Origin of the sequence: Streptomyces cyaneofuscatus (genome assembly GCF_042718795.1) — a bacterium.
Classification (GTDB): domain Bacteria; phylum Actinomycetota; class Actinomycetes; order Streptomycetales; family Streptomycetaceae; genus Streptomyces; species Streptomyces cyaneofuscatus_A.
The window spans coordinates 112,453-170,123 of the sequence record NZ_JBHXOX010000010.1; the positions used below are offsets into that span (position 1 = coordinate 112,453).

The window sequence follows — 57,671 nt, forward strand, 5'->3', positions numbered from 1 at the left end:
CGCGGTGCGTCGAAGGAGGGGGAGGGCCTGGGCTCGAAGGCTGCCCAGGGCGTCGCCGTCGGCGGTGGTGCGGCCGCTGCTCCACCGGCCATGAGTGTCGTCATGGCCATGGCTGTCCTGAACTGGCTCAAGTCTATGTTCTTCGCTGCCATGGCCATGGCTGTCAACGCCGGGCAGTTGATGTGGACGTTCATCATCGCCATCGCTAAGGCGGTCGGTCACGCGATCGCTGCACCGTTCATGGCGATCGGCAGCTTTCTGGTCAAGGGGGCCGGTGCGATCCTGGGCGTCGCCGTCACAGCGACGATGGCCCCTGTAGCGGCAGCGGTGTCGGGTGCCGTCACGATGACCGCCGCTGTGGCCCTGATGGGCACGGTCCTCACCGGCGTCCTCAACTCGACGGCGCTGATCGAAGGCGGCATCCGCGCGAGCGAGGCAGCGTGCGTCGTCAACACAGATGGCATCGGGGACGGTTCCGGGGCCGCCGTCCCGGCGGATGTGGAAGAGAATGCCAAGGAGGTCTACTCGGTACTCAGCAGCTGGGGGATGCCGCAGGAGAACATCGCGGGCATCCTCGGTAACTGGTCACAGGAGTCCGGGATCGATCCGACGAGCGTGCAGAACTTCCCGGCGGGGACGTATTCCATGACCGCTGTGAAGGCCAGCGCCGCGCAGAACACGGACAACGGCATAGGTCTGGGGCAGTGGACGTTCGGCCGCAATGCGTTGCTGCGCCAGTACGCGAAGAACAAGGGTGTCGACTGGTTCACGATCAAGGCTCAGTTGGCCTTCATGGTCGGCGGTGACAACCCGGGCGATGTCAGGGTCTTCAAGGACATGCTCAAGGAGTCTCAGGGCTCGCCGCGCGCAGCGGCGCTGCACTTTCACGAGAACTGGGAACGCTCTGCTGACGGTGCGGCCGGGCTCACCGCACGCGGCGACAAGGCCGAGATGTGGTTCGGCAGGATGAGCGGCTGGTCGGTCGACAGCTCGATCGTCGGCGTCGTCGAGAACATCGTCGGCGGGGTCATCGAGAACATCGTGAACGGGATCGACACGATCGTGGGCAACTGCACCTCGACAAACGGCGGTTCCGTCTCGCTTAAGGACGGCGGGATGACACAGGAGGAGGCCCAGGCCCTCGTTGACCTCTTCAACAAAGAGGGGGGGAAGTTCCTGGATGACCGGTACGGTCCGGGCGGCGGCCCGGGTTCCTGCAACGGCAACCATGCGATGAACTGCGTTTCGTTCTCGACCTACTTCGTGAACAAGTACACGACGTTCCAGACCTACCCGGTCGGCGATGGCAAGGAGACGGCGTACACGATTGCGAGGGAATCGGGCAAGCAGATGTCCTCGACCCCGACGGCGTACTCGGCGGGCTCCGGTCCGGGCTACGGCCCCGCCGGCCACACTCTTGTGGTGCTCGGCGTCCAGGGCGACAAGGTCATCCTCGGCGAGGCCGGCTACTGCGCTTTCATGGGCCGGGTTCGCGTCGGCAGTGCGGTGCAGATGGCGGCCGAAGGCTGGAAGTTCGTGGACATGTCGGATTCGATGCTCCCCTCCGACAAGATCAAGACGGCCTGATGTACTACATCTGATCTCGGCGTGAGAAGCCGGTGCCCGGCGTTCCGGGCGCCGGCTTCCTCACGTCCGACGCAGGCCCTGCGTGCCACCTTCACCTTTCGGAACTCTAATTGAATGGATTGAGACTCGGCACTGAATGCCTTTCTTATAGACTTGAGTCGTTTATGAGAGCAGCATGAAGTGAGGAGTGTGTTCGGTGACGACTGTCCATGACGAATCCGAGAGCAAGGGCCCCGAGCAGGAGATCGGCTCGACGCCGGAGGAGAAGCCCGCGGTACCGAAGGTACGCACGAAGGTCACCGGAGCCGAGCTCGAAGAGCGCTTCACGGGTTGGACGATTGCCAAGCGCGAACGGGTCCAGGCCCTCAGCCCGGAGGACAAGGCACGTCTGATCCGACGCAGCGTGACCGCGGTGATGGGGCTCGCCGCCTTCTCCCTGGTCGTCACCGCGGGTGTGGGCGGCGAGAGCTTCAAGGCGAATACGGCGGACAACAAGGTCCAGATCATGCAGCTCAAGGGGCATCTGAATGATGCCCAGTCCACGCCCATGAAGGAGGACGCCGGCGCACAGCTTCTCAAGCTCACCGAGGCGGCAGCCGACGACGCGGAAAGGGTCGCGTCCGGGGAGCAGACCTTCGCCGCGCTGTACCACCAGGCCGGTGTCCAGCCCAGCCCGCGCAACGGGGCCCCGAATCAGGCCACGCTGGAGATCATCGAGCACCGCCGGGGCATGGCTCGGCTGTTCAGCAAGGGCTCCTTCGTGGTCAGCGACAAGGAGGCGTACAGCACCTCGTCGCTGATGCCGTTCGATGCGACCACCGAGATCGATCCGCGCCACGCCTGGTACATCCGCTACGACGGCCAGAACGCAGCTGCCCCGAGCACGTACAGGTGGCAGGTCGAGACAGTGATGCCCGATCTGAGTGCGAAGGACGGCTCCGGCACGACCAACCAGGCAAAGGTCGTGTGGCTGTGCCAGGACACGAAGAGCGGCGAGGTGCTCGCCTGGGCGAGCGCGCGCTACGTACGCGCTGCGGCGAAGGGGGCCTTCGACAACTTGGCGCTCGTGGTGACTGCCGCCGGGGCTCACTACGAGAACCACGTGATCAAGATGCCGACCGGGTCCGGTGTCCCTGAGCTCGGCGGCACGGGCGCACCGAAGGAGGAGGGGAAGCGATGACGGAGCAGACGGCAGCACCCGTGCGGCGGGCATCTCTCCGGCGCAACCTCTCGGTCCTGGTGACGGCAGCGCTCCTCGCGGTCGTCGCAACAGTCGCCGGCACGACCTGGAACAGACAGCACGCGATCCTGACTGACCAGGAAGCCCAGATCAAGGCCATCGAGGGACGACTGGCCAGCATCACGAAGAAGAACGCCGAGCAGGCGAACGCTGACGTTATGGCGACCCTGGGGGTCAGCCAGAACCGGCTGAGCACCGATGGTGAGCGCATCACGATGCTGCTCTCGATGGTCTTCACATGGGACTCGGGACAGGGCTACGAAGCGGCACGCGAGAGCCTGAAGAGCCGGTTCGGCCTCTCCGAGAACGGAACGTTCCTGAAGTCGTTCATGCCTCCGTCGAGGTTCAACGAGGACTCCCAAGGGCGGCGTTACTACTACATCGACACGGTCGGCCTCAACTCGGCTCTCGGCGCGGACCCGGACATCGAGGTGGTCGACGTCAAGGCGGGCCTCTACACCTACGCCGTCCTGGCCGACGTCGAGGTCACCTCCGACGCGGCGTCCCAGAACAAGTCGAGCAAAGCCAGTGTCACAGCCCACCGGCGCGCACTGCTCTTCGTCACGGTCGACGCCCAGGGGAAGGTCTTGAATCTCTCCGGTACCCCAGCGAGTGGCGAGACTCGCTATTCAAAATGATCCACACTCCCTATCGACTCACCTTGTTGATAGAGTCTCTTTGATGTATGAGTGGAATGACTAGTTGGGAACCAACGGCATCGACAGAGGCAGGTGGGTCGATTGGGAGCGCGGTGCACAAGACGCGTTTCGTCGCAACGTCCGCGTCCTCGCGGGAGGGCGCGAACACTCCCGCGAGGACGGAGCCAGCCGGGGCCCGCGCAAGCGCGCCCTGGTGGCCGGCGTGAGCATGGGCGTGGCCGCACTGCTGTTCTTGGTGCTCTCCGCGGGGTTCTCCGGCGGTCCGGGCACGGTGAGCGATACGGCTGCGCCGGGGATGTCTTCTCTGCAGGAGCAGATCTGAATCACCAAGGCGAAGACGGCGGCGCTGGGGAAGGTCGACGACGCCAAGCGTGCTCTGACCGGGTCCCTGACTGCCGCTGGTCAAGTCGCGAAGCTGCAGAACGACTACCGCTATAGACCCGACGAGACGTAAGGACTCGAACATGTCGACCCAGACCCGGGAGAAGACCGAGGCGAGCACAACCGCGACGGCGACGGCGAAGCCCGTGAAGGAGGCGAAGGACTCGTCGCAGCGCACCGGATGGCGGCGCCTGGTCCTGAAGAGGGAGACCGACGGATTCTCCGTCGTGGCGTGGGCGGGGTTCTTCCGGGCCATCGTCCTTCTCGCCGACTACCTGCTGGCAATTATCACGGCCGTGGTCATCATCCCGATGCTGGGCGCATGGCTGCACCAGCAGTCGGGTGCAGCCCGGGGTGCGCTCAGTGCGGACGGAACTATCGCCATATGGCTGATGCCGCTCCTCTTCCTGGTCGCACTGATCGTCGCGGGCGAGTTTGTCGTGATGCGCAGCATGTGGCGCTGGGCAACGCGAATGATCGCGAAGATCCGGGACGCCCGCGGCGAGACGGTCGGAGTCGACGTCACGCCGAAGTCCACCCCGGGGAACAAGACCAACCGCAAGAGGAGCGAGTGATGCGCACCGCAGGACTGCCGATGAATGACGTATGGGCCCACCGTGTCCTGCGTGAACGAGGCGTGGAGACGCACCGGCTGGAGGGGGTGACCGCCCAGCTCGGCGTCATGGTCGAATCGCTCGACCTCAAGCACCGCGGCAAGGAGGAGAACTACCGCCCCTACCTGCACATAACGGGCGAGCTCCGCTCGGTCACCCCGCCCAAAGCCCTGCCGTTCGGTATCTCCCAGGTGACCTACTCCCCCGGCCAGGGCGAGAAGGTCGATGCCTTCTACGAGTTCGATGACCAGCAGCTGGTTGTACTCGCCGGCAAGGGCTACTTCACGAGCCGCTTCGCAGTGCCCGAGCAGGTCACTGGAATCGAGTGGGAGCTCTCGGCCACCGCCGACATGCTCGTGCTCGCTCCGTCAGGGGCGCAGACCGAGGACGACACACCCGTGGTCTTCACCCAAATCCACGGCATCGGGGGCCTGGAGATCGATCGCGAGTCCAGCGGCTACGACCTCGCCGGCTACTTCACCGACCACTCCGGGGACGGCGTCCCGCGAACTGAGGCCGTGGTCGATGAACGCGGGCTGAAGCCGCGCTCGGACGCGATCGACTCCCTGTTCACCGACGACGAGCTGGGCCTGGACTCCGAGTCCAAGCACATCGTCGCAGCGCCCGTGTCCCAGGCGGCACCGGTTGTCGACGGCATGAGCGCTCGCCTGCAACAGATCGAGGCGGAGATCGCCGCCGAACAAGAGCAGTACCGCACCGAGCGTGCGAGCACTGAGGGCACCACGGAGAACCTCTACCGGGAACGAGTGGCCGCACCACTGCACAGGGCCGAAGAGCAGAAGGCGCCGTTCGCTCCCCCGGCCCCTGACCGTGAGGCGGGGGCCGACCTGAACCGAGATTCCGACCTGGAGCTGCAAGAGCAGGAGACCCGTCGACGTGAGGCCAAGCCCGTAGCGAGCCTGGACGAGCGCAAGCGCCAGGTGGCCCAGCGTGCGGCTGATCTGGATCTCGGCGACGACGGCGAGCAGGGCCTGGGTTCCTGAGGACGGATCAGTCACGGCGAGGGCGGCCCCGGTTGCTGGCGGACAGCAGCCGGGGCCGTAGTGCATCGGCACCGAGACAGACAGGAGAGCGACGATGGGCCTGAAGCAGGACATCGTGATCATCAATGAGTTCAGCGTGCCGCTGCCCGGCGGCAAGGGATCGCGCGGCGCGACACCGGGCGACTACGTCACCCGGTACATGGCCCGCGAGCAGGCGACGGAGTCGCTAGCTCCGATCCAGCGCCTGCGCACCGACGACTTCATCCTGCGCTACATGGCGCGCGCGTCCGCCGTCGAGCGCGCCGGCATCTCGCGGGACGCGGTGAAGCGTCAGATGCGCCAGGCCCAGGGCAACGGAGGTGTGGCCTTCGGCTACGGCTCGGTCTCACTCTCCGACGAGCAGCTCCAGGCGGCCAGCAAGGACATCCAGCACTATTTCGATGCCGGACACACCATATTGAAGACCGTGCTGTCCTTCGACGAGGAGTACCTGCGGAAGCGCAGGATCGTCGACGAGGACTTCCGCTGCGAAGCCCGCGGCGACTACCGCGGCCACATCGATCAGATGAAGCTGCGCATGGCGATCATGCACGGCGTGGAGCGGATGAGCTCGGGGGCCAGCGGCTTCAGCGACCTGCGCTACGTCGGGGTCATCCAGGTCGACACCGAGCACGTGCACTGCCACCTGGTCATGGTCGACGGCGGCCGGGGTCAGGTGACGAAGAACGGCACACAGCGCGGCAAGCTGCTGGACCGGCACAAGTCCCGGCTCCGCCGCGGTGTCGATGCCTGGCTCGACGAAAAGCAGGCGGTGGCTCACCTCGCCAGCGCCGTCGGCTACGAACGGCGCAACGTCACTACCTTCATCAAACGGTGGGCGCACGAACGAATCCGCGCCGAGTCCCTGCCGCAGTTCCTGCTCGCCTGCCTGCCTGCGGACCGAACCCTGTGGCGCGCCGGCTCGAACGACGCTCGCATGCGCAAAGCGAACCAGCTGGTGACCGAGCTCGTGAGCGAGCAGCTCGAACGTGCCGGATCCCCGATGCCGGAGGCCATGGAACGCATCATCGACTACGCCAACAAGCGCCGCGCGAAGGAGTCTCTGAGCACGGAAGAATGGCAGAGGCTGGTCGCGCGGGGACGTACGCAGATCATGGAGCGCGCCGTCAACGGCGTCTACCAGATGCTGCGGGCCACGCCGGAGTCGGAGCTGCGGGTGCGCACGCCGATGCTCGAGGTCATGGGGATGGACTATCAACAGATGGCGGCGATGGCCGCGGATCGGCAGAGGGGCGGAGAGAACGCGGAAGCCGATCTGGTCTCTTTCGGCTTCCGCCTGCGCAGCTACGCCTCACGTCTGCAGCACCACCGGGAGAAGGCCGGCGTCTACCGCGACCTCGCGCATCAGTGGGAACAGGCCGAAAAGGCCGGCGTGGCCGCTGAGGACTCGCGCCCGCTCTACGACTTCTACCTCTTCGAGGAGGGCTACCACCGGCGGTTGCTGAGCAAGTACGGGCACTTCCTGCCCTTCCTCGGGGACGCCGGCCAGTGGTACGAGCAGCAGCAGGACGTGGCGACGTACGGCCGTCGGCTGCTTTCTCTAGTGGCGCTGCGCGCGAATGCCTCCCTGCAGCGGATGAAGGACCCCAAGGAGGCCGAGAGCCTGGGCCGGACAATCTACGATCAGCCCGGCGGCAGGCTCCTGACCGAAGGCAAGCGCGGACGAGCGGTGCTGGACGTGCGAATCCGGACGATGAAGCAGTCCTACGACCGGAAGGTGGACGGCTTGCGGGCCGATCTCGCCTCCTCCGGCCTGGTGTTGCGCGCGGGGTCGAGTGCCGAAGGTCCGGAGAGCACGAAGACCGACGCGGTCAGCTCGGACTACGAGATTGTTGCCGGTGCCGCGTATGCCTTCGCCGAGGTCAAGGCCCTGGACCTGCACCACTTGGGCTACGACTTCGTCACCGCCATCGAGATCGGGCCGCACGCACGCCAGAACTTCGTCGAGACGACCAGGGACCGCCGACGGCTGCTGCTGGCGGCGATGGACTACCTGGACCAGTCCGGCCAGGCCGAGGCAATTCACGATCTGCCGGTGGACGATGTCGCGGCGATGACCCGGACCTCCCGGGAGCTGACGTCTCAGCCGACGGACGAGGGGTCTGGCTTGCTCGTGTTGCGCTCCCGGATCGCGGAGTTGCGTGCCGTGCGCGAACGGGCCGGGCGGATGCAGCGGTCCAAGGCTTCACCGCTGGACGCCGGCCTCGTCGTGCGGGTCCAGGTCCAAGTCGATCAGGCTGTGACCACGGCGGATGCCGGAATCGGACTCACCCCTCAGTCACCTTCTATCCCAACCGACTTGGAACACGACTAGAGGAACTAGTCGAAAGCCTTGTTGAAAGCCCTATGATGGCATTAGCGTGAAGGGCGTTCGGCGGGGACGCAACTACCTGTCCGGACGATGTGACTGATCACGTCCGACTTACCTGAGGGCAGTCGGATCAATTGGAAGGGAGAGGTCATGGCAGTACTCAAGGGCAAGGGCGCGATGACCGGAGTCAACCTCATCGCGAAGGTCTACAAGAACGGCGTCACCAAGGACGGCAAGACCCAGTACGCCGACATCCAGATCGACGTTCGAGATCCGCGCGGGCCGGAACAGACGAACCTGCACCTGAAGTCCGAACGGCTCAAGGGCGAGGACGGCAAGGTCCGGTATAACAACGGCGCTCCGTACTCCACCAACCAGATGGAGGAGATGGCCGCGGCCGCGGGTCCGAACACCGAGCCGATCCTCAACAAGGATGGCATCGAGGTCGGCAAACTCTACGGCTTCAAGGGCAACGTGATGCCGGCCACGCGTGGCAGCGGCCTGGTGGTCAACACCAAGTTCGTCGAGGCCTCCGAGTTCGAGGTCGACAGCAGCACGCTGGACAACCAGTTCACGTCCATGCGCGCCGCCAACGAGGCACAGGCCGCGGCCAAGGCGGCGCAGGCTCAGGCCCCGGCCCTCGATGCCGAGCAGCAGGCAGTTCAGGTCGATGAGCCGGCGGTCGGCTGAGGCCGAGGCAAGCCCCGTCTCAACGTGCAGATGGTCCAGCTCCAGGGTTCGGCTGACTGTCCGACAGCGTCGGGGCCCCACCTCATCCAGGGGATCCCTCCATGAATCCTGTGTTCCAAACAGCCCTGCCCCGTCGAAGGGCCCGCCGCCTGGGCGCCAGCCTGCTGACCGCTGTTGCGGTAGCCGGCTGCACGACGCTCTGGGCCTCTCCGGCCAGCGCGGCCTCCTACAAGTGCAAGACCTCCACCAAGCCGATCGACACCGCGAACTACAACCGCCCCTGGGCCGACCAGTGGGGGGTCAAGACGACCCTAGGCGCCAAGCGTTCGGGGTCGTACGTACAGGCCTAGGCCAAGGTCACGTGGGACGGTCCCACCTTCGGGACGATCGATGACAGCCACATCTTCGACTCGGCACGCTTCCGGCTCCAGATTAAGAAGTCCCAGTCCGGAACGGATCCGGTCAAGGCGTCCAAGGACTTCTACGGCATCGAGGGCAAGCTGGAGAACTCGGACGGCTGGGGCACTACAACGGTTCGTACACCACCGGCACCATCAAGTGGAAGGCCGGGAGCTCCAAGGGGCTCGCGGACGGTGTTCTGCAGCTCGACTGGCGGAAGTGCTGCGGTGGGTACTACAGCCACAACTTCACGGCCTCACCGGTCGTCTAGCGCGCCCATCTGACCAGCCAATCCGTGGCTGCCGTGCCCTCCGGCGGGCAGATCCGGCCTGAGGGCACCGCACGGTGCGGCTGCGCAGAGGGCCGCCGAGCACAGAGGGCGCCGTCAATCCCCCGACGGCGCCCTCTGTAGCACGAGTACGGCGGGTGCGCAGCAACCGGGGCACGTCACGAGAGGCGCCGGAGTCCATGGTGCGACCTCTCGTATTTCCCCGTCATATCTGCTGCTCAGTAGAGAGGTCTTGCGCGGCATGTTTCAAGAGGTGCAGCTCAACGAGGGCTACCCGCTCCTGTCCAAGCTCTCGGAGCCGCTGAAGAAGGCAGAACGCGCCATCGTCGGCCGCGAGCACGAGATAACACAGCTGCTGGCATCGATGAGCCGACCCGAGCTGTGCAACGCGCTCCTGCTGGCCGAAGCCGGCACGGGCAAGACGGCCCTGGTCCAAGCCACGATGCTGGTCGACCAGAACCGTCTCTACCTCGAAGTCGATCCGGTGCGCATGGTCTCCGAGGCGGGCAGTGCCGAGAACATGGCCGCGATGCTCAAGAGCCTCTTCGACGAAGCCGAGAGCTTCGTCAAGGGCGAGAGGCATGAACTGGTCCTCTTCATCGACGAGTTCCACCAGATCGTGCAGCTCTCCGAAGCCGCCGTCGAGGCAATCAAGCCGGTCCTCGCCGCCTCGGGCACCCGCGGCATCAGGATCATCGCGGCGACGACCTACGAGGAGTTCCACAAGCACATCTCGCCGAACCAGCCGCTCGTCGAGCGCCTGCAACGCATCAACCTCAACCCGCCGGACCAGGCGACGACCATCAAAATCCTGCAGGCCATGGCAGAACGGTACGGGGTGGCCGACGAGTTCTCCGACGACCACATCTTCCGGCAGATCTGGGAGTACACCCAGCGCTACATGCCGGCCAGCGCCCAGCCACGCAAGTCGATTCTCGTACTCGACTCCATGGTCGGCTGGGCTCGCCTGACGCACCGGCCGATGGACCGGGACCTGCTCTCGGACGTACTTATGGAGACCCTGAACGTCAACGTGGCTTTCAAGGTCGACGGGGCGAAGATCAAGGAACAGCTGGACGAGCAGGTTTTCAGCCAGGACTGGGCGACCGGCGCCGTGGCACGTCGCCTGCAGCTGTCGGTTGCGGATCTCCACGACAAGGGAAAGCCGATGGCGAGCCTGCTGTTCACGGGGTCCACGGGTACGGGGAAATTCTGCACCGACCTGACGCAGGTTCCTGTCTACTCGGACGACGGCGAGACCGTGTGGAAGCTGCATGGCGACCTGGTCCCGGGCGACAGAGTGTTCGGTCGCCGAGGTCGCCCGGTCGAGGTGTTGGGACACTTCCCGCAGGGCATGCAGGACGTCTACCGGGTCACGCTCTGGGACGGCCGGACGCTCGACGTCGGAGGGCCGCACTTATGGACGGTCTACACGGCCACGCAGCGGTCGAGGAAGCATGCGGGTAAGGACGTCGCGCCGATGGTTCTGAGTACACAGGACATGGTCGAGCGTGGCGTCGTGTGGACCTACCCCGGCGACTCTCGGGAGCATCTGAAGTTCTTCATCCCGGCGAACGAACCTGTGGACTGGCCGGCGCAGGATCTCGACGTCGACCCGTACGTCTTGGGCGTCCTCATCGGCAACGGGTGCCTCACTGAGACGCAGCTGACGCTCTCCTCCGACGGGGACGACGCCGACCACACCGTGTGGATGGTGGGCGAATGGCTGGGATCGGCACCGAAATCGTACGGGAACAGCTACAACTGGGTCTTCCCTCTCGGCGTCGGCTCGGTGGAGGACCGCCGCGATGCGCTGCACCAGACGAAGCACGTGCTTGCCTCGGTTCCCGATCTGATTGGTGCGCGCTCGGCGCAGCGCCGCATCCCGCAGAGGTACAAGCACGGTTCGGTACAGCAGCGGTGGGCGCTGGTGCGGGGGCTTTTCGACACAGACGGATCGATCGGCGGCTCGAACGACCGTTTCAACGTCTCGTACTCAACGTTCTCCAAGGGGCTCGCGGAGGACCTCAGGGAGGTGCTGTTCTCGCTGGGCGTCTCGAACACGGTCAACGCGTGGACACGCACGAGGGAGGGTGGGCGCGAACAGACCGAGTACGACGTGCATGTGAAGGTCGACAACGAGCACAAGGCCCGGTTCTTCTCCCTCCCTCGCAAGCGCGAAATCGCACGGCGGGCGGTCATCGAGACTTCGGGGCGTAAGCGCGTGAAGAGGTTCGACATGGTCGGCATCGCGTCGATCGAGAAGCTGCCGGAGCGGCAGAGCTCGTCGTGCATCTACGTAGACGACGAGGAACACCTGTACCAGGCGGGCCAGTTCGTGGTCACACACAACACGGAGCTCACGAAGCAGCTGGCAAAGCTGCTGTTCGGTGACGACCAGCGGCACCTGGTCCGGTTCGACATGACGGAGTACGCCGAGGATTCTTCGTTCGCGGCCTTCCGCTCCGAGCTCACCAAGCGGGTGTGGGACCTCTCCCACGCTGTGCTGCTTTTCGACGAGGTCGAGAAGGCCTCGGCGATGGTCACGCGCGTGCTGCTGCAGGTGCTCGACGACGGCCGGCTCAACGACGAAAACAACCGCGAGGTGAGCTTCCTCAGCACGTACATCGTTCTGACGACGAACGCCGGCTCGGAGATCTACAAGAGCATCTCGCAGTACGCCGCCGACGACACCGGCTCGGGCAAGCAGCTGAGGGAGTACGAGAAGCTCATCCGCCGCTCAATCTCCTCGACGACCGGCGACAACCGGTTCCCCCCCGAGCTGCTGGGCCGCATCGACGCGATCGTCCCTTTCCAGCCACTGTCGCTGCCGACACAGCAGAAGATCGTGCGGAAGAAGCTCCAACAGATGGTGCAGGAGGTGTTCATCAAGCACGGCGTACGGGTTGACGTCGATTCGAGGGTCCTGCGGTATCTCATCGAGGACAAGGGTGACACCGACTCCGATGCTGGCGGCGCACGTGCGGCCGTGGCGAAGCTGACCGACGAGGTCACCACCGCGGTGGCGACATTTCTCAACGAGCACCCCTCGGAGCGCCGGATTCGCATCGACGTCGTCGGCGACCTGGTCAGCGACGACAAGACCCTGCTGAGTTCCGATGCCTACGTCGAGGTCAGTGCGGTGCGATGAGTCGGTCATGGACTCCGAGAACAAGCTGAATCGCGAGTCGATAGCTCTTTCAAGTCTCATTCTTGCCGACTCATACAGGACAGCGATAGGGTACTCATAAACCAGGTGGACTGTGTTTCTGCAGCGAAGGGATCGGCATCATGGGCTTTCTGGGAACAGCAGCAGTCCGCCAGAAGAAGCAGCGTAAGAAGAAGCCCGATGAGCTTCTGGCCTCCGTGGTGAGAGAGACCGCGATCCCGGCCGCTGTCGAACTGCTGCGGTCGAACACTCCGTTCGCCTTTCCCAGCGGTACGACCTGGGTGATGCTCGTGCTCGCAGCCGCCGATGTCGGCGGCTTGAGTAAGCGACACGGCCGGGACGAGGCCAAGGGCTCCATCATCGAGCTCATCAGCTCCGACCAGATCCGCACGGTGGCCACGGCGGAGATGATCGAAGAGGAGGTCTTCGGCATCATCCCCACCGAAGAGACCCTCGCGCGCATGGAGGAGTACTCGCTGCTCACTGGTGCCACTTACGCCTGGGCCGTCGTGTGGCAGGAGCCCAGCGGCGATCTGCACGTCGACCTGGTGAACGCTGCGACCTTCACGCAGGCACGCTCTGTCGCCGCTGGCACCACCAGTCTCGAAGATGTCGTGGGTACATCGGCGTGGGCGGAGCACAGCGGTTTGGTCGCCGAGACTGGGGCCACCGGCACTGTCCCAGCGGTCCTGGGGGAGGACGAGGGGGATGTGATCTTCGACGAGATCCCCGGTGACGAGGGGACCGCCGAGGGCCTGGACAGCATGCCGGTCTTCACCGACGTCGTTGACGACGGTGAGGAGGCGGACACACCCGTGTTCGGCGAGGGCGCCGCGGGAACCTCCCCGGTCGAGTCGGAGCCGGACCACGACGGTGACGGGGTGGCCGGCTACGAGGGTTTCGACGAGATCGACGCCGGCTACGGCATCGAGGGTGAGCCCCAGGAGGCGCGTGACACTGTGCCGCTGCCCGATCAGGCCCAGGTACGCGACGCCATCGCCCGCCGGTTCCTCTCCGAGGAGCTGGGCCTGGACGTCCGGCTCGATGAGTTCAACGCGACCTTCGCCATCGGCGCACCTGTCGTGCAGATCGCCGTGCCGGAGGGCGCGACGGAGTGGCTCGGGGACCAGGTCGCCCAGCTCAACCGGCAGGCCAACGCGGACTTGATGCAACTCCGTTCGGCACACAACGTTGAGCTGCGTACGCTCTACGTCAACCTCATGTCGGCGCACGCCGAGCGGGTCATCCGCGATGTGGCCACCGACCGCGAGGGCTCCCGGTACAAGCTGCTGAAGGACGCCGCCGAGGGCGAGCACCAGCAGCGACAGACGGAGAGGGACGAAAAGGTCCGATCCCGCCGGGCGGAGATCGCCAAGGACTACGAGTCGCAGGCTTCGAAAGTGGCGCAGCAGGCGGCGCTCTCGGCGGAGCTGCAGTACAAGGAGCGCAACCGCTCACGGATGGAGCGCGAGCAGATCGACTCCGCCGCTGAGATCGAGCGAGACATCGAGGATACCCACGCGCACAACCAGCAGGAGATCCTGCGGGTCCGGCGTTCGGACGCGACTCTGAAGATGCAGACCGGGCAGACGCGGATCTTCGAGGTGCTGGCCGAAAGGCAGTCGGAGTACCTCGCGGCCGAAGAAGAGTGCCTGAGCCGGTGGAAGTCCGAGATCCAGCGCATCGTCGACGACAACCGCAAGGCCGACATCGCCCAGTCCGCGGCGCTGGCCGAGCAACTGCGGACCGCGGACGAGATCGGCGTTCTACGCCGGGAGCAGCAGGATCTCCTGATGTCGGTCCGCGCTGAGCACGCCGACCGGATCGCCCGGATGGAGGACGAGCTCGAACGCAACCGCCAGGATGCCATCAGGCAGATGACAGCCCGGGACGCCGAGTGGCAGCACAACCTCGACTTGGAGAAGGAGAGGACCAACCATCAGGTGGCGCGGGTCACCGACCTGCTCCAGCAGTTGTCGACGGTCGAGGAGTCAGTGGCCAATCAGTACAGGGCGCGCCTGGCGGGGATGGAGAAGGACAAGGATTCCTACGCCAACGAGCTGGCGCGGGCCTCCGAGATACAGAGCCGCTCGAACAAGATCCTCGTCGTCATGATCGTCACCCTCTCGCTCCTGATGGGCGTATCCGGCTTCATCGTCGGGGTGACCTTGACCCATTGAGCGACCCGGTCATGACCAAGGAGGCGATCTGACGGCGCATGGGGCGCGTTCCCCATGCGCCGTCGTCGTCTGCACTGGCAGGCACGCCGGACATCAACAAAGCAGGACGGCCGAGGCTCGAAAGCAAGGGATCACGATGGCCAGGAGCAGGCGCAAGGCGGCACAACCGGAGGCGAGCAGCTGGGACAAGATCTCAGCGCGGTCGCCCGGCGAGACGCTGACCAACCGAGACGTCTACGACAACCAGCAGCTGGACCGCAGCAAGTTCCTGACCCTGAGGTCCACCAGACCGGGCATCGTCGTCGCGGTGATTGCCGGCGTGCTGGTGACGATCGTCGCCTGGGTCTTCTACTCGCTCATCGCCACGGCGGTGCTCTCGATGGGCGCGTCCGTGGGCTCGGGCGTGCCGGGCAGCAGCGCCGGCCTGCCGAGCGCGTATTACGTCCAGGACACCACGACGGGTGCGGGCGGCTCGGCCGTGAAGTGTTACCGCCCCCTGACCAAGGACGGCAACCCGGACGTGAAGGCGAAGTGCTACCCCAATGTCAAAGCTGTTCCGGTCCCCAATTGGTACACCGCGGCGAAGGACGGCAGGCCCAGCGCCGAGAGGCCGGCTGAGCCGAAGAAGAGCGCGACGACGGTCGGCGAGCAACTGGCCGACGTCTCGACATTCAAGCTCTTCATCACGCTCGGCTCGGGTCTGACGGTCGCCCTCATCATCGGCACGTGGTTCTCACGGAGGGTCGCCGCGGCGAACCTGATGAACACCACGAGCGACATCAACCAGTACCAGACCGACCAGCACATCGCCCTGCCGGAAGAGATCCAGCGGAACTACGACTGGTTCCCCGACGCCGGTGCCCACTCGAACGTGCAGGTCAGCTCGATGCTCAGCCACATGATGCTCAAGAGAAAGGGCCTGGGTGCCGTCCAGGTCGCCCAGCGCGCCGAGAAGGACGTCATCGACGAGAAGGGGAACCTCGCCTTCTACGCCGGCGAGGTCATGGACGACGACGAGGGCGATCCGCTACTGCAGAGCCTGCCGATCCTCGACGAGGCCTTCGGCGACGAGCTGTTCGAGGCATCAGGGCTCCCCGAGGACAAGGGGCTGCGTCAGAAATACGACACCACGCAGATCCCGTACAACCCGGACGGCAAGAACCGGGACAAGCTCGGCTTCGGGTCGGACAAGTACAAGACCGTCGCTGACCTGATCAATCAAGACTGGACGTTCCCGGCATACGAAGTCCAGCGCCCGGCAGGGGCGTACGTGGTCGATACCGCGCCGGTGAACACCATGGTGCTGGCCATCACCCGGGCCGGTAAGGGCCAGACCTACATCGAGCCGGTCATCGACATCTGGTCGCGGGAGAAAAAGCCTTCGAACATGGTCATCAACGACCCCAAGGGTGAGTTGCTGGTGAAGAACTACGTACCCCTGGTCACACGCGGGTTCGAGCCGGTGCAGTTCAACTTGATCAACTCCATGAAGACCGACATCTATAACCTTTTGGGGCTGGCGGCCGACGCGGCGCGTGAGGGCAACTTCACCAAGTGCGCCCTGTACGTGGAGAACATCGCCGCGATCTTCTTTCCGCTCGACGGCACCGAGGACCCGGTCTGGCCCAATGCGGCCAACAACGCCTTCAAGCGCGCGGCCTACGGACTCATCGACTTCTATCTGGAGGAGGAACGGGAGCTGCGCAGCACTGCAGCTGTGCTGCGTATGGACCCTGCGCTGGTGGAGCAGAAGCTCGATGGCCTCTGGGGCAAGGTCACGCTCTACAACTGCTACCAGCTCTTCGTACAGATGAGCTCGAAGAAGATCAAGAACCCTGAGGCCGAGCTGGAGAAGCGAGTCAAGGCCGGCGAGTTCGAGAACAACGAGGATGCTCTGGCCGAGGAGCAGGAGAAGGCAGCGGTCCAGGCCTTCATGTGGGAGGGCAGACCTGATCAGGACATGCTTAGCCTGTACTTCAACGCGAGCGAGGAGCTGCCCCGCAACAACATGCGTACGCTGATGGGCAACGCCCACAACGCACTGCGCTCCATGGCCGGCGCGGAGAAAATGCTGGCCTCGGTGTACGGCATAGCGATAACCGCCATGTCGTTCTTCACCGACCCCACGATCTCAACGCTGACCTCGGGCAAGCCCTCGCAGAACACTGACCTGGCCGGCCTCAGCTTCCCGCGTCGCCTCGGCGTGCGCTTCGCGCCGAACTACGTCAAACGCGACCACCTCGTCGGCCAGCAGGCCGTGTGGTCGGCCTACGCAGACCCAATGTTCACCGAGAACCTGGGCGAGGACTTTGAGCACGAGGAGATCGTCGGCCGCGAGGGCTGGGCCCGGTACAACTTCAAAGGCAAATTCCCCGGTGACGAGGCCTGGCTCAAACTGGAGCTGGTCAACCCGCAGACGAAGATGCTGGTGCGGACCTTCTTCTTCAGCTTCACGAAGAACTACCGGCTCTCACTCAACGGCCGGCACTACGTGGTCGAGCCGGTGACGGGCAAGAAGATCGTGAAGAACGGCGTAATTCGTGAGCTCAAGCCGGTGCGCGAGGGCGGCGCCCTGGACGGGAGGCCCTTCTCCTTCCAGCCCGGAGATACGCTCTACCCGGACACACGGATCGACTTCTCCGGCGGCGGGAACCCGGAGAAGGTCTCGTACCAGGCACGGGCGATCACGCAGACGCTGTCGCGTTACTCGGAGTCCCCGAAGGCGCTGTTCCTGGTGACTCCGCCTCACCTGATGAAGTACGCGAAGTTGATCCTGATCCTGATCAAGCAGCTTTTCGACGTGAGCGCCGACCAAGCGTATATGACCAAGTCGAATCAGAAGCCCCTCTACCGAACGCGGTTCATGCTCGACGAGCTCGGCAACCTGCAGTCGGAGGGCAAGGGTATCGACGGCTTCGAGACGATGCTCTCCATTGGGCTGGGCCAGGAGCAGCAGTTCACGCTCATTCTGCAGACTCTGCAGCAGTTGCGCGACGTCTACGGCGAGAGCGTTGACAAGATCGTGCAGGGCAATGCTGCTCCTCTCCACTCTCTCATCGCCACCCCTTCGGGGTGGAAGCGCATGGGCGACATCCAGGCCGGCGACGAGGTCCTCACTCCGTTCGGCACGATCACCTCGGTGACAGCCGTCTATCCGCGAGGTGTACGTCCGGTCTACCGGCTCACCCTGCGTGACGGCTCTTCGGCCGAGTCGTGCAACGAGCATCTGTGGCCGATCGAGCGCTGGAAGTCCAGCGTGAAGTACCTAGGAAGGAGGACCGAGGACGGCAAGAGGGCTTATGTCTGCGGCCGCGACGGCAAGACTGCCGAGCGTGTCACCGAGATCGTCACCACCGATGAGCTGAAGTCGCGCGTCGACAAGGGTCGTCAGGTCGACCTGCCTCGAATCATGCCGGTGGCCTACCCGGAGATCGACCTTCCGATCGCCCCGTACGTTCTGGGTGCTCTCATCGGGGACGGGCATATCGGCAAGGCTGGTTTCGCCTGGCTCTCGTGCAACGACGAGGAGATCGTGGAAGAGATTCGCCGTCGCGGCCACACGGTCTCGGAGTACAAGGTCAAGGACGGACACTGCTTGACGTACAGCATCCTTGGAGTCAGTAAGCATCTGCGCGACTTCGGCATCGCGGGTAAGCGCTCGTGGGAAAAGTCGATACCGGTGGCTTACCTCTTCGGTTCGGTGGAGCAGCGGACCGACCTTCTGCGCGGTCTCATGGACACAGACGGCACGATCAGCCCCACAGGCGAGATGGAGTTCACCTCCGCGAGCCGCGAGCTGGCTGAGGGCGTCCAGAAGCTCGTGCGCTCCTTGGGCGGTCGTGTGGCGATCAACGTCAAGTACACCTCGCCGAGCCAGCCGACGCCGAAGGAGACCAGGGACGTCTACCACGTGCAGAACATCCGGCTGCCCGAGATCAACCCCTTCTTGCTCTCGCGCAAGGCGGAGCGTTGGCGCGACCGTACACGCGGATTCAATCGTGTCGTCAGCGTCGAGTACGTGCGAGACGAGGAGGTGCAGTGCATCCAGGTCGCTGACGAGCGGCATCTCTACCTCACCGACGACTTCATCCCGACGCACAACACCTCGAACATCGTGTTCCTGAAGTCCACGGACGACTCGATGATCGAAACGCTGGAGAAGATGAGCGGCAAGACACACCGGTCATACAGGGACAGCAAGCAGATCAGCCAGGATCTTGACAAGGTCATCGGTGGCAAGACCGAGGGTCGGGTCTCCTACACGATGAGCACCAAGGAAGAGCCGCTGATCAGCTACAACGACATGGCATTCCTCGCGCCGCGCAACTCGATCGTCTTCCGGGCAGGCGATGCGCCGATCTGGAACCGCAACCAGACGATCCTGCCGATGTCGTTCCGGTTGCTGGGAAACACGATCAAGCACCCGGGGCACACGTACTCGCTGCAGACGATCCCAACGCTGTCCAGTGCCATGGACTTCGACGTACGGATGAACCAGCCGGACTTCGTGAAGATGCTGGAAAAGCGCATGGGGCAGGCGATCAAGGCCGCAGACGCAAAGGCCCAGTACAAGGAAATCTACGGCTACCAAGAGGTCGACATCGAACGCCTGGACCCGGATGTCTACGCCGACGAGGTCATGGAGGTCATCACCACGATGACCACGGTCGACCAGGGTCGGGACCCCCATGACCCGGTGGTTGTCGATCCCGACGAGTACGAGGGGATCGGCATGTTCGACGACGACCAGTTCATCGAGTTCGTCGAGGTCGGGGTTGCAGTCGCCGAGAGTCAGGCGGCCAGCGCCGAGCGGCAGCGACTGCTCTACGCCGAGGGGACGATCAGCAAGGAGATGCTGGTCAACCCCGACGGCTCGGCGAAGGTCAAGAGCCTGGACATCCAGATCGGTGAGGCCTACAAGTCGGCGCAGACTGAGCTGGAGCAGGATCGCGAGCACTTCTCGGTCGGCGGTGACGGCGACTTGCGCAGCGCCGACGGGTCTCAGACCTACATCAGCCAGATCCGCTCGGACGCGTATGCCAACGCGGTCCGCCGGATCAACGGCCGTGTGAACGACAGGGAGTCGCGGGTGTTCGCCGAGGGGGACGTCACCGAGGAGGACCTGAAGTCGCTGGCGACGGTGAAGGTCCACTCGGCCTTCTACCAGTATCTGGCCTCGCTGCCGAGCTGGGAGGTGCTGGCCGACGGCCGGTTCGACCGGGCCATGGCCATCGAGATGAACTCGAAGTAGTCGGCTGCCCCTTGGGGGCCGGGCAAGGATCACCTCCAGTGCCGGGGCCGTCTCTCGACTAAAAGAGACCGCTTCGGCACTGGCCTTTGCAATAGCCTCTTACCGCCTTTCGATAGGCAAGGTACTCTCTATTCAACCCGGAGCGTCCACAGGAGGCTGATCATCTATGAAAAAGGCACACGGACTGCGCAAGTACTTCTACGAGTACGTCTTCTACAAGGCAGTCGACCAAGCCCGGGAGCAGGCCGGACAGGTCGTTCCGATCTCCCAGGCCAAGGCGATCCGGGCCCGGGTCGACGCGATCCTCGGCCAGCGGGGCACCGCGCTGGCCGACCCGCGGCTGGGCGTCACAGACTGCCTCTCCGCCATAGACCAGGCGTTCGCGGAGAAGGTGACCGACTACGAGCAGCAGTTCGGTGACCATTCCCCGCAGAACGAGCGGTACCAGCAGTCGCAGCGGGAGTTTACCCGCGTCACCGGCGTCGGCGCCCAGGTCGACCCGAAGTCGGCCCGGCTGCCGGTCAGCCCCTACGACCCCGACTGGTCCGAACGCGCGACGGTGAAACGCGCCGGGACTGCGCTGGTGTACCTGCCGGACGAGACGATCGGACGCGTGGCCGGCGGCGAGGTGGAGACCCTCTCCGATCCGCGGCGCGGAAACATGGTGCTCTGGCGCATCGACGACGAAGGCAAGCCGTTCGAGGCAGGTCGCGCGATGACGAACGACGACGCCGCTGGACTCACCGCCTTGATGGACAAGATGAGCCGGCAGGAATACGACCAGGTGCGCGAGTGGGTCATCGACGGCGGCCGGGACCCGCAGACGAACCGCGTCGACCGCAACCACTTCATGTCCCGGCGCGCCGTGGCTCGCTCGGCGGCACTACTTGAAGAGCTGAAGACCCAGGGCGTGTCCTACGCCGTGCTGCGCGACCGCGAGCCGGGGCAGATCAAGGCAAAGGTCGCCGGGACCGGCATGGAGATCCGCCTGACCGACACGCGTCAGGAGGAGTACGCCGGAGCCCGGATCTACGACAGCGGCACCGTACTGCGCTACTCGACGAACTACCGGGTCCCCGGCGGCATGGCGGTCTACTCCCCCTCGCCTGCGGAAGCTGTCCAGCTACTGCGCTTCGCGCAGGGCCATCGCATCGAACGCACGGATCTGCCGGGGCACCCCGCGGGCGAGACCGGCATGACGCACTCAGAGCGCGTCCGTGGCCGCACGGTGGTGGACGTGCCCGACAGCTACCACATCGACCGCGAATCGATGTTCGTGGCCGGCGACTACGTGGCCCCTGGTGAGTCCGGCCCTCGGCCCGGCTCGAAGGTGATGCTCCGCCGGGATGCCAAGAACCGCTCGCTGCCGGCCTTCTTCATCGACGCTGAGCCAGCTGAGGCTTATGCGAAGGCCGCCGTCGAGAGTGCTCGGCACAACCTACAGTCAGCCCTGGGCGTCGAAGAACTCATCGCTCGTGCCGAGGCCGAGCTGGAGCGAACCGGCGGACAGTTGGATGCGATCGAGCCGCCGGAGTACTCGGCTGACTCTGAGATCGCTGCGATTCAGCGCTCGTACTGGGACGTGCTCACCGGCGCGCACAGCGAGCTGCTGCGCCCGGGCGCGACGGAAGAGATGTACCAGGAACGGCTGGAGAAGATCGGCGAGCTGCAGGCCGGGAAGGTGCCCGAGATGGGCAACCTCGTCTACAGCGGCACTGCTGTCGAGAAGGTCCGGCAGCACGCTGAGGACGTTCCCTTCGAACTCATCGGGACCTGGGAGGCGCAGGTTCATGATATTGATGGTGAGTGGGTTGATCAGCGCTTCAACCCCGACCGGGTGGCGCGGTACATGACCAGCCCCGCTGGGCAGTGGTCGAACCTCGACAACCTCGCCTCGGCGCTTCGTCGTTGCCGGATCTCCCCCGGCGAGATGCTGGGCTCGACCTTCCAGACGACCCGGTTCAAGGACCGGCTCGTACGTTTCAACGCCGAACGCTCTGTGCCGATCGCTGATCACGGATCTGCGTTCATGCGGCGCGTCGGGGTGACCGTGCGTGAGGCCATCGAGCGCAACGCTGCGACGGTCTCCGAGATCCTGGTCGACGAACAGGGCGTCATCCGCTGGAGCGGCGAGAAGCTGCGCCGTGATGGTAAGGGGACACCGATCGCGGGTGAGATCGGCCAGGTCTTCGATGTCGGCGCGTACGGCGAGATCACTACCGCCTTCGCCAGCGGGGAGAATGCCCTGGTCGTGCCGGGCTACGAGGCCACGATCACGGCCCAGCCTCCGGGTGAGGCTCCGACCTCGATCGAGGAACGCACGCGCCTGCGCGGCTACGAGCAGCTCATGCACGAGCGCATCCAGTACCAGATCGCCGGCGACCTCATCGCCGGGCGAAGCGAGACGGGCGAGCCCTCCTCGCTCAACGCGGTCTACTCCCAGCTGTACGGCACGAAGCATCCGATCGACTTCATCGAGCGTGCGACCACGTATCAGCTCGACGAGTCCACCGGCAAGGTTACGGAGCATCTGGAGGAGTGGACGGCTGCGATCCTGCAGACCGAGGCGCGCCGTGTGCGCTACTCCAACGAGATCAAGGCAGGCTCGACGATCTATGCCGAGTACCGGGCCCAGCGCGATCGAGCCGATCCGGCTGACGACAACCGTTTCGACGCCTGGCGACTCACCGGCGGGCGGAACATGGCGGTGCTCACGGGCAAGGACGGGAACAACGTTGCTGCCGTCGGCGGCTACTTCGATCCGGTGATGACCGGAGGTGCGACCAACCAGGGCATCGTGCGGTACCTGACCGCCCAAGCCCAGGTCGACACCGACGGCCGGATCGTGCCGGGCGACGAGAGCGTGGCCGGGCAGCGTGCACCGCTCATGGCGCTCTCCGAGCTTGAGACGCTGCGATACGACCCGTTCGACCGCCAGCAGATGACGGCCTCCACGATCATGCAGTCTTCCGAGATCACCGCGCCGGCGAAGACGGCGCTGATGACCTTCGGCGGCTGGACGGCTGACGACCCGATCGTGGTGTCGAAGGAGTTCGCCGCGGGCCACCGCATCCGCGGCGCCGGCGGCCAGGAGCGAGAGCTCGTCGTGGGCGACAAGATCTCGGATCTGCACGGCAACAAGGGCGTGATCTCGCTGATCGTCGACCGGGACATGCCGCTGCAGGACGCGCAGGAGCGGGATGTCGTCGAAGAGGTCAACTGGTTCCGGGCCAACCCGGGCCTGCACGTGGTGATGAGCCCGTTCAGCCTGATTTCCCGGCGCAACGCGGGCTCGGCGCGCGAGCTGATGGGCGGGAATGTCTCCGACCTGCACTCTCCCACCGGGGAACTGCGGCCGCGCGCTCTGGGAGAGATGCGCTTCGTGATCACCCATATGGCCGTCGACGAGAAAACGAAGATCTACGACGACGACCAGGTGCGCGCCGGCAGAGGCCGTAAGGCCTCCTCGCAGCTGGCCTGGGCGCTGCAGTCTCAGGACTGCCCGTCGATCATGCGCGAGTTCTACAGTCACAACAGCGGGGCCGAATCCAACCTGCGCGAGTACCTGCTGGTGACAGGCATGGACATGGAGGCTGACGGCACGCTGCGGGTGGTCGGCCAGGCCGAAGGCGTCGACGAGCGCCCCGAGCGCCGGTTCATCCCGATGCCCGAGCTGCTGCGTACTCAGCCGCGCAAGGAGGGCCAGCTCCCGGGACTCAACACCACGGCGATGCGCAAATCCTTCGGCAATCTCATCGGCGACCGCGGCGGCGACATGGAGATCCCGTTCCCGCTCACGTATCCGACGGGTGAGCAGACCGAGACGGTGAGCGCGAGCTCGTGGAAGCTGCCGGTGATGTCCTCGCATCTGCGCAGTGGCCAGGAGTTCGAGGACGGGGCCTCCGTCACGCACGACTACACCCGCAGCTATCAGGACATCTTCGTCGAGGCCTGCCGCTACCGCTATATGGCCGAGCAGCTGGATAGCCAGGGTCTGCCCGCGGAGAAGCGCGCCGAGGTACGCCGCGGCATGAGCAAGTCGGTATCGGGCGCCCAGCGCGCCTTCGAGGCGATCACGACCGACGTGCAGAACCGAGTGTTGACGGGCAAGAACAACGTCTTCAAGACCGGGCTGATGGCCTCGCGGCTCACCGACTCGGCGACGATGGTGTGGACCTCAGACCCGCGGCTGGACGTCGACCAGGTTGCGCTCAGCTCGGTCAAGGCCCAGCAGCTGGGGCTGGCCGAGGGCGACCACGCGCTGGTGTGGCGTGATCCGGTGCTCCGTGACGCCGGCGTGCGTTACATGCGGGTCGCGATCGACGACCGGCTCACCGGTGCCGCAATCAACCCGGTGATGGACGCCTGCTTCGACGGTGACTTCGACGGCGACGCCGTCGCCGTGGTGAAGCTGCACGGCGAGGCGGCCAAGGCCGAGGCCCTGGCCAAGCTTTCGGTGCCGGCCAACCTGTTGGACACCGGAGTGGTCAAGGGCGATGGTTCGCATCCGCTGGCCATGCAGGTGTCTCTGGACACCCAGGTCGCGCTCTCCAAGGATGCCGGACTGGCTGAGGAGTTGGAGAGCTCGCGGAGCGAGGCGAACCGGATCCGGCTGCGGGCGCTCACCCACGCGGAGTCGCCGGAGGACATCATGCTCGACCAGCAGGTCGTGACGGAGGAGCTGAGCGGACTGTACCGCCAGGCACAGCGTGGCGAGTTCGGGGCAGCGCTGACATTCTCGGATCGCGAGACACATCTGCAGAGCATGCGTGAGGTCTGTGTCGAGACCGGGGCCAAGGGGAGCGAGAAGAAGCTCACCGACTACGCCCGGAACCTGGGCGATACGCAGGGCACGCCCGGCATCACGCAGGCCGACCAGGAAGCCTCAATGTTCGCCACTGCGATCAAGGCCCACGGCACCGGTCTGGGCGGCTCGTTCAGCCAGCGCGCCGTGCGAGCGCTGCGCGGCGAGGACCTCAAGGCCGTCTTGGAGGTCACCTACCCGGTGACCCAGTCGATTCTGCAGGCGAAGCACGACGCTGCCGAGGCCCGGCACAAGTACGCGATGCTCCAGGGCCCGGGCCGCGATCTCTGGAGGGGCCGCAGCATCGAGCACGTCGGCCCGGGCCAGTGGCGCACAGCATTCCTCGACGGTGAGCCCGTCCAGGCCACGGCCGAGGAGTGGGAGAGGCAGTTCGTCGAGTTCTACGAGTCCAAGGAGGGCTTCGGAGTCACGGTCAACCCGGACTATGTGGCCCGCGTGGCAAGTGCACTGGAGGATCCCAAGACCGGGCTCATCCGAAACTTGGAAGAGGACGCGTCGCTGCGGGGCACCGTGATGGACCGAATGGCCTACGGCGGCACGTTCGCCGATCTGGTCGAGGCAGCCAAGAACCGCGAGAGCGTCTACGACGGAGAGAAGAACGAGCAGTTCGCGCCCTCAGGAACTCTGAGGGCCCGGGCTGAGACGTCCCGACAGCTCAATCAGCTGGGCTCGGCCGAGACGCACAGCCTGGACGATGCCGCGATCGATCTCGATGACTCGGTGGTCAAGCCCGACGTGATCTCGCAGGACGCGGGGGGCGCCCGCACCCGCGGATCGCACCGCCGCTCTGCGCACGCCGTGCGCGTGGGCACGTCCCGCCCGGTCTACACGCCGAGCATCGAGATCGATCCGGCGCAGGGCAACGACGACCACGGGCCGGGGTATTGAGATGGCACAGCACAAGGAACTGGGAACGGAACCCTCGGACCGTCGGCGCGCGACCCGGATGCTTCCGGTCGTCGACGATCGGCAGGCCGAAGGGCCGAGCGGCAACGCGCATACCTACGGACGCTCGGGCCCGGACGAGCCGATCGACGGGCCGGGACCGGAGCCCGCAGACGGTGAGCGCGCCTGGCGTGAGCGACTCCGGGACCGTGCCCGCAGATTCTTCGGTGCGAAAACCCGGGACCGGATGGCCGATCACGAACACGCGTACCGGATCGACGTCGACCGGGCCGAGGCCGAGAGCGAAGGTCTGAATCAGCGCGAACATCTGCTCAAGCTGCGGGCGGAGACGCGGCTTGCCGGTGAGAAGTACATGGCCTCCCTGCGCGACTCGAATCTACTGGTGCCCGGCTTCAACGACGAGGAGCGGACGCAGGATCTCGGCGTCATGCACCGCGTCTACATGCAGATGATGATGCAGTCGTGTCTCAAGCCGCTCTCGCGCGGTGTGAATGCCAACTCGATCATCCAGGCGGTCGGCATGGTCATGACGATGCGGATGCTCGCCCCGGATTTCAAGACGGAGATGGACAGCTACCTCCAGCCTCTCAAGGACAAGATCCAGGAGCGCATCGACACCAGGGCCCGCGGTATGGTCGCCTTCGCCGAAACCGGCATCGCGCACCGGCAGAGGATCTTCACGACTGTGCCGAGCGACGCCCGGCGTGAGCGCCTCGTCGGCAGCGCCGATCCGCGTGACCATCTGACGAAGAAGTGGCGCAACCGCTTCGACGCCATGCAGCACCGCGAGCGCGGCCACCGGGAGATGTTCACTCCCGACTCGGCAGCCATGACCGAGGTCGCGCTCATGGAGAGCGCCTTTTGGAAGATGCGCGAGCCGGGCGCGGACGTCGGCCTGATCCGCGATAGCTACCAGGCGATGCGCAAGCGGCTGCGCAAGCAGATGAGTGAAGACGGCCTGGAGCGCCAGGAGGTCGTGCAGCGCGCGCGAACGATCATCGGCGAGCGAATGGCGTACGAGCCCGAGCTGCGCACGATGGTCAACGGTGTGGCCCACGGCCGGATCGTCAAGGCCCCTGCGCACGATGAGCGGATCGCGGGGTCGGACTGTGTCCGCACGGTTTGGAGCGGGGAGTTCGACGACCAGCTGGGCCAGCGTCTCTCCGAGGACGGCATGTTCACGCTGCGTCGGCCCATGGACGCGGACGCCCATCAGATCCAGCTCGCCGAAACAATGAAGACCTCGCTGCTCGACACGCTGGGACGCGGCGACCAAGAGGCTTACGGAGGCAACGTGCTCGGCTACCTGGTCGGCTTCGCCGCGCAGAAGCGGGCACTGGACACCAGAGGGCTGCCCGACCTACTCCAGCAACGCCTGGACCAGTCCGAGGTGATGATCGCGAGCATGGACATCGACGGCCTGCCGGCCGAGGAGCAGCAGCGGGTCTACTCCAACGCATACGTCGACGCGATGGAGGCAGTGAACGAGAAGTACCCGGATCTTGAGGCCGAGCTGATCCGAAGCCTCGGAGAGAACTGGCAGCAGACGTTGCAGACGGCGGTCGACGACCCAGGCGCCTTCTTTGAGGAGCGGCGGCTCAAGCCGCGGTCGCACCCTGCGGGTCCGTCTGCCGAGGGGGAAGCCAGCCCGCAGAACGGCGGCCCGAACGCTGAGGCCGATTCCGAGGACTACCAGCCCGCCTGAGGGTGATCCGATAGCACGGATAAGGAACGAACGAAGGTCATGAGCCAGGAACAGAATGAGGGACAGCAGGTCAGGTTCGGATCGCGTTTCGCGCGGATGTTCGGCTATGTCACGCCGGAGGATCGGAGCAAGTGGGAGCAGCAGCGGGCGCAGAACAAGCCGCACGTCAACGCGATCAAGCAGGGCGCGAAGTCGTCGCTGAGTTCGATGCTCGAGTTCGGAGAGCGCAACATCGGGGCCAAGCTCGATGCTGCCCACCGCGTGGCGGCGCAGCAGCAGTTCGACGAGTCCCACGACAAGGTCGTGGGCCAGCGCCGCGATCCGTACACGCGGAACATCATCGAGTCGGTCGACTACGAGCCCAAGGACGACCGGGAGGAGATCGAGCCAGATCTCGAGCTCTAGTCAAATGAGTCGGGATAGCTAGAGATAGTGCGCTCGATCAGCCCATACCGACCTCTCCATTCATGAATCCCTTCGATAGACTGGTTTCTCAGTAGCGCGGCGACATGAACGACGATAGGACAAGGTGTAAGCATGGGGACGACGAACATATCGCGAGTCAGTAAGCGCGCATTCATCTCGCGGGTTGCGACTCGCAGCGGGCTGCCGATCCGGGTGGTGAGCAAGGTGTACGAGTCGTTGCTTGGTGAACTCACGGGGGCAGTCAGCGGCGGAGAGAGGGTCGTCCTTACGGGCTTCGGCCGCTTCTACCGGCAGGACCATAAGGGTCACAAGGTACGCTTCGGCAAGGGCAGCGTCGACGATTACGTGGTTATGAAGTTCTCCGCATCGAGCAGCTTCAACCGACGGCTGGGGGGTGACGGGGAAATTATCTCACCGGAGACCAGCAGGCCGATCGAAGATGCCGACGGATTCGAGAAAGTCACAGTAGATCGTGAACTGCAGGCCGCATCATAGACAGCGATGGCCAGCAGAAAATGGAACCCCCGTGATGCACAGGCATCACGGGGGTTCTCTTGATGGCGGGACGAGCCCAGTTGCAAGGCTCAGCCGTGGGGACGGCGAACGTCAGCACGTGCGCGGTGGCCGGGACGATGAGCACGCCCCCTGCGAGGGGGCGCTCCCACCGCAGCTCCACGGCGAGTTGATCCACACCCAGAGTTGTTCCACGGGCCGGCGACATTGCTCGCGATCGAGGCGAAGAAGCCGGTCGCCCATCCGACGATGACGGCCAGACTGACGCGGTTGATCAGATTGACGGCGACGGCTCCACGCGCGCTCTCACGCGTGGCCCTGCACTCACTCCCGCACTACTTCCGGTCCTCGAAGAGCAGGTAGTACAGCCCGATGTAGGGGATGACAAGGGTCGCCAGTGCGATCCAGGCCCGCCCCGGGTCCTCAACCACCCAGCCGATGAACTCCTGCACGGGGCCGGCGTAGGCCAGCACGGAGGAGAACACCTCCGTGCGGAAGGTGATGTGGAAGATTCCGTAGGCCATCCCAAGGGCGATTGCCAGTCCGACGCTACGCCGTACGAAAAGGATGGAACGAGGACCGATCCGACGACGGCAGGCCTTGGCTGCATCGGGCTGGGGCTCAATATCGGGAGCAATCATCTGAGCCGTTGGCGCGCGGTCATACATTGCCACCACCTCTTTCCTGTCGAATCACCGCTATTCCCTGAAGACACGTAATGATCAAGAATTAGCGAATCATAGGTCACTCGAACTGGAGATCAGGCTCGTTCGTGGATTGCGTACCGAAGTTGCCGATCGAGCGCTGCCGGGGTCCCGAGGGACTGGCGATCGGCTCGCGCTGCGCAGCCAGCTCGGCGAGAGTGAAGCCCACAGGGCGCCCCAGACGCTGGCCGGCCAAGTAGTAGGCCTGCCCGTTCGCGCGTTCCCCCAGGGCGATGACCTCGCGAGTAACGGGCCCGCCCGGGCGCTGAGGCGCGCGCTCCCGCCAGACGATCCGGTGCGAGGGCTTCTCATTCGGATCTGCGCCGACGTACGTGGTCTCGCAATCCGAGAGATCGGGGTAACTGGACATGTACTCCAGCGGGTGCGTGCTCGGGGCGCCCTGCTGGATCCGGCCTAGCTGGTTGAGGGCCACGCGCAGGAGCCGGCCCTCCGGTCCATGAGGGTGCATCAGCGCGGCGTCGTGGAGCCCCTGGAGGTCCTGCTTGAGACCGGTCGTCGGGAGGAGACGGATGGGGGGCTGACGTTCACTCATCACGCTTCTCCCGCTGCGCAGCGCGATGCTCATCCGCCCACTGCTGACCGAGCGGGCCGAGGCTCTCAGCGAGCTCTTCGATGGTCACCCCCGGCTCGCCGGATGTGTCGGGCTCCTGGAGGCGGCGGGAGAGCTTGTCCTGAAAGGCAGCCTCAGCGCGGACGCCGGCCGCGTAGTCGTACTTCACGAGGCGGACAAACGCCGCGAAGGGGATGATTGCAGCTTCGGCCTTGTTGTCGCTTCCGAAGATCAACGGCTTGGTCTCGCCGCGGCGATAGAGGTTCAGCACCGTGTCGAGGTGCTCGCGCCCGATCTGATCGGCCGGGACGACATTGACTGAGAACTTCGGGAGTTCGGAGTCGGGAGTGCTGTTGTCGTGAGCGTTGCTGTTATGAGTCATAGATTCAGTCTATTCAGTCGGGAATAGTTTGTCGTCGACTCGCACGCGGCAACTTTCGTCGAGTCGATAAGGGCGGCGAATAGCAGATCACTCCATCTTGGAGAGTGGGCCGGGCACAACGAAAAGAAGACCGTGCCCCAGCCCGCACAGCGCGGGCTGGGGCACGGATACTGACGGATGGACGGCCGCGAGGTCAGAAGTTCCCCTTGTCGACCTGCAGGCAGACGATGCCGAGCGAGCGCCACAGGGCTACCACCCGGTCACGGTCGTCCAGGGCCAGGAGGACGTCGTAGGCATCGCGAATGTGGGCGTTGAACAGCTCATGCTTGACGGCGGGGGTCGGGGCGCATGTCCCCCTGGCCGCGCATCAGCAGCAGGGCTTCGCCTCCCCCCTTGTCGAGGCTGATGCTTCATCCGGCCCCCGGAGGGGGGCTTGAAAAGACTCGGAGACGAAGTCGCCGACCACGGAGGCATGAATGAGCCCGCCGTCCTGAACGATCCAGTCCGAGCGGTCGGCCGGTGTGTGGTCATCGGCGTCGAACAGCTCGTCGGGCGCAGCGCTTTCAGGCATCGGTGGGCGCCCCTGGGCTGGGAACGGGCCCCGGCAGAGCCGGGGCACCGAATGGCGGGGCTTCGATGGAGGGATCGTCACGTGTCAGCCGGACGAACTCCAGGACGTGGGCCTCGATGTCTGCGCGAGCCTGGGCGACGACCTGCTCTCCGGCCTCCACGAGCGAGTCGACAGTGAATTGGGTGTCACTGCCCGCGCGTGCGACGGCGTTCTCGAGAACGTTGAGCGCTTCCTTGGTGGCCTTGACGCCCTTCTTGTTGTGGATCGCCGCGTGGAGTGCCGCCGTGGCCGTCTTGACGCGAGCGTACATCCGGTCGGTGACTTCCCGGACCTCCCGCAGGTTCTCGGCGGTGCGGGGCTGATGTGGGATCTCGGGCAGGGAGGCGTTGCACTCAGTGCTCCGGATGGTCACCGGCACACCACTGCCGAGGCCCATGGAGGACACGAGTGAGCCCCACTGAGCGAGGCTCATCTCGATCTCCACGAGTTCTCGGCCCGGATGGACCCAGTCGTGGTTGAGGTCGCGATTGCGCCTGGCCTGGCGGACGGAGAGCGAGACGGTCTCGTTGTGGAGCAGGTCGGACTGGAACAGCGAACGGCCCCCTCCGCTTCGTCGCGTGACGACGGCGACGCCGAAGGCGGGATGGGATTCATCGCCGCTTTCCGCGTCGATGGCTGGTTCCTGGGCTGGACGGCGGCTCATACGGCCATCACCTCAGACGCCTCAACCTGCGGGGCCTGGTGGCGTAGATAAGGCCGTACGGTCAGGTCGATGGGGAGGGAGCATCCTGAGGTTCGTGAACTCGACCGCCAAGGCTGGCCGTTCCGTGCGCTGCCTCGTGGATTCCGACAGATCAGTGGTTCAGCCATCACTCGCTCTCCTTCACCGTGTTATGTGGCTGAGAGGCACCGTCGGGCTGATATAGACAGCTGGGCGCAGGGTCTTCGAGTCCTAGAGCCTGGCGAGCGAGCGCGAGCAAGCTGTCCGGGTCCGGGCCTGCCGCCGGGCGGATGAGCCGCTTGCGCAGCACAGGCACGTCCAGATCTATGCCCAGCAGTTGGCCGGGGTGCTCCCGGTCCGTCTTCACGCCGTACGAGCGGGGTGTGATCCACCAGGCGTCGAATGCATCTGCGGGACGTCCGGCACGCGGTCCATCGTCGGCCTCGGCGACCCCGGGTAGGCCCGACGACGCGGACGTGACCCGGTAGCGTGTGACTTCTCCGGACAACATCGGACAGGCGCGCACGCTGTATGCGAGGCACTCCGGATGCATGCCAGGCTCGGCGGTGTAACCGGCGTGTACATCGGCAGGCCGCACCGCGAGACAGATCCGTTCATCGAAGCTCTGCCCACAGACCTGGCAGAGCCGTTCGGCTAGTGCCAGGTCGCGCCGGGCTTTGTCGAGCGCTCCGAACAGGTACCGACCGCCAGCGTGCAGCGTAATCCACGGGATGACCAGGCCGCCCAGAGTCGGACGGCCCGCGCACCGCATCGGCACCGGCGCCTGCGCGATCACTCCTTCTCCCCTTCGTCGGTCCCATCGGGGACGTACATGGTGAGGAAACGGTCGTCGAGCGGATCGACAGCATGCTCCGCGGTGAACTCGGCCTGGTACGTGCGGGGATCGCGGCCTCCGGGGTGGTTGCGTACCTTGCCGATGGCGTCGGCGATCCAGGCGAGGGTGTCGGCACCGGGCCAGTCCGGCGAGGTGCCGAGGCCGAGCGCGATCGCGTCGACTATGTCGGTGTCGGTGAGGGGCGTGTGGTCTCCGCTGCCGTTCGCACGGGAGAGCGGCAACTCATAGCCTGGAATGAAGCCCATGGCGACCAGCACGCTCTCGGGCAGCTTGTAGGCGTTCCAGATCGCGCTGGTCGCATCCGTACGGCTGTCGCCGTTGGCGAGTCCGCCTGAGATGTAGATCCGGTAGTCGGCGACGATGAGGAAGGTCGTCCCTCGGGAATCGAGGGCCTTCTCGAGACTGTCGATGATGGCCATACCGGCGCGCCGGGCGTACTCGATGAGTACTGCACCGTCCTCGCCGACGAGGTCGCACTCGACATCAAGACCCGTCAGCAGCTCTTCCAGCTCGGTCCGAGGGTCGTCGAAGTTGAAGAGTGACGGATCCTCGATCTGCTTGAGCAACTGGCGGCCGCGGTCGAAGTTCGGCGGCTCGGCACGTTGGGCAGGGAAGGCGATGGTCGCGATGAGCATGCTGTCGCACATGGCGATCTGCTCCTTCAGTGAGGGCGGTTCAACAGGTCGGGCGTGTCCGGGTGGTCAGTACCTCCTGCGCTCGAGACACCGGCGGTAGAGGGGGCTCGGCACGCGATTGGACTTTCGCCGGTTGTGCCGGCGGCAGAGCAACTGGCCGTTCCACAGTTCAGTCGGTCCGCCTCGGCTCCAGGGGTGTACGTGATCGGCCTCGGTCCCCGGTGCCGCGCACCGGAACCACAGAGGCGGCGTGTGCTCGCACCGGCCGTTGGCCTGGCGGATGAGCTGCTGCTTCTGGCCCCAGCTGAAGAACCTGGTGGGGTCCCGCCAGCGCCGCTTACGGCCAATGCCGATGGCGAGGCACAGGATGCCGATAGCAGCGACGGCCAGGTAGGCGAGCAGCGCAGTCGGGTCTGGCTGCATGGCGTTCATTGCGGGTCGTTGCCGAAGGTGATCAGCTCACGCCGGGTCGCACAGGACAGATCCTCGGAGCCGATGACCGTGACGAGACGATGCTCGCCGAGGCGAAAGCCGGCCGTCCGGGGCTCACGATGCCCTGTGCTGGGGCCGGGCTCGGAGGCTATGCGGCACTTGGGCATGGTCGAAGGCTGCTTTCTGTACGGGAAGAGCGCTCGGGTCGGACGCCGAACCGCCGAGGAGGCCGCAGTAGCTCCTCGGCGGCTCGGCGGGGGCGTCCTCAGAAGTCGATGGAGTACTTCGGAGGGCGACGCAGGATCACCGAATCGGCGCTCAGGTCCCTCTTGTCGTCGCCCAGCTTGTCCTCCTGGTCACGGAGGTCGGTAAGCGTGAAGGCGCCATCCGGGAGCAGGTAACCGTCTTGGGACGGGACGGCGTCGCGCATACGGAACCGCAGCCCGGTACCGGTGTCCCAGTCGTTGATGGTCTGCAGGCTGTCGCCGTCGAACAGATCGACATAGTCATCAAGGACGTCGGTGTCGCCGCTCTTCCAGGTGATACTGGCCTCGATCCGCGAGCCGGCGGGCCCGCTGCGCTTGATGTTCAGGTCACCGATCACCTCAGCGAACAGCTCGCCCCGGCGCAGCTCGAAGGCGATCGCCCGCAGGTGGTCGAAGTTGATGTCGTACTTCCGGGAGAAGTCGACGATCTCGACCACCTGCTTCTCGGTCACTCCGGGTACCTGGTCGTGCAGGTAGGTGGCGACCGTGCCGGGCTCGGGGTAGGTGAAGCGCATGTGGTAGTGGAAGCGGCCGGGGCGGTTGAGCATGTAGTTGTTGACCCGGTGCAGCTCGTTGACCGACAGGACGTAGAGGCGCTTCGTCGTGCTCAGCCCGTCGAACAGGCTCAGGAACTGGTTCTGCGACTCGTCGTCCTCGTTGGAGAAGATCTTCTCGAACTCGTCGAAGACGATGACAGCCTCGCCCAGTTCGTCGAGGAAGGCGGCCAGCCCCGGCGTGTCGTGCTGCACGAGCACGGTGGGCAGCTGGCGCTCGTCGCGCATCCGCTCGGCGAGCAGGCGGAGCATGAGGCTCTTGCCCATGCCCTTGTCGCCGGAGAGGATGACACCGAGCGACCTGCCCATGGCCGCGTAACCGGTGACGATCCGGTCCACGCGCGAGGCGTGGCTGCCGTAGACGGCCTCTTCGGCAGGTGCCAGCGGCTCCGTCTGACGCAGGCTGTGGCCGGACGTCTGGGAGAAAGCGATGGTGTACGTGGCCACAGGAAGATCGGTGAAGGTCTGTACGGAGTCCCCGTAGAGGCGGAACCTCCCGCCGGAGGCGACGATCGTGGATGCGGGCATGATGATTTCTCGCTTTCGCAGGCGTAAGTGGGTGGCGATGTGCAACGGGGCAGCGACACTCAGCGGATCGGAAGTACGCCCCCGTCTGGCCGGTTGACGCCCTCGTTCTCATTGAGCGCGGGCTTGATGAAGGTGACGGTTGTCGACATCAGGAGCGTTGTGACGAGCGCGGCCAGGTGCCGCTCGTCGGGAGCAACTTCGGTTCTATGCACGCCTGGTGAAGCTGTCTCGGCTACTTCATGCTGTGCGTGCGGTCAATCTGCTCCACTCGGACGCTCAGGCGGACGGCAGTACGGCGAACGTCGTCGACGGCGTCGCGCAGGACCTCCTCCAGTGCCTGCCTCATGCTGTAGCCGTCGCGCTCATTCGCGACGGCGCAGGCCGTGCCAGCATCGATGCCTTCCAGCGTCACCGTGCCGGTGAGAAGGACGTCGTGACAGTCGCTCTCCAGCAGCTCGTAGTAGGACCGGGTGTCCTCGGAGGTGGCACGGCGCACTTGGAGCGCGACGGTGTAGCCCTCATGGAGGAAGCAGGCGGTGCCGTCGAGGTCCAGGCGGAAGCCCGGGTCGGCGGGGGCGCCAAGCTGCAGCAGTTCCATTCGGGACCTCCCAGTGTGGTGGCGCCTGCCGGTCGGTGCGGGTCGAACCCGGCAGGACTCGGCGGCGAGCAGTCGGCAGGACCGCGGATGGTGAGTGGTCCCAGAGCGGGCCGGGGTGGTGCTGGTGAAGGTCGATGACCTCACGGTTGTCGGCTTCGGTGAAGCCGCACGCCTCGGGCGTGAGCAGGCCGTGGGGGAAATGTCCAGCAGGACGCTGAGCAGGTCGTTGTGGTTGCGCAGGGGCAGGGTATGCAAGCGTGGCGGGGGTTGCCGGGGATGAGCTGGGCAGCCACGAGACGGCCCAGCCGGCGCCAGGCTGGAACCGGGCCGGCCGCCAAGCTCGGCGCACACGTGGCGGGCGATCGCGGCAGGGGCGGGTTGTGCGTCACCTCTCCGGGACGGTCTGCGGCGCCGCGGGGTTGGCGCTAACGAACTGGAGGAACCAGTCGGGTACCTGGCCCAGCTCGGCATGGTGGTGGGTCCATATCTCGCGGACGGGGCGGCGGTCCAGTCTCTCGTCGGGGAGGATCACGTGACCCGTCACCTCGATGCTGTTCCAACGGGGCGCGGCAGCACCGTCCTGGAACCAGCGAATACGCAGGCGGACGGGCCGGACGCGGTAGTTGCCCTCGCCGTCCTCGATGATGAAGTCCGGGCCGCACTGCCCCTGCCACACCTTCTCGTACGTCCGCTGCGGCGACTTGACCGCCCCCGCGTCGTCGTACTTGACCAGCTCGTCGTACCGCTCCGCACGCAGTGAGGGCGTGAACGACACAGGCGCGCACGCACGGGCTGTCGGGCGACTGCTTCATGTCCTGCTTCCTCTCCATAACAAGGGGCGGTCAGGGTGGTGTGCTGCAGGGGCGCTTCGCCGCGGCGACTCGTAGTGGTCGTGGAACACGATCCGGTCCTGGTGGCAGATGATCAGGTCGTAGGTGGTGTGAAGGCCGGGGGCGGGCTTGTCGGATTCGCCCTGTGTGACGAACGCGTTCACGGCGTGCTCCTTCGGGCTGCGTCGTTCAGCGGTGCGAAGTGTCGAAGTCCGCGGGGGCGGGTGTTCTCGACGAGCGAGACACTCGCCCCCGCAGCATGGGGGTGGCGGCGGTTGTTCAGACGGCCGCGGTGACCGCGGAGGGGTCGTCGGTGCTGCCGGGAGCAGAACTGTCGTTGTCGTCCAGGAGATCCGGATCGATGCCGAGGGCGCGAGCGGCGTTCTTCTTGTCGCGCTCGGTCAGAGCCGTCACGATCTGCTCGTAACTGCTCTGGATCGGAGGGTTCCTCACGGTGCCGTAGCCGAGGACGTACTGGCTGTTCATGGCACGGGTGAAAGCGACGTAGAACATCCGCTTGGCGTCTTGGCCCATCTTCGGGTCCTCCCTGTAGAGGACGACGGTGTTGTCGAATTCGAGGCCCTTGGCGCCGTGGATCGTCGAAACGACCAGGTCGGCCTTGGACTCGAGGTTCTTTCGCTTGCGCTCCTGGTTCTTCTGCTTGTTGATGTTCAGCTTCTGCTGGTTCCGGTGAATTTCGAAGGAGAGCAGGTTGTCTCGCAGCCGATCGAAGAACGTCTCCTGCGTGAGCGTGCCCTGATGGCAGAGCGTGATCCAGCCGTTGATGGTCGCGCTGTTCTCGATCCACCACTCGGAGATCGTGCGCAGGATCGCCCTCTCGACGTTGGTGTTGGCAGCGTTCTTCGTCAGCTTGTCCATGTTGTCCTTGATCCCCTGGGAAACCACGAACGCGGCGTTGGTCGGCGGCGCCTGCAGGACGTCGTTCCAGAAGAGCTTGATGTACTTCGAGAAGATGTCTGTGGCGTAGACACGATCGCTGACCAGAGAGGCGACGTGGCAGCTCGGGTAGTGCACTTCGAGCGCATCCTGGATCAGGGACACCTCGCGGCGCGAGTGGGCCAGGAAGGCCACCTGCTCGCCGCGGACCAGGCACTTGTCCACGTAATCGGGGACGACGGTGTTGCGCACGATCGCCTGCAGGTCCTGAGTGACGAACCCGGTGAGTCTGGCAACCTCCCGGTACTCCAGGATGACCTTCTTCTGGAACGAGTCAGCCGTCGGCAGTGCGAGCGAGTTCGCCTGCAGTTGGATGTTGGCGAACTGGTTGGTCTCCAGCCCGCCGAGCGCGACGTTCGCGAAGTCCAGGATCTCCTGGTTGCTCCGGTAGTTCGTCGTGAGCTTGAAGGTCGCGAAGACCCCTGAACCCTCCAGAGTGTTGAGCGCGCGGGGGTTCGCCGAGCGGAACTCGTACAGCGTCTGGGAAGCATCGCCGACGATGAACAGGGACTCACCGTGCTTGGAGATGTACTTCAGCAGGTAGATGAACTCGAACACGCTGTTGTCCTGGACCTCGTCGATAATGAGGTACTTCGACTGCACGTGGGTCGGCTCAGCCATGTCGTCGATCTTCTGATAGCAGATGATGATCTGCAGTTCCAGCGACGTCTGCTCGATGCGGTCGAGCAGGGAGATCACCTCGTCGAAATGGCTCTCGACGAAAGTGTTCAGCGCCGTGAAAGCACCGGTCCTGTTCTGGTCGACCTCCAGCAGGCGGTGGCGGAACGTTGCCGCGAATTGACTGTTCGGGTAGAAGATGTCGATCGAGTTGATGATGGTGTCGATCGCCGAGACCTTGTGCCGCGGGTGGTTCATCGAGTAGATGTCGATGATCATCTTGGCGATCGTCATCGAGCCGACGTCCGGGTTCTTCTCCGTGATGTTGTCGGCAGCGGCGTTGGTGAACGAAAGCACCGTGATGTCCGAGGCGGGGACGCCGCAGGCTTCGAGGTACTTGATCCGTTCGAGGATCACGGTCGACTTGCCGGTGCCGGCTCCCGCCTGCGTCATCACCAGCGGTTCGTGCGTGGTGACAGCGTCGAGCTGCTGATGGGACAGGTGAGGCGGCAGACTCGCAGGCGTGGCCGGCCGCGCGGGTACGACCAGCTGAGGCTTCATCTGCTCCAGGTGGTCGAGCGTGTGGTTCATCAGCAGACTGAGGTTCTGCTTCGACAGCGTCGTGGCGACCTGGCCGGAGAAGGCCGCATCGATCTGCTTGTGGATCTGGCGGTATGCCTCCAGCGGGACGTTGTAGTTCTCCAGGTAGCGCAGCTGGACGGCGAGCATGTTCAGCTGCTGTTCCGTCGGGCCTGCGGGCATGTCCCGGATGTACTGGCAGACCTCGTCGGCGATCGCCTCGGAGTCCCAGATATGGGCCAGGCGTGTGATGCGCTCGTAGATCGAGTACTGGCGCATCCACTCGTCGAACTCATCGTCGAGGTTGGAGGCCGTCAGGCCGGCGGAAGTGAGCACGCCCTGGACGTAGTCGCGAGCGTTCTCCAGCGGGCTGGTGTCCCACTGCAGGAAGAGGGCGGCGTCGTGGTTGCCGTAGCCGATCGAGCTCGAGAGCGTCGCGCGCTCGGGCTCGGGGAGCCCGTTGTTGAAGAAGTACAGCTCCATCCGGTACTGAAGGACGAGGTCACGCGTGGACTTGCCACCGGACTTGTCCTCGTAGAGAACCAGCGCCTGCGGCGTCATGTCGAAGGCGACGTCCCAGGCACCGAATCTGCCGGGCGAGGTGTCGACAGCAAAGCGGTCGTCGGCGTGCGGACTCGGCAGAGTGAAGGGCCCGCCGGCGTTCAGAGCGCGGCGCGTGATCGGTGCGAGCGGGATCGATGTCGTGGTGATGTCGTGCTGCGTCGAGCTCTGCTTGACCTCGGTATCGGTAGCCATCGCATAGGCGGTGTTAGTGGAAGTGTTCACCGGCAGCAAGGATTCGTTGAGCAGGCCCATCTTCTTGCCGTTCCCGGTGAGCTTCGAGGAGAAGAATTTCGGGTCGACGGTCTTCTGAGCAACGGCATGGGCCGAGAGGTCGAGGTCATCAAGCAGGACAGGCATGTCGTTGCCCTTCTTCGGTGTATCGAGAGGAGGATTGAGAAAAAATGCGAGTCATCTCGCGCAGCAATACCGACAAGACGTGGATAGCCGGTCAAAGGATCGACGGCGAGCGACAAACGCAGCACAGGGCTGGGCCATGGGCGCCGGTACGAACAAGGGCGGAGCTCGTCGGCTGACAGGAGCCCCGCCCTTGTTCCTCTCAACCCACCCGTCAGGGGCCGTTAGGCCCCCGAGTCCGGGGCATGTGGCGCGAAGCCACGCCCCGGACACCGCGCGCTACCCAGGCGTGCGGTGGTTCATCAGTGGCAGCTCATCTCACTTCGAGTCCGAGCGCCGGTCGGGACCATCGGCAGCAGCGCCGTCGACATCGAGGTCCCAGGGACTGGCCGTGACGAGGGATCCTGCGCGATCGACCTCGATCAGGCCGAGCATGAGGCCCAGTTCGCGTAGTTCACCGGTGCTGCGGGCATGGGTCGTGAGGTTCGCCCGAGCTGCGGTGGAGAGCTTCATGGCTCGCGCTCGATGCTCGCGGAGCTGAGGTTCGGGAAGCTTGGCGGGCACGGCTGTCCCCCTTTCTGAGCAATGAGGGCGTGTAGGTGAGGGAGACCGAGAGCTCCTGTTCAGGAACATCTGGAACAGGAGCTCTCGGAGCGATGTGGACGGCTACTCAGTCGTCCGACGGGGATGCCGAAGCTGTACCACCGGTCTGGGCCGCGAGTAGGGAGTCCTCGATCCACGCGCGCACAGCCTTGCGCGCCGGCCGCGCACCCTGGGAATCCACAAAGGTGGTCTCCTCGATGGCGCGCAGTTCGTCGTCGGGCATCGCAGCGGGCAGCACCTGGGCCAGCCGCGGCTTGGCCACGGCGATACGTTCACGCTGACGCTCGTAGTCTGCGGCCATGATCTGCCGATAGGTCGCCCGGTCGATAGGGTTGAACCCCACGACGAGCGAGAGCCGGCCCAGCAGCTCGGCATCGAAGAAGTGCTCCAGTGCCTTGTTGAGGCTCTGGTTCGAGACGGTCTTCGGGTTGTTGCCGAAGCCGATCATCTTGCCGTCGAGTGAATCACGGGCGGCGTTGGTCGTGCAGATGACCAAGGCCTTGGAGAAGTCCAGCATCTTGCCATGGGCGTTGCGGATGTAGCCTTCGTCGAAGGCCGAGAGGAAGAGGCGCTGCACGGCCTTGTCGGCCTTCTCGAACTCGTCGAGCAGGATCACCCGGTGGGGGTTGGACTCCAGGGTGTCGAACGGGAGTTCCTGGTTGGAGTCCGATCCCACATACCCGGGAGGCGCGCCGATGATCTTCGACGTCGACCACGCGCTGTGGTATTCCGTCATGTTGAGGATGATCGGCTCGGTGCCGGTCATCTCCTCAGCGATGATCTTGGCCGCCTCGGTTTTACCCACACCCGACGCCCCGGCGAAAAGCCACACGACGGGCGTCTTCGTCGGGAACAGATCGAGCTCTTCGCGGGCCAGATGGTCCGTGAGCTTGGCGAGCACGTCGTCCTGGCCCAGCAGGCAGCTGGTGAGCGTGGCGCTCAACGCAGTGACGTCGAGATCCTGGCGCTGGGCGTTACCGGTCATCAGGCGCTTGGCCACATCGAGCACACGGGTGTTCGTCAGCGGCACCTGCGGGATGGACCGCAAGTGCTGCGCGAGTGTCGTGTCGCCGGCGTTCTCGGCTTGGACGATGAGCTTCTTCTGCTCCAGGACCCGATCGGCCATCGCCCGGTCGAGCAGCGTGATGGCGTTGTCCGGCCGGTGCTGGCCGGCCCGGGAGTTCGCTTCGGCGATCTGCACCACCGAGGCGAGGACGTCGTTGGAGACCCCGATCTGGTGACGGTAGTGCGCCAACAGGCCGGGCCGGACCGTGGCCATCACGGCCAGGGTCTGCTTCATGCTCAGTTCGTCGACGATGAGCCGGGTGAAGCGACGGGCGAAGGCCGGATCTTCGTCGAAGGCCCGGGACTCGGTGCTGGTGGTCGCACCGATGACGGACATATCGCCGCGGGCCAGGGCCGGCTTGAGGATCTGCGAGACCTTGCGGCCGGCGGCGTCGCCGTGGCTGCCGGATCCGCCGGTGATCTGGTGGATCTCGTCCATGAACAGGATGGCCTTGTTCTTGGGGTCCGAGGCGAACTCGACGATCGCCTTGACCTTCTCCTCCAACGAGCCGACGATGCCGGTCCCGGCGATGATGTTGGTGATGGGCAGCTCGTAGATCGTGTAGTCCCTGAGCTGGTCGGGAATAAGGGCGTCGCCGAGCGCGATGCGCCGTGCGATGTCCTCGACGATCTTCGTCTTGCCGACGCCGGCGGAACCGACCAGCAGAGCATTGGGCTTGGTCTTGCTGATGACGACCGAGAGGACCTGCCCGATGAGCGTGTCGCGGAACATGGTCGGATCGGCGTTCTTGAACTTCTCGTTGTAGTCGACGAGGAGCTCCTTGACGTCATCGGCGCTGCCACCGCTGGACGTCAGCCCCGCGGACGGGAGCTGCGGAGGGAAGCTGCCGCCACCACCGCTGCCCTTGTCGTCGTCGGAGCCGCCGGGTGTGAAGTTGCTGAGACCCACCGGGTCCTCCTTCGGTGCGGGTCGCTCGGCGTGGTGGCGCGCTCGGTGGATGCGCCACGGTGTCCCGAGCAGGAAATTGGATGGGTGAGAGGGAAATCCGGGGTCGTAAAAAGGGTTGCAAGCCATGCAAGTTGACCGACACCGCTCTTGGTGGTTCTTGGAGAGCGCAGGTCAGACGACCATGCCGAGGAGCCTCTGCCGGATACTCGGGTCGATGTGCTTCATCGAGTCGGCGTAGCGCTTGGCCAGGTCCACCATGGACGACCAGTCCCCGGCGGAGCACGGCGCGTAGTACAGGTTCTTCGGGTGGTCCTGGCGCTTGGACGGCGGCAGCCAGTCGAAGTCGGTGACCATGAGCGAGAGCCTGCGTCGGCGCGCCCGGCTGGCGTTGATGTACTGCCAGATCTGCGTGTACTCGGTTCCACCCGACACCTTCGGGATCCTGCGGAACTCCTTCCAGATCTGAGCCGCCGACTTGTTCTCCGTGCGCAGCATCACCTCCTGGGACAGGAAGTGGCTGAACGAGTTGAAGTACAGGTTGACGTTGAGCTTCTTGGCGATCCGGATGAGCATCATGACCGCCTCCTGGTAGTTCTCCTCAGAGATCGAACCGGAGGTGTCGATGTAGATGTGCAGGTCGGGCATGTACTGCACCGAGGTGATCCGGCCGGGCTTGTTGAAGTCGTCCGGGTTCCGGCGGTTGGCCTTGAGGAAAGTCGCCGTCGTCGTGCGGAAGATATTGTGCGACTTGGCGACCTTGCCCATCCGGCGCAGTACGCGGGTGATGTCGCTGAACAGGTCGAGCTTGCTCGGCGGCTGCTTGCGGAACGCCACCTGGGCGCTACGGCTTCCGGGCTGGCCCGGTTGCTGCGAGGCGCCCAGAGCGGCGGCCCGGGCGGCAGCCCGTGGCAGAGACGTGAGCTTGGACAGCGACGTGTTCGAGACGACCTTCACCGGCGAAGCCAGCGACTGGTTGATGAGGTTCCACTCCCCCGTGATCTTTGCCGGGGTGGCCCGGGCGTGGGCCTCGACGTTGACCAGGACGAGGGAGCGTGGGCAGAACAGCTCCCCGATCGTGAACGGCAGGACGCCGGCGTCCATGGCGGTGTTCTGCTGGCTGGCCCGGGCCCGCTGCTGCTGCTCGACGTAGTTCATGTGCATGTGCACGAGCACCCGCGCGAAGGAGTGCTCATCGTTGGCGTCGGAGTCGTCCTTGCGCACCAGGAGCGATTCCGTGAGCCCCTTCAAGGACAGGGCCGTGAAGTCGTTGAGCAGCTTGGTGGTGGCCGGCGGCAGCGCGCTGGCCATCGTCTGCGTCTGCTGGGACAGCCAGGTCTTGAAGCCGTCGAAGGCCGCGGAGGACTGGAACCAGAACCCGAGGGTGTCGGGGTGGAAGGCGTAGGCGACCGAGGCGAAGAAGGCGCTCGCCTCGCCGGACCCCGCCAGCAGAGCCTTCGCGGTCGGGAGGACGTCAGCCTGTGCGGTGTAGAGCACCCGCGGGGAGGGCGCGGGCATCTTGTTCTGCTGCGCGGCCTGGACGGCGAAAAGCTCGGCGACCGGCAGCCGTGTGCCCTGGTCGAAGTTGATCAAAGTCTGCCCGAGCAGCTCCTTGACCGTCTGCTCGCTGGCCGTGTTCAGCGTGTCGCCGAGGCAGCTCAGGATCAGATCCGAAATATGCCCCGTCAGATCAGCGCCCTGAGCGTCGGTGATGCTCGCCGGGGCATTGGAGTTCAACGGTTGCAGCAGCGGGTCGACGAGGGTCTGCTGGATCGCCGGCATCGGGTCGTAATCACCGGTGCACGAGATGGTGTGCAGTGCGTCGAGTACGGCCGGCTTCTGGTTCGTGACGGTGATCGCCATGGGTTGTGGTCTCCTTCTGAGGACAAGGCGGCGGCAGAGCCCCGCCGGTGGTGGAGAGTTGCAGCAAGGACGGCAGCCCGCAGCACTTCCACCACCGGTGAGCGCGTGATCAGAGGAAGGCCGAGAGGATCGGCTTGGCCTGGTTGACGATCGGAGCGTCGACGTCCATGAACGCCTCCAGGTTCGTGCGGTCGATCTGCTGGCTGGTCACCATCTCGATGAGCGTGCGGGTGTGCTCCGGCTCGATCTGGGTCATGGCCTGAGCCAGCTGTCCGATGAGGCGCGTGTTGTCCTCGCCCTCCTTGAGCGCGTACAGCAGCGACCCGGACTTCTCGTTGCCGGTCAGCGCCGTGATGACCGTGGTCAGGTCGGTTACGGTCGCTGCGGACTTCAGGCTCTGGTAGCAGTTCGGCTTCGGAACGTTCACCCGGTTGTGCTGCACGCCGCCGGCGTTGTTCGCCAGGTCCTGGGCGATGGTGGCCACGAGCTGGGTGGTGAACGTGGTGTCTCCGACGTAGGCCTCGATGGTCTCGTTCAGCAGCGAGGTCTCGCGGCCACCGATCTGGATCGGGGTCGCCAGGTACTGGGCCAGCTGCTGCGGGTCGGCCGCGTTGAGCCACTTCGACAGGTTGTCGATGGTGCGCGGCGTGGTCAGCTGGTTCATCTCCTCGCCACCGTCGAACAGCTCGGCCATGGTGACGTTGCCGTTGTCGTCGTCATCCTGGCCGTCGGCGACGATGGCCTCGGGCGTCGACTTCTGGAAGACGAGCCCGGGGTATTGCGTGAGCACCGTCTTCACCCAGGGGTTGATGTTGTCGCCGAGGACGGACATGAGGGTGGCGGCGTCGGGCTCGACGTGGAAGATCGCGAAGCGGGACAGGCTTGCCTCGTCGAGCGAGGTGACGTTGCCCCGGTCGTTTCCGGCCACGACGATGCGGACGTTCGTGGGCAGCTCGACGTGCCCCATGCGGCGCAGCGTGACCAGGGTGAGCGCACCGGAGGTAACGTCGGAGGTGGTCCTGTTGACCTCGTCGAGGAAGAGGATCGGCCACTCGCGCGGGTTCTTCTCGGCGTAGTCGATGCACTCCTGGATCACCTGGTGCGGGTAGAAGACCTGCTTGTAGCTCTGCGTGCCGTCGTCCTTGGTGTACGGCACCAGGCGCGCGCCAGTGAGGTCGGCCTTGTCGGCAAGCTGGTTGCACGGCAGCGTGAAGGCCTGAGTGCCCATGGAGTAGGCCAGGTCCTCGACGAAACTGGACTTGCCAATGCCGGGTTCGCCCATGAGAGCGGGCGTCGCGCCGACCTCAAGGGCCTGCTTGATGAGGGTCTTCAGAGTGATGTCGAACTTCATGTCGATGTCTTTTCTGTGCGTGGGACAAGAAGAGAGAGATAGAAAAGAGACGTCGGAGAACGGCGCTGCTGCTCTCGGCGCCGCCGAAGCTGCCTAGGCCGTGGTCGGCTCTGTGGCGCGGGCCGGGCCGTCCGAGCCCATGTGAGACCCGCCATCTGTGGCGATGGAACCCTGCTGCACACCGCCACCCGTTCGCGCTCCGCGCGATCCGGCGCTGCCTCCATCTACGCCCGGCCTCGCCGCAGCAACGGTCACCCGCCCCACCTGCTGCCGGAGGCAGCAGCAGGAACAGACACGAGCGTTAGTCGGTCGACGCGGAACGGGCCTCGCGGTCGGCCACGAGTGCAGCCGCTCGATCGAGAAGGAAGGGCCGGCCGTTGCGCCGCTCGCTGTGCTTGGGACGCTCGGGGATGACGTCGAGCGCCGCCGTGTAGAGCAGCCACACGGTGTCGCTCGTCGAGTACGCGACGCCGAGGGCGCTGTATGCGCGGAGTTGTGTCCGCAGCCAGCCATGGAGTGAGGCGAGAACCGAGAACTCCCAGCGGGACATGTCGTGGTTGAAATCCCCGGGATCCCGGAGCTGATGACGTGCACCGGCCAGGGTCTGCTCGAGAATGGTCTGCGAATACGGGATGTCGGGCATGTCCTCGGCGGTGTCGACAGCCGATGCTGAAGCACCGGAGCCCTCGCTGGCGTTCACGGCCAGCTGCGCGTAGAGGTCTTCGATGGAGGCGAAGGCTGGAGCGGTAGTCGCTGCGTCGACGTGAGCGATGATGCGGTCGGGCACCGGCTGGCGGGTGAAGGTAGACCAGTGGTCCAGGAGCAGCTCGTACCATCCGTGTTCTTCACGCAGGACACGCTTGCCGGCTGCTGCGGGGAAGTCGTGGAAGTTCTCCGGCAGCGGCATGAGGAGATGGAAGCCGTGCCCGGACATCGACAGTTCCGAGTAGAGGATGCCCGGCAACCGCAGCAGATCTGTGGCCACCTCTTGCGGGCAGTCGGCCTCGATGTCGAGGACGAACAGCCCGTCAGTCTGAGCTTGGAGGTAAAAGGCGGTATTCGCGGCGTTCGGCATCGCCGCGGTGAGTTCGTCGAGGGTGAGCAGGCAGGTCGCGTCCAGGGCGAAGGCTCCACGTAGCGGGCCGGCGTGTTTACAGCTGGACGTGCAGCCGTCGAGCAGGTGCCGTACGTCGATCGGGACCTTGCGCGTCGGCTGCTTGGTGGGATCGCCGAGGGTCTCTTCCCCGATCTGTCCGGAGATGGTCCACCGACAGGCACCGGCAAGAGTGCCGATCGCGGGGTTGCCGTAGAACTGCGGGAACCAGGCGTGGGCTTCGGCTGGAGTCATCGCTGGCGTCATCGTGGGCTGCACGCTTTCGATCAGAGAATCCAGGAAGGGAAGAGACGGACAGGACCCCCGCACTGCACTGATGCGCGTACGGGGGTCTCATCGATGGTCAGCGTGGATCAGCCCTGGTAGGTGATCCCCGCCTCCTGGGCCGGGCCGGAGCCGTTCCAAGGGCCGGTGGCCACGGGCGAGCCCACGGCCGAACCCGCGTCCCTGAGGGAGGCGTTCTCGGCCTCAAGGCGCGCGAGCTTCTGCTCCAGGGTCTCCTGGGCCGGAGCCGGAGCGGTGACAGGAGCTGGAGCAACAGCGACGGTCGCCGGGGCGGTCTGAACCGGAGCCTGCGCGGCCACGTTCACAGGTGCGGACGTCGGCTGCGGGGCCGGGAAGGACAGGCCGTCCTCGATCTCCGTCGCCACCGGGACGGCAGCATGGGCAGGAGCGGCCTGAACGGGGCGCGGCGTGCCGTTGAGTACGATTCCACGCGCAGCCAGCTCGGCTTGGTCAACGCCGCCGGCCTTGTAGTAGCGCGGCGGCTCGTGAACGATGACCTGTTCGAGGGCCAGGCCACGGTTGGTGAAGTCCTTCGGCTTGTAGGTGCGCAACACGAGCGTGACGTCGAGGCCCTGCGCAAGCTCCAGGCCGGACTCGTCCTGGTCGTAGGTGCCGTCGCCCTTCGGAGACGGGATCGCGATGACCGGCAGGGTGCTGCCCTTGGAGTCGATGGAGTAGTTCGGTCCGGTATCGGGGTTCTTCGGGGAGTCGTAGCGGCGCTCGGAGACGAACTGCTCCTCGAGGGTGGGGCTGTTCGGGTCGGCGAACTGGACCTCGGCGTGGGTGATCGTCGCGGTGGTGTGCGGCTTGCCGATGGGGCTCATGCCGTTCTTCGTCTTGCGCTGGTCGCTGGTGACGAGCTCTGCGCCCTCGATGAGGCGGGCCAGTATGGCGAAGCCGAGCTTCCCGCGGATGAAGACGTTCTTGCCCTCGGTGATCTTGCTGGCGGAGATGGAGTGGTTCATGGTGGTGCGGTTCCTTCGTTCGGTCTGGCGGTCGGCGGATCAGGGGACCATTGGGCCCTATCGGTCGGGATTCGGACTGCCATCCAATCTCTTATCCTATCAATTTCGATTGGACTATGAGTAGAATGTTGATGTCGGACGTGAATGGTCGTGCGCGCTATTCGTAGAGGAGTTGGAGCCGGGATGACCGCTACGATTCAGAGGCCTGCGGGGAGGGCGAGGAAGCCGTCGGCGCAGACGAGAGCCCCGGCCCCGAGAAATGCCGGCCCGATGGGCTTCGGCAACGGACCCGTCATCGCCACCAGCGTCATGGTGGGTGGAGCGGCGCTCTTCGCCGGGTGGGGCCTGACGCAGCTCGTGACGTCCGATGGCGGCTTCATCCAAGCGCTGCAGGGCAATCACGCCCGGGTCGAAGCGCCCGGGAGTCCCGGCGAGAAGAACGCCGGAGGTGGCAGCACCCAGCAGCCGAACGTGGGTGGCGCGAGGAACCAGGACAAGAACGGGGCCAGGCAACAGCCGGCGCACGGTCGCGGCGACGAGGACAAGCACAGCGAATCGGGTACACCGACCGAGGCGAAGTCGGCGCCGAAGCCGATGCCGTACACCATCAAGTCAGGCGATACGCTCATCGAGATCTCGGGGGCGACGGGGGTGCCGATCGGCATCCTGGTCGAGACGAACAAGATCCAGAATCCGGATCTCATCTACGCAAGAGCTTCGCTGCTCATCCCACCGGTGTGACGACCCGGCAGGACGGTACTGCCGCGCACCGAGCCTGATTCGATGCCCTGATCGCCATGAGGCAGTCAGGGCATCGTCGTCTTCCCGGGGCGGAGGACTCTACTTCCCCGCGGGCCGCCGGGTCCACCAGTCACGTGCGCGGCTGGTTCAGTTCCTGGGGAAGTCCAGATAGCAGCACCCGGCGCAGGCTCTAGACCTCGTCGTTCAGGGACCGGATGCCACCGGAGCCCAGCCCTACGGGCATTCGAGCGTGCACGACTAGCAGGTTGACCGCCAGCTCGTCCCTGCTCAGTGGCTTGCTCATGGATTCCACTCATGGAAGCCGACGGTGCCGAAGATGCACTGCGCGACCTCTCAGGGCTCCCCGCGAGGCGCCACCCGGGACCGGCATGAGCCGGTCCACGGTATGCCTCCCCACAAGCACTCGCCCTGAATTCGACACCCGGATCAGCTGTGCTGATCCCCTCCCCCTATTGCGAAATCGCGGCACCGTAGCAGCGTCAAAAAGCCATAGGACCCCGTCGGCTAGGCTGCTGGCGGGGTCGTCCGAGGTACCACGTCGTGGGCCCTCACGCCGTATCAGTGTCATCCCGACCAAAGAGGAACGAGCGGACATCGCCGTTCTTCATCATGTCCTGAAGATGCGCCAGAAACAGCGCGCGCTGAGTAGCCCGGCGGTCGGCCAGGGGATCGTACTCGCGCAGTTCCTTCAGGTTGACTACCCAGCCGTTCTCACGAGAGATGGCCTGGTCAAGTTGGGAGTCCGGCACAACGTCCATGCCGGTGAAGTCGTGGTCGAACTCGGGCGTGATGTGCAGGTGTTGACTTGGCTCTTCGGTGTAGAGCGTGTCAACTGCGACCTGCTGGCCGAACATGTCGAATGCCACGAGGAACACACGGTCCGCTCTACTCGTGTTGTCGACGTGGACCGCTGCAACATTCGCGTCATCGATGAAGTCCGTCAGCATGAACCGCTCGTAAACACGAGCACGAGCGTCATGGCACCACATAAGGCGTTGGGCTTCATTGAAGCCTTTAAACTCGTCAGAGTCGGACGCCTCTGGGTGGGGGTGAGTCATCGGTGCGCTCCTTCATGTGCGAGATCCGGAAGGTTTGCAATCCTCTGCGTCGCCTTCGCGCCGGCTGGCCGTGCAGGCAAACTCTCCACCGCGGCAATGAGTTGGCCACTCCTGTACTCGGTCTCGGCTAGACGGGCCCGCTGGATGGCGGCGTGCACCGTCCGTCCAGCGGGCCCCAGGCGCGCTGGCCACCAGCAGGGTCTCAAGCTGGTCCGGCATGCCCTGAAGGGACTGCCGGAGGCGCCGGGTATACCTTCAGCAGGGACTGCGATGCTGACGCGGCCATCGACAGACATTTACCGAAGCACCCCTTCGATCGCGACTCACCCCCGGATCCAGAACGGCACAGCGTCGGTCACGAGAATCAGGGCGCCCTAGCCTGGCCCGGCGCGGCACCACGTTCTTCAGCAACCCGTCTCGCGGCAGGGCAGCCGGTTGGTGCGTTCCCCGGGGTGGGGCGCGAGCGAATGTGCATTCAGGGTCGATGCCATATGTGGACAAACGAGCCAATGGCCAGCATTTGCGCTCTTCGTCGCTGCTGGCTCGAGCCAGCTCAGGCAGGGTGTGAGGTAGCGGGACTCAGCGGATGCAGTCATGCACGTTTCGGTGTTCAGCATTTGTTCCCCCTCGAGTAGCACAGCAGCGCTCGGCTATGGACTACCGGTCTTCGGCGCCGGGGCGATCGAGCGAGGCCGCAAACCCGACTTTTGATCGCGCATAGGTTGACGGCGCACTTCAGCAGCCGAGATCGACCGAGTGGACTCCCCCGAAAATGAGCTGTTGTAGCGATACTGCCGAACACCCAAGAAGCTGTCAACAAACGTGGGGATTTTCGAAGCCATCTAAGGGCGATCCCCACGTTCGTGGATCGGGCTCTGGCGTGGGATGTCCGCCCCCGATAGTCTGACGAGAGCTGTGATCGCAGGGCACGGTTGAACGTCAACGGAGCAGGAGTCTGTCTCGGCCATGTATGCCGCCACTGAGGCTTCAGACGCAGATGATCTTGCCGAGGTCATAGCCGCAATCGACGAGCTCCTTGCCGTCATCGGACTGGGCCGCGAGGCCATCGACCTTGAAGGACTCACCCGCAAGACAGGCATCCCGGCGGGCCGAGTTGTCCAACTTCTCGACGGCGCTCGGCCAGTGCCGCCGCCGAGCCCCGGAGCCGAGCAGCAGGTCTTCGTTGAGCGGCTCCGCTTCCTCCGCGATACGCGTTTGGCACCGGGGGGTAAGAAGTACACCCAGGATGAGATCGCCGCCGGCACCGGAATCTCGCACGGCCAGGTGGGCTACATGCTCAAGGGCGAGCGCACACCGAAGCTCCTCGTGGCCGCCAAACTTGAGCGATTTTTCAACGTAACACCGGGGTTCTTCACTGCCAGCGAGCATCAGCTACTCCTCAGGGCGCTCACGCCAGTACGGGACGAGCTGACCTATGTCGCATTCCTCAGAGGCAAGGGCATCACCCAGATAGCCATGCGGAGCAGCACCGCAGCCGATGAGAGCAGCACGATCGCGAAGGAGTTGCGTTCCGCCCTTGCCGCCGCTCTCACCCAGCAGCCCGGACGCGACGAGGAAGGGGATGCGGACGTTCGTGAGCTGACCGAGCAGCTCTCTACACTGCCCACGAGAAGCCGGCGCCGTGTCATGCGGGTCCTCCGCGACGTGCTGGGCCTGGTCCCTACGATCGACGACGGCCGCGAAGGTCCTGCTGGAGGCGCACAGGCCTCTCGTTGACATCCGGTGGGAGCTTTACAACCGTGCTTATGTCGTCGTGCGCTGACTCTGGGACTCGAAGGCCACAATGATCATTCGTGCCCCTGGAGAGGCGTACGGACTTGCCGCGACCATCTGGGCTAAGCCTGGTCCGTGCTTCGGGTGAAGCAGCCGGCGCACGGCACCGTCGGGCGCGATAGAGGCTTCGGTGCAACCTGTGTAGATCTGGCTGGCCCGAGGATCCGCTCGCACGTCGGCTTCGAGCCGCCGCAGCACTTCGTTAGTGGGATGCTCGGCCAGCGCGGCTTGGACTTGCGCCGAGACAGCCGGCGCCCAAGTGGTCTCCCAGTCCATCAAGGTGATGCGGGCTTCGGGGGTCAACAGCATCCAGCGCGCCGTGTTCTTCGGCGCCCGGCCACCGGTGAACAGGTCCGCGAAAGGTTGATTGTGGGCCAGCAGGGTCCAGGCGAGGTCGGTGACGTACATCATGTGCCTCTGACCGTCGCATGCGGCTTGCCACAAGTCACGAGCCGCCAGGTCAATCACGGGTTCCAACTGCTGGACGGGCTTGTGGCCCAGCGCGTAGATGCACAGCAGGGTGTACTCGTCGACGCTCAGCTGCAGGATCTCGGCGACCGCAGCAAGGTACTCCTCCTTCGGGTTGGCAAGCAGACCGTGTACCAAGCGGTTGTAGGTGCGTTCTGCCCGATTGGTCAGGGTGTCGATGTTGACCTGCGTGAGGCCATCGGTCTTCGGACCGGGCTTTCCACTGCGCGGCGAAGGAAGTCCATGGTCTTCCGCCCGGATGGCCGCCCTCTTGGGCTCCAGGAGCGCGGCGATGAGATGTGCGGACTTGCTGCCCCTTCTCGGCACCTTCGCTCCCTCTGCGCGGCTCTGAGTCCCCCAGTATGCCGGGTGCGAATTGCTGCAACGAGAATGCCGTAGATCGATCAGGCTCGATGAGCGAAGATCTGTAGCGGACCGGGCGGTCCGTTTTCATGATGACGAGGAGGCCGCAACCCGATGCATGCCAAGGCGGACCACTCCCCGGAGAGGCGCGTGCCCGCCTCCTTCTGGGACTCAGTCCGGGAGCAGATCTCCATATTCCTGGCGACTCGGTCTGCAGTACGGCTTATTAGACGCGAAATCGGACTGTCCGGCGGTATGTCGCTGCAGGCTCTGGTCGATCACGTAGCGATGAAGCGGGGCAAGTCCATCACGCTGACCGAGGCCCCTCTCCCCCCACAGGTGTCGGCGTTCTGCGCTCGGGGGCACGACCGCGACTACATCGTTGTCGATGCCGGGGCCAGCGAGTTGACTCAACGTCATTCGAGCCTGCACGAACTGTTTCACCTCTGGCAGGCGCACCCGACCGAGCACAGCGCGCACCAGTCCATGACGGAGGACGTAGTAGCGCAGCTCCTCCCTGGACTGAACCCCGGACCGGTTGTCCAGATTCTGACGCGTTCCCACTACCACGACGATCACGAGCGGCGAGCCGAGGCATTTGCAACCGTGATGCTCGATCGCTATCTTCAGCTGACGACGGATCAGCAGCAAACGGGGCTTGTCACGTCGGCCCTTGCGCACCGGCGGTCAGGTGTCTGAGCGCCTCTCCGACGTCGTCTACCTCTTCGTTGCGGCGGCCACATTGGTGCTGGCACTGTGGAAGGGTATGGCGCTGCGGCGTGATCCGACAGCACCACTGGCCCTGACGGCGTCCATGCTGCTGTGTGCGACGCTGGTTTACGCCATGGCAGCTCCCGTGGGTTACCGCACAGTCGGCGAGTGGGCCGGGGAGCCGAGCTTCGCGACGTTGCCAGTCTATCTCGGTATCCTGACCTGCTTCTCCTTGGTGCACATCATCACTCTGCTCTGGGATCCCCGCCGTCGCCGGAGGCCACGCTTCCTGCGACGTACCGTGACGCACTGGGTTCTCGGCTATCTCGGCGCCGCCACTCTCATGATCACATTCTTTCTGCTGGCTGACCTAGACGGCCCGGCGGACCCTCTGCGCTTCAACACCTCCTTCGCCGACGACACCATGGTCCTGCTCTTCCTGGCCGTCTTTCTCGCGACCCTTTCCAGCGGCACGCTGAACACGTTCCGGCAGTGCCGGAGCGTCAGGCTCTCCGATCCTCAGCTGCAGCATTCCCTGCAGGCTTTCGCGGTCGCCATGCTCGGAGTCTTCGGCTACGTCGTCTGCGGAGCCCCCGCAATCGCGGCCGCGGCGCTGGGCTACCACGGTCTGGACACCGTAGGCGTCTTCGGATCGACCTGCGGAGTGATCGGCACCGTCGTCATGTGCTACGGGCTCTCGGGGTCCGCCGTGGTGGTTTGGCTCAGGCAGCGTCAGGACTTCCGGAGGCTCCAGCCACTGTGGGAGCTCGTCGTGGCCCGCGTCGACGAGGATCTCGCCTACAGCAGCGACTCCTCCCGCAGAAGGCGTCTTGCAGCGAACGTAGGGTTCAACCTCCACCGCCGTGTCATCGAGATTCTTGACGGCACCAGAGCTCTGCGACCGTGGGTGTCTCAGGCTCCCGTGGAACGGCTCTACAGTCTTGCCGCCGAGGACACATGGGAAGAGAAGGAGCGTCTGTCCGCACCTGAGCTTCAGGCCGCAGCGACAGCGGCCGCCCTGCGGGACGCGGTGAGACGCCTTCAAGAGCTCCGCGGGTCCACGCTGCCCGGCGGCTACGACGAAGGCACGCACCCTCCCGGCGAGCCTGCGGCGCTTCCTGGCGACGACACTCCCGCCGGCGAGGAGCGCGAGCGGCTGCTCCTCGTCGCAACGGTCCTGTCGCACCCACTGGTTTCCGCAGCGCTGGAGGAGAGCTCCGCGAGCTCACGTCCAGGAAGGCCTCGCACCTAGCCCACCACCTGCTCGCACCGCCCGCCATTCCGGAGCCTGTCGACCGCCTGGGTCTGGTCGTCGAGCGCCCCGTGTCTGCGGTGGCCGTAGTGCCAACGCTCCTATCTGCTCGGGCTCATACTGAGCGGACGAGTGGGCCGACGTACCCTCACGCCATGTCGTCGGCGACCTCGCCCGCATCAACGAGGCCCGCCACAACAGCAGGGAGCGAACTGTGGAGAAAGCTGTAGTGCTGGGCGGAAGCTTCGCCGGTCTTCTTGCCGCGCGTGTTCTGAGCGATCACGCCGACGAGGTCATCATCATCGAGCCAGGACACGGCCCCGCGGGGCAAGAGTTTCCCGGGCAGGCGCACCACCAGCAGCTCCATGCTCTTCTGGCGACGGGGAACACGGAGTTGGAGCGCTGGCTTCCCGGCATCACCGACGAACTGGTCGCACACGGTGCACGCTTGGGCACGGGTACGGCTGTGCAGTTCTACAGTGACGGTGTGCTGAGGCCGTCGACCGACGTCGACATGCTCGGGGCGACCCGGCCCTTCATCGAACGCCATGTGCGGGACCGGGTCCTGTCCATCGGCAACGTGGGCATAGTGAGCGCGCGGGCACGCGATCTACTCATGGGGGGCTCCCGGGTCAGTGGCGTGCGCATCGCCCGTTCCGGCGGTGCGGGCGGCAAAGGGTGCGAGGAAGAGATACGTGCTGACCTCGTCGTCGATGCGATGGGCCGGTCCAGCAGGCTGAGCACCTGGCTCGAAATGCACGGCTGGGGAAGGCCCCCTGTGGACCGTCTGAGAATTGATCTCGGCTACGCCACGGCGTTCTTCCGTCGAGGGGAGGAGCTCTCCGACACCGTGATCGCTCACAGTTCTCCCGGTCCTGCCAGCGGGTACCAGCAGCGGTTGAGTGAGCCTGGCGCGCTGACCGCCGTAGAGGGAGACCGATGGTCGGTCGTCCTGGCCGGCTATGGCGACTACCGTCCCGGCAGGGACCCGCAGGAGTTCCTGCGCCGGATGCGCCGATGCGTGGCTCCCCTGCGCGAAGTGGCCGACCGCTGCGAGATGTTGGGTGAGGTCGCCCCGTTCACCTTCACGGAGAGCCAACGGCGGAACTTCGCGCAGATGAAGAGGTTTCCCGGTGGACTGGTGGTGGCCGGAGACGCGGTCGCCTCGGTCAATCCCATCTACGGCCAAGGCCTGACGCTCGCGACGCTCGCTGCGTCCTCGCTCTCCGCCCATCTGCGCTCTTCCACGTCTCCCCATGACCCGGCGCTCGGATATTTTCGGCGTCTCAGCTCAGCCGTCGACGCGGCCTGGCAGATCTCGACCGCGGCCGATCTGGCTCAGCCGCACGTGACCGGGCCCTACCCCCGGGGCTACTGGGTGACCCGGCGGGCCGGTGACATGGTCACCGCCGCCTCCGTGATCGACCCCGTCGTGAACGACACCTTCACCCGTGTCCTGCACATGCGGGCGCACCCGCGGGCCCTCGCAGGGCCCGGTGTGCTCCTGCGCTCAGCGGCGGTCCTGGTCTCATCCCGCAGGAAGGGCCCACGCCGCTCGGCGGACAGTTGAGGGTTCAGGTCGCGCGTGGCTGCGACGCCGATGTCCCCAGGTCCCGGTACCGGGCGTAGGCGTCGCGGCTGTCAGAGACGAAGGGCCACTCCTGCGTGGCCTTCTCGAGCTCGTCGTCCGTCAGCCAGCCGTGCCAGGCCACCTCGGCCGGCTCGGCGACTATGTGCTCACCGTCCACGACGCTCTCGAACACGGAAAACCAGTAGGGGCTCATTTCGCCTTCGCAGAGGAACTTGAAGAGCGGACGGACCGTACCCCGTAGTCCGAGTTCCTCGGCCAGTTCCCGGGACGCTGCTGCTTCGTAGGATTCGCCGACCGCGACGGCGCCCGCGACGAGCCAGCTGTACTGGCCGGGGAAACGCGGGCTGCTCTCGGGGCGTCGGTGAACAAGTATGCGGCCCTGCTTGTCGCGGACCAGGACCATCGCCATGCGGTAGAGCAGCCGGCCTTGGACCGCATCACGGCGGCTCACCTGGCCGACAACTTGATCCTGTTCATCCACGTGCTCGACTAGCTCCATCTCCCTATTTTCGCAGAACCAGAAGTGCGGGGCTGAAGGGGGGCAGCGCCCCTCCCGCATGCAGGTGTCGAGGTACAAGCGCGTCTCACCGCCAGGCCGCATCGGAGCGACGTCGATGTTACGGATCATGACCCGGGTCGGCTACGGGGTGCGCCGATGAAGTCTTCCTCGTTTCCCGCGAAGCCGCAGCGCCGGCGCTTCCGCACGCACCACTCCTGCCCTCCGCCGGTAAACCAGGAGGGCAACGGGCAGAGGCACCGGCCGGCAGCCCTTAGTCAGTTCATGGACCAGCCCCGTAGAGCCTCCAGACGGCGCCGGCGGTCCTCAGGCTGCTTCCCCTCCCGAATCAACTTCCTCTGCTGGAGCATCCACCGGTAGATAACAATGCCCTTGATCGGCTGATCAACGGGCACCTTGATATCGCCGTGCTCGGCCGCCCAGGCCGCGAGAATGTCAAAACTCGCTTCCCACTGAGCGGCGTGTCCGTCCCAGACCCACTCAGGGCGTTCTTCCAGGGCCTCGGTGTAGGCCCTGGACAAGATGCCCTTGCGGTACTCGGAACGCTTGACGGAGACCGTGTGACCGAGAGAGAAGACGATGCCCTCCCTCTCCACCTTGTACGCCTGCGGAACCCGGGCGTGCTTGTGCTCGGCGATGAACGCGTCGAGATGCTGGAGAAACACCCCGAATTTCGCGTCGTGCGCGTGCCACATCCAGCTCGGAAGCGCCTCGTAGTAGGCAATCTCCTCGGCATCCATCTGGCCGGCCCGGTGCCGGTTGCGCGCCAGGGTGACGAAGTTGTCCAGCCTGTAGCCAGTACTCGGCACGGTATACCCACGTGGCACCCGCGCGTGGCCGCGCTCAGCGACGAACCGCTCCAGCTCGGACCGGCCGAGCTTCCGCTTGAACTCGGCAAGCCTCCACGTCCATCCGGGCTGCGCCTCCAGCAGCGCTGCGCGCTTCGGCAGAAGCTTGCCGGTGGCGTACAGCTCGCGCTGACGAGCCGCCCAGCTCCCCAGGGTTCCGGACCCGGAGGTGGGCACAGCCGTGTGACCACGCGTGGTCGCGTACTGCTCCAGCAACCCGTAGAACTGGTACCAGTCCTCGGTTGTGTTCTCTAGGACGTGTACGCCCAACGCCGCTACGAAACTGGCATCGATGTTCGTGCTGCCGTAGATCCTCACCTTCTCCGGCAACACGGCTCGGGTGTCGCCCAACCCGGCGGCCACGTCGCTGCTGAGACGCCGCCGTGCGGTGGTCAACGCGGCGTCCATGCGCTCGTCCTGGTCGCGGAGGGTAGCCAGGACCCGCCACACGTGGCGAAAGGAGCTGGCTTCCAGAACGGCCTGCGGGTTCTCGCCGGGAGCGACATAGACAGGGAGGAGAATCAGCGCTGGGCGATCGTGATCGGGGTGGAGACGAAGAGCACGTCCGACGGCTTGCACGATGTCGATCTGCGACGACTTCGGGTCTACCAGGCAGATCCCGTCGACGCTGCTGACGTCCACGCCCTCGGTCAGGGTGCGGACGTTGTTCAGGACGACGCGGCGGCCGCTCGTGGGGCTGGCGAGCATTTCCAGCTGGGAGCGCCGGGTGGCTGCAGGTGTCTTGCCGTCCATGTGCAGGGATGTGATCCGCACGTTGGCCGACGTCGCGCCGATCTTCCCGAGGGTCGCGGAGAAAACCTTCGAACGGGCTACGCGGCTGTGGAAGGCGATAACCTGCCGTAGGTCGTGCTCGTGCATGGCTCGCGACAGTGCGATCTGGGCGGCCACCGTCGCCGTGTCGCTGGGCCTGGAGCGTACGCCTGAGCCACTGTCCTGGGCGAGCAGGGTCGCGTGGACGTCCTGATCCGAAACCAGGACGATGGCAACCTTGTAATCCGCAAGCAGTTTTCGCTGGATGGCGCTGCCGGTCGAGAGTTCGTAGACGCGCTTCCCGTACAGCTCTTCGTTGTCCATGGACACGATGTCCCTGGTGCCGTCGGAGCCCTCGTGGATACGACTGGTCGCAGTCAGCGAAAGGCGAAACGCCGCAGGGATCCGAGCATTGTCGAGAACAGCGGAGTAGGCCTTTCCTGCGCGTCCGGCA

General features: G+C 65.2%; 43 protein-coding genes and 1 pseudogene (2 of these 44 only partly in view). 21 read left to right on the plus strand and 23 right to left on the minus strand.

Annotation, left to right across the window (positions count from 1 at the left end; genetic code table 11):
• The 16 genes from ACFWRT_RS13720 to ACFWRT_RS13795 form a co-directional block, all read left to right on the plus strand.
• On the plus strand, nucleotides 1-1,587 hold the 3' portion of the coding sequence (locus ACFWRT_RS13720) for a phage tail tip lysozyme (protein ID WP_380949173.1). The gene continues 591 nt to the left of window position 1, outside the view; the window shows 1,587 of its 2,178 coding nt (coding positions 592-2,178); the start codon falls outside the window, past its left edge; it ends in the stop codon at nucleotides 1,585-1,587.
• Between the two features lie 196 nt (nucleotides 1,588-1,783).
• On the plus strand, nucleotides 1,784-2,767 hold the full coding sequence (locus ACFWRT_RS13725) for a hypothetical protein (protein ID WP_380949172.1): 984 nt from the start codon (nucleotides 1,784-1,786) through the stop codon (nucleotides 2,765-2,767).
• On the plus strand, nucleotides 2,764-3,465 hold the full coding sequence (locus ACFWRT_RS13730; RefSeq protein WP_380949171.1) for a hypothetical protein: 702 nt from the start codon (nucleotides 2,764-2,766) through the stop codon (nucleotides 3,463-3,465). The genes ACFWRT_RS13725 and ACFWRT_RS13730 overlap by 4 nt, the downstream gene beginning before the upstream one ends.
• 64 nt (nucleotides 3,466-3,529) lie before the next feature.
• Nucleotides 3,530-3,808: a hypothetical protein gene (locus tag ACFWRT_RS13735; protein WP_380949170.1), complete on the plus strand. Its 279-nt coding sequence runs from the start codon at nucleotides 3,530-3,532 to the stop codon at nucleotides 3,806-3,808.
• A gap of 142 nt (nucleotides 3,809-3,950) precedes the next feature.
• Nucleotides 3,951-4,442, plus strand: coding sequence for a hypothetical protein (locus ACFWRT_RS13740; protein WP_380949169.1), 492 nt, complete (start codon nucleotides 3,951-3,953; stop codon nucleotides 4,440-4,442).
• Nucleotides 4,442-5,485, plus strand: a complete 1,044-nt coding sequence (locus tag ACFWRT_RS13745) for a hypothetical protein (protein WP_380949168.1) — start codon at nucleotides 4,442-4,444, stop codon at nucleotides 5,483-5,485. Before ACFWRT_RS13740 ends, ACFWRT_RS13745 begins: the two co-directional genes overlap by 1 nt.
• A 94-nt stretch (nucleotides 5,486-5,579) precedes the next feature.
• Nucleotides 5,580-7,859, plus strand: coding sequence for a relaxase MobL (gene mobL / locus ACFWRT_RS13750; RefSeq protein WP_380949167.1), 2,280 nt, complete (start codon nucleotides 5,580-5,582; stop codon nucleotides 7,857-7,859).
• A gap of 147 nt (nucleotides 7,860-8,006) precedes the next feature.
• On the plus strand, nucleotides 8,007-8,546 hold the full coding sequence (locus ACFWRT_RS13755) for a hypothetical protein (protein WP_380949166.1): 540 nt from the start codon (nucleotides 8,007-8,009) through the stop codon (nucleotides 8,544-8,546).
• 101 nt (nucleotides 8,547-8,647) lie between these two features.
• A complete protein-coding gene (locus tag ACFWRT_RS13760) occupies nucleotides 8,648-8,896 on the plus strand; it encodes a hypothetical protein (protein ID WP_380949165.1) in 249 nt (82 codons plus the stop codon).
• Nucleotides 8,897-9,487: 591 nt separating this feature from the next.
• Entirely contained in the window at nucleotides 9,488-12,385 is a 2,898-nt protein-coding gene (locus tag ACFWRT_RS13765; protein WP_380949164.1) for an AAA family ATPase, read from the plus strand.
• Between the two features lie 140 nt (nucleotides 12,386-12,525).
• The gene (locus tag ACFWRT_RS13770; RefSeq protein ID WP_380949163.1) at nucleotides 12,526-14,583 is read left to right on the plus strand and encodes a coiled-coil domain-containing protein; all 2,058 of its coding nucleotides are present in this window, start codon (nucleotides 12,526-12,528) and stop codon (nucleotides 14,581-14,583) included.
• Between the two features lie 136 nt (nucleotides 14,584-14,719).
• A complete protein-coding gene (locus ACFWRT_RS13775; RefSeq protein WP_380949162.1) occupies nucleotides 14,720-19,834 on the plus strand; it encodes a type IV secretory system conjugative DNA transfer family protein in 5,115 nt (1,704 codons plus the stop codon).
• A 166-nt stretch (nucleotides 19,835-20,000) separates the two neighbouring features.
• On the plus strand, nucleotides 20,001-25,547 hold the full coding sequence (locus ACFWRT_RS13780) for a hypothetical protein (protein WP_380949161.1): 5,547 nt from the start codon (nucleotides 20,001-20,003) through the stop codon (nucleotides 25,545-25,547).
• A gap of 1 nt (nucleotide 25,548) precedes the next feature.
• Nucleotides 25,549-27,270 (plus strand): hypothetical protein, encoded by a 1,722-nt coding sequence (locus ACFWRT_RS13785; protein ID WP_380949160.1) that lies wholly within the window; start codon nucleotides 25,549-25,551, stop codon nucleotides 27,268-27,270.
• Between the two features lie 39 nt (nucleotides 27,271-27,309).
• Nucleotides 27,310-27,675: a hypothetical protein gene (locus ACFWRT_RS13790; RefSeq protein WP_380949159.1), complete on the plus strand. Its 366-nt coding sequence runs from the start codon at nucleotides 27,310-27,312 to the stop codon at nucleotides 27,673-27,675.
• 132 nt (nucleotides 27,676-27,807) lie between these two features.
• Nucleotides 27,808-28,191, plus strand: coding sequence for an HU family DNA-binding protein (locus tag ACFWRT_RS13795; RefSeq protein ID WP_380949158.1), 384 nt, complete (start codon nucleotides 27,808-27,810; stop codon nucleotides 28,189-28,191).
• 353 nt (nucleotides 28,192-28,544) lie between these two features.
• On the opposite strand, the gene ACFWRT_RS13800 is transcribed toward ACFWRT_RS13795, so the two are convergent.
• The 18 genes and pseudogenes from ACFWRT_RS13800 to ACFWRT_RS13880 all read right to left on the minus strand — a co-directional run bounded on the left by ACFWRT_RS13800 (nucleotide 28,545) and on the right by ACFWRT_RS13880 (nucleotide 47,082).
• Nucleotides 28,545-28,733 carry a hypothetical protein gene (locus ACFWRT_RS13800; protein WP_380949157.1) on the minus strand — a complete coding sequence of 63 codons (189 nt, stop codon included), beginning with the start codon at nucleotides 28,731-28,733 and terminating at the stop codon, nucleotides 28,545-28,547.
• A 220-nt stretch (nucleotides 28,734-28,953) separates the two neighbouring features.
• Complete coding sequence (locus ACFWRT_RS13805) at nucleotides 28,954-29,466, minus strand: hypothetical protein (RefSeq protein WP_380949156.1); 513 nt, start codon at nucleotides 29,464-29,466, stop codon at nucleotides 28,954-28,956.
• Nucleotides 29,459-29,866: a hypothetical protein gene (locus tag ACFWRT_RS13810; protein ID WP_380949155.1), complete on the minus strand. Its 408-nt coding sequence runs from the start codon at nucleotides 29,864-29,866 to the stop codon at nucleotides 29,459-29,461. The genes ACFWRT_RS13805 and ACFWRT_RS13810 overlap by 8 nt, the downstream gene beginning before the upstream one ends.
• A gap of 193 nt (nucleotides 29,867-30,059) precedes the next feature.
• A pseudogene (locus ACFWRT_RS37625) lies at nucleotides 30,060-30,191 on the minus strand (phosphatase domain-containing protein); the annotation flags it as partial.
• 238 nt (nucleotides 30,192-30,429) lie between these two features.
• Complete coding sequence (locus ACFWRT_RS13815; protein ID WP_380949154.1) at nucleotides 30,430-31,140, minus strand: hypothetical protein; 711 nt, start codon at nucleotides 31,138-31,140, stop codon at nucleotides 30,430-30,432.
• Between the two features lie 166 nt (nucleotides 31,141-31,306).
• Nucleotides 31,307-31,954, minus strand: coding sequence for a cell envelope biogenesis protein OmpA (locus ACFWRT_RS13820; protein WP_380949153.1), 648 nt, complete (start codon nucleotides 31,952-31,954; stop codon nucleotides 31,307-31,309).
• On the minus strand, nucleotides 31,951-32,661 hold the full coding sequence (locus ACFWRT_RS13825) for a hypothetical protein (protein WP_380949152.1): 711 nt from the start codon (nucleotides 32,659-32,661) through the stop codon (nucleotides 31,951-31,953). Before ACFWRT_RS13825 ends, ACFWRT_RS13820 begins: the two co-directional genes overlap by 4 nt.
• A 54-nt stretch (nucleotides 32,662-32,715) precedes the next feature.
• Nucleotides 32,716-33,081 carry an HNH endonuclease gene (locus tag ACFWRT_RS13830; protein WP_381121284.1) on the minus strand — a complete coding sequence of 122 codons (366 nt, stop codon included), beginning with the start codon at nucleotides 33,079-33,081 and terminating at the stop codon, nucleotides 32,716-32,718.
• A gap of 265 nt (nucleotides 33,082-33,346) precedes the next feature.
• Complete coding sequence (locus ACFWRT_RS13835; protein WP_380949151.1) at nucleotides 33,347-34,429, minus strand: AAA family ATPase; 1,083 nt, start codon at nucleotides 34,427-34,429, stop codon at nucleotides 33,347-33,349.
• A gap of 232 nt (nucleotides 34,430-34,661) precedes the next feature.
• Complete coding sequence (locus ACFWRT_RS13840) at nucleotides 34,662-35,027, minus strand: hypothetical protein (protein WP_380949150.1); 366 nt, start codon at nucleotides 35,025-35,027, stop codon at nucleotides 34,662-34,664.
• Between the two features lie 385 nt (nucleotides 35,028-35,412).
• On the minus strand, nucleotides 35,413-35,802 hold the full coding sequence (locus ACFWRT_RS13845) for a hypothetical protein (RefSeq protein WP_380949149.1): 390 nt from the start codon (nucleotides 35,800-35,802) through the stop codon (nucleotides 35,413-35,415).
• Between the two features lie 334 nt (nucleotides 35,803-36,136).
• Nucleotides 36,137-38,932: a UvrD-helicase domain-containing protein gene (locus ACFWRT_RS13850; protein ID WP_380949148.1), complete on the minus strand. Its 2,796-nt coding sequence runs from the start codon at nucleotides 38,930-38,932 to the stop codon at nucleotides 36,137-36,139.
• 315 nt (nucleotides 38,933-39,247) lie between these two features.
• On the minus strand, nucleotides 39,248-39,442 hold the full coding sequence (locus ACFWRT_RS13855) for a hypothetical protein (protein WP_380949147.1): 195 nt from the start codon (nucleotides 39,440-39,442) through the stop codon (nucleotides 39,248-39,250).
• Between the two features lie 157 nt (nucleotides 39,443-39,599).
• A complete protein-coding gene (locus ACFWRT_RS13860) occupies nucleotides 39,600-41,507 on the minus strand; it encodes an AAA family ATPase (RefSeq protein WP_380949146.1) in 1,908 nt (635 codons plus the stop codon).
• 171 nt (nucleotides 41,508-41,678) lie between these two features.
• Complete coding sequence (locus ACFWRT_RS13865) at nucleotides 41,679-43,367, minus strand: vWA domain-containing protein (RefSeq protein WP_380949145.1); 1,689 nt, start codon at nucleotides 43,365-43,367, stop codon at nucleotides 41,679-41,681.
• Between the two features lie 109 nt (nucleotides 43,368-43,476).
• Nucleotides 43,477-44,718: an AAA family ATPase gene (locus tag ACFWRT_RS13870; RefSeq protein ID WP_380949144.1), complete on the minus strand. Its 1,242-nt coding sequence runs from the start codon at nucleotides 44,716-44,718 to the stop codon at nucleotides 43,477-43,479.
• A gap of 301 nt (nucleotides 44,719-45,019) precedes the next feature.
• On the minus strand, nucleotides 45,020-46,066 hold the full coding sequence (locus tag ACFWRT_RS13875; protein ID WP_380949143.1) for a hypothetical protein: 1,047 nt from the start codon (nucleotides 46,064-46,066) through the stop codon (nucleotides 45,020-45,022).
• A 119-nt stretch (nucleotides 46,067-46,185) separates the two neighbouring features.
• A complete protein-coding gene (locus ACFWRT_RS13880) occupies nucleotides 46,186-47,082 on the minus strand; it encodes a hypothetical protein (protein ID WP_380949142.1) in 897 nt (298 codons plus the stop codon).
• 270 nt (nucleotides 47,083-47,352) lie between these two features.
• Between ACFWRT_RS13880 and ACFWRT_RS13885 the strand changes: the two genes are divergently transcribed.
• Nucleotides 47,353-47,823 (plus strand): LysM peptidoglycan-binding domain-containing protein, encoded by a 471-nt coding sequence (locus ACFWRT_RS13885; protein ID WP_380949141.1) that lies wholly within the window; start codon nucleotides 47,353-47,355, stop codon nucleotides 47,821-47,823.
• 569 nt (nucleotides 47,824-48,392) lie between these two features.
• On the opposite strand, the gene ACFWRT_RS13890 is transcribed toward ACFWRT_RS13885, so the two are convergent.
• On the minus strand, nucleotides 48,393-48,902 hold the full coding sequence (locus tag ACFWRT_RS13890; RefSeq protein WP_380949140.1) for a hypothetical protein: 510 nt from the start codon (nucleotides 48,900-48,902) through the stop codon (nucleotides 48,393-48,395).
• Nucleotides 48,903-49,868: 966 nt separating this feature from the next.
• On the opposite strand from ACFWRT_RS13890, the gene ACFWRT_RS13895 reads away from it, so the two are divergent.
• Nucleotides 49,869-50,639 carry a helix-turn-helix domain-containing protein gene (locus ACFWRT_RS13895; protein ID WP_380949139.1) on the plus strand — a complete coding sequence of 257 codons (771 nt, stop codon included), beginning with the start codon at nucleotides 49,869-49,871 and terminating at the stop codon, nucleotides 50,637-50,639.
• A gap of 27 nt (nucleotides 50,640-50,666) precedes the next feature.
• On the opposite strand, the gene ACFWRT_RS13900 is transcribed toward ACFWRT_RS13895, so the two are convergent.
• A complete protein-coding gene (locus ACFWRT_RS13900) occupies nucleotides 50,667-51,491 on the minus strand; it encodes an MmyB family transcriptional regulator (protein ID WP_380949138.1) in 825 nt (274 codons plus the stop codon).
• A gap of 291 nt (nucleotides 51,492-51,782) precedes the next feature.
• On the opposite strand from ACFWRT_RS13900, the gene ACFWRT_RS13905 reads away from it, so the two are divergent.
• Both ACFWRT_RS13905 and ACFWRT_RS13910 read left to right on the plus strand, forming a co-directional pair.
• Nucleotides 51,783-52,226 (plus strand): hypothetical protein, encoded by a 444-nt coding sequence (locus tag ACFWRT_RS13905; protein WP_380949137.1) that lies wholly within the window; start codon nucleotides 51,783-51,785, stop codon nucleotides 52,224-52,226.
• The gene (locus tag ACFWRT_RS13910) at nucleotides 52,219-53,490 is read left to right on the plus strand and encodes an MAB_1171c family putative transporter (RefSeq protein ID WP_380949136.1); all 1,272 of its coding nucleotides are present in this window, start codon (nucleotides 52,219-52,221) and stop codon (nucleotides 53,488-53,490) included. The genes ACFWRT_RS13905 and ACFWRT_RS13910 overlap by 8 nt, the downstream gene beginning before the upstream one ends.
• A 148-nt stretch (nucleotides 53,491-53,638) precedes the next feature.
• On the opposite strand, the gene ACFWRT_RS13915 is transcribed toward ACFWRT_RS13910, so the two are convergent.
• A complete protein-coding gene (locus ACFWRT_RS13915; RefSeq protein ID WP_380949135.1) occupies nucleotides 53,639-53,857 on the minus strand; it encodes a hypothetical protein in 219 nt (72 codons plus the stop codon).
• 27 nt (nucleotides 53,858-53,884) lie between these two features.
• On the opposite strand from ACFWRT_RS13915, the gene ACFWRT_RS13920 reads away from it, so the two are divergent.
• On the plus strand, nucleotides 53,885-55,060 hold the full coding sequence (locus ACFWRT_RS13920; protein WP_380949134.1) for an NAD(P)/FAD-dependent oxidoreductase: 1,176 nt from the start codon (nucleotides 53,885-53,887) through the stop codon (nucleotides 55,058-55,060).
• Nucleotides 55,061-55,064: 4 nt separating this feature from the next.
• Here ACFWRT_RS13920 and ACFWRT_RS13925 read toward each other — a convergent pair whose 3' ends face one another.
• Complete coding sequence (locus ACFWRT_RS13925; protein ID WP_380949133.1) at nucleotides 55,065-55,580, minus strand: NUDIX hydrolase; 516 nt, start codon at nucleotides 55,578-55,580, stop codon at nucleotides 55,065-55,067.
• A 275-nt stretch (nucleotides 55,581-55,855) separates the two neighbouring features.
• Nucleotides 55,856-57,671, minus strand: the 3' portion of a protein-coding gene (locus ACFWRT_RS13930; RefSeq protein ID WP_381121286.1) for a DEAD/DEAH box helicase. The gene runs 635 nt beyond the window's last position; the window shows 1,816 of its 2,451 coding nt (coding positions 636-2,451); its start codon lies beyond the right edge, outside the window; it ends in the stop codon at nucleotides 55,856-55,858.

Bases quoted from the DNA above. Each gene is read 5' to 3' on its own strand.
- ACFWRT_RS13730 (WP_380949171.1), top strand. From the start codon at position 2,764: ATGACGGAGCAGACGGCAGCACCCGTGCGGCGGGCATCTCTCCGGCGC.
- ACFWRT_RS13740 (WP_380949169.1), top strand. From the start codon at position 3,951: ATGTCGACCCAGACCCGGGAGAAGACCGAGGCGAGCACAACCGCGACG.
- ACFWRT_RS13745 (WP_380949168.1), top strand. From the start codon at position 4,442: ATGCGCACCGCAGGACTGCCGATGAATGACGTATGGGCCCACCGTGTC.
- mobL (WP_380949167.1), top strand. From the start codon at position 5,580: ATGGGCCTGAAGCAGGACATCGTGATCATCAATGAGTTCAGCGTGCCG.
- ACFWRT_RS13755 (WP_380949166.1), top strand. From the start codon at position 8,007: ATGGCAGTACTCAAGGGCAAGGGCGCGATGACCGGAGTCAACCTCATC.
- ACFWRT_RS13760 (WP_380949165.1), top strand. From the start codon at position 8,648: ATGAATCCTGTGTTCCAAACAGCCCTGCCCCGTCGAAGGGCCCGCCGC.
- ACFWRT_RS13770 (WP_380949163.1), top strand. From the start codon at position 12,526: ATGGGCTTTCTGGGAACAGCAGCAGTCCGCCAGAAGAAGCAGCGTAAG.
- ACFWRT_RS13775 (WP_380949162.1), top strand. From the start codon at position 14,720: ATGGCCAGGAGCAGGCGCAAGGCGGCACAACCGGAGGCGAGCAGCTGG.
- ACFWRT_RS13780 (WP_380949161.1), top strand. From the start codon at position 20,001: ATGAAAAAGGCACACGGACTGCGCAAGTACTTCTACGAGTACGTCTTC.
- ACFWRT_RS13785 (WP_380949160.1), top strand. From the start codon at position 25,549: ATGGCACAGCACAAGGAACTGGGAACGGAACCCTCGGACCGTCGGCGC.
- ACFWRT_RS13790 (WP_380949159.1), top strand. From the start codon at position 27,310: ATGAGCCAGGAACAGAATGAGGGACAGCAGGTCAGGTTCGGATCGCGT.
- ACFWRT_RS13795 (WP_380949158.1), top strand. From the start codon at position 27,808: ATGGGGACGACGAACATATCGCGAGTCAGTAAGCGCGCATTCATCTCG.
- ACFWRT_RS13800 (WP_380949157.1), bottom strand. From the start codon at position 28,733: ATGGCCTACGGAATCTTCCACATCACCTTCCGCACGGAGGTGTTCTCC.
- ACFWRT_RS13805 (WP_380949156.1), bottom strand. From the start codon at position 29,466: ATGAGTGAACGTCAGCCCCCCATCCGTCTCCTCCCGACGACCGGTCTC.
- ACFWRT_RS13810 (WP_380949155.1), bottom strand. From the start codon at position 29,866: ATGACTCATAACAGCAACGCTCACGACAACAGCACTCCCGACTCCGAA.
- ACFWRT_RS13815 (WP_380949154.1), bottom strand. From the start codon at position 31,140: ATGAGCCGCCGTCCAGCCCAGGAACCAGCCATCGACGCGGAAAGCGGC.
- ACFWRT_RS13825 (WP_380949152.1), bottom strand. From the start codon at position 32,661: ATGTGCGACAGCATGCTCATCGCGACCATCGCCTTCCCTGCCCAACGT.
- ACFWRT_RS13830 (WP_381121284.1), bottom strand. From the start codon at position 33,081: ATGAACGCCATGCAGCCAGACCCGACTGCGCTGCTCGCCTACCTGGCC.
- ACFWRT_RS13835 (WP_380949151.1), bottom strand. From the start codon at position 34,429: ATGCCCGCATCCACGATCGTCGCCTCCGGCGGGAGGTTCCGCCTCTAC.
- ACFWRT_RS13840 (WP_380949150.1), bottom strand. From the start codon at position 35,027: ATGGAACTGCTGCAGCTTGGCGCCCCCGCCGACCCGGGCTTCCGCCTG.
- ACFWRT_RS13850 (WP_380949148.1), bottom strand. From the start codon at position 38,932: ATGCCTGTCCTGCTTGATGACCTCGACCTCTCGGCCCATGCCGTTGCT.
- ACFWRT_RS13855 (WP_380949147.1), bottom strand. From the start codon at position 39,442: ATGAAGCTCTCCACCGCAGCTCGGGCGAACCTCACGACCCATGCCCGC.
- ACFWRT_RS13865 (WP_380949145.1), bottom strand. From the start codon at position 43,367: ATGGCGATCACCGTCACGAACCAGAAGCCGGCCGTACTCGACGCACTG.
- ACFWRT_RS13870 (WP_380949144.1), bottom strand. From the start codon at position 44,718: ATGAAGTTCGACATCACTCTGAAGACCCTCATCAAGCAGGCCCTTGAG.
- ACFWRT_RS13875 (WP_380949143.1), bottom strand. From the start codon at position 46,066: ATGACTCCAGCCGAAGCCCACGCCTGGTTCCCGCAGTTCTACGGCAAC.
- ACFWRT_RS13880 (WP_380949142.1), bottom strand. From the start codon at position 47,082: ATGAACCACTCCATCTCCGCCAGCAAGATCACCGAGGGCAAGAACGTC.
- ACFWRT_RS13885 (WP_380949141.1), top strand. From the start codon at position 47,353: ATGGGCTTCGGCAACGGACCCGTCATCGCCACCAGCGTCATGGTGGGT.
- ACFWRT_RS13890 (WP_380949140.1), bottom strand. From the start codon at position 48,902: ATGACTCACCCCCACCCAGAGGCGTCCGACTCTGACGAGTTTAAAGGC.
- ACFWRT_RS13895 (WP_380949139.1), top strand. From the start codon at position 49,869: ATGTATGCCGCCACTGAGGCTTCAGACGCAGATGATCTTGCCGAGGTC.
- ACFWRT_RS13905 (WP_380949137.1), top strand. From the start codon at position 51,783: ATGTCGCTGCAGGCTCTGGTCGATCACGTAGCGATGAAGCGGGGCAAG.
- ACFWRT_RS13915 (WP_380949135.1), bottom strand. From the start codon at position 53,857: ATGGAGCTGCTGGTGGTGCGCCTGCCCGGGAAACTCTTGCCCCGCGGG.
- ACFWRT_RS13925 (WP_380949133.1), bottom strand. From the start codon at position 55,580: ATGGAGCTAGTCGAGCACGTGGATGAACAGGATCAAGTTGTCGGCCAG.